This window comes from Pedobacter suwonensis, from assembly GCF_900111825.1.
GTDB lineage: Bacteria > Bacteroidota > Bacteroidia > Sphingobacteriales > Sphingobacteriaceae > Pedobacter > Pedobacter suwonensis.
The window spans coordinates 73,780-131,450 of sequence record NZ_FOJM01000018.1 but is presented as its reverse complement, the minus strand read 5'-3'; the positions used below and the strand labels follow the sequence as shown (position 1 = coordinate 131,450).

Annotated in this window: 42 protein-coding genes and 4 tRNA genes; 33 read left to right on the top strand and 13 right to left on the bottom strand. The window is 41.3% G+C overall.

What is annotated here, in order from left to right:
- Positions 1-39 precede the first annotated feature (39 nt).
- Positions 40-654, bottom strand: coding sequence for a Crp/Fnr family transcriptional regulator (locus BM107_RS20945; protein WP_090986982.1), 615 nt, complete (start codon positions 652-654; stop codon positions 40-42).
- A gap of 373 nt (positions 655-1,027) precedes the next feature.
- Between BM107_RS20945 and BM107_RS20940 the strand changes: the two genes are divergently transcribed.
- A tRNA-Lys gene (locus tag BM107_RS20940) sits at positions 1,028-1,100 on the top strand.
- A gap of 296 nt (positions 1,101-1,396) precedes the next feature.
- Here BM107_RS20940 and BM107_RS20935 read toward each other — a convergent pair.
- Both BM107_RS20935 and BM107_RS20930 read right to left on the bottom strand, forming a co-directional pair.
- The gene (locus BM107_RS20935; protein WP_090986980.1) at positions 1,397-1,789 is read right to left on the bottom strand and encodes a type II toxin-antitoxin system VapC family toxin; all 393 of its coding nucleotides are present in this window, start codon (positions 1,787-1,789) and stop codon (positions 1,397-1,399) included.
- A complete protein-coding gene (locus tag BM107_RS20930; RefSeq protein WP_090986979.1) occupies positions 1,776-2,006 on the bottom strand; it encodes a hypothetical protein in 231 nt (76 codons plus the stop codon). The genes BM107_RS20935 and BM107_RS20930 overlap by 14 nt, the downstream gene beginning before the upstream one ends.
- A gap of 1,627 nt (positions 2,007-3,633) precedes the next feature.
- On the opposite strand from BM107_RS20930, the gene BM107_RS20920 reads away from it, so the two are divergent.
- Positions 3,634-5,757: an AAA family ATPase gene (locus tag BM107_RS20920; protein ID WP_090986975.1), complete on the top strand. Its 2,124-nt coding sequence runs from the start codon at positions 3,634-3,636 to the stop codon at positions 5,755-5,757.
- A 354-nt stretch (positions 5,758-6,111) separates the two neighbouring features.
- On the opposite strand, the gene BM107_RS20915 is transcribed toward BM107_RS20920, so the two are convergent.
- The 4 genes from BM107_RS20915 to BM107_RS20900 form a co-directional block, all read right to left on the bottom strand.
- Entirely contained in the window at positions 6,112-7,425 is a 1,314-nt protein-coding gene (locus tag BM107_RS20915) for a gluconate:H+ symporter (protein ID WP_090986973.1), read from the bottom strand.
- Between the two features lie 6 nt (positions 7,426-7,431).
- Positions 7,432-9,147, bottom strand: a complete 1,716-nt coding sequence (locus tag BM107_RS20910; protein WP_090986971.1) for an IlvD/Edd family dehydratase — start codon at positions 9,145-9,147, stop codon at positions 7,432-7,434.
- A 129-nt stretch (positions 9,148-9,276) separates the two neighbouring features.
- Positions 9,277-10,113 carry a fumarylacetoacetate hydrolase family protein gene (locus tag BM107_RS20905; protein WP_090986969.1) on the bottom strand — a complete coding sequence of 279 codons (837 nt, stop codon included), beginning with the start codon at positions 10,111-10,113 and terminating at the stop codon, positions 9,277-9,279.
- 945 nt (positions 10,114-11,058) lie between these two features.
- Positions 11,059-11,949 (bottom strand): AraC family transcriptional regulator, encoded by an 891-nt coding sequence (locus BM107_RS20900; protein WP_090986967.1) that lies wholly within the window; start codon positions 11,947-11,949, stop codon positions 11,059-11,061.
- Between the two features lie 763 nt (positions 11,950-12,712).
- Here BM107_RS20900 and BM107_RS20895 point away from each other — a divergent pair.
- Complete coding sequence (locus BM107_RS20895; RefSeq protein ID WP_090986965.1) at positions 12,713-15,883, top strand: SusC/RagA family TonB-linked outer membrane protein; 3,171 nt, start codon at positions 12,713-12,715, stop codon at positions 15,881-15,883.
- Positions 15,884-15,896: 13 nt separating this feature from the next.
- Positions 15,897-17,447 carry a SusD/RagB family nutrient-binding outer membrane lipoprotein gene (locus tag BM107_RS20890; RefSeq protein WP_090986963.1) on the top strand — a complete coding sequence of 517 codons (1,551 nt, stop codon included), beginning with the start codon at positions 15,897-15,899 and terminating at the stop codon, positions 17,445-17,447.
- A gap of 409 nt (positions 17,448-17,856) precedes the next feature.
- Here the strand turns inward: BM107_RS20890 and BM107_RS20885 are convergent, their stop codons facing one another.
- Positions 17,857-19,101, bottom strand: a complete 1,245-nt coding sequence (locus tag BM107_RS20885; protein ID WP_090986961.1) for a glycoside hydrolase — start codon at positions 19,099-19,101, stop codon at positions 17,857-17,859.
- Between the two features lie 236 nt (positions 19,102-19,337).
- On the opposite strand from BM107_RS20885, the gene BM107_RS20880 reads away from it, so the two are divergent.
- From BM107_RS20880 to BM107_RS20850, 7 genes are all read left to right on the top strand, one after another.
- On the top strand, positions 19,338-19,961 hold the full coding sequence (locus BM107_RS20880) for a Crp/Fnr family transcriptional regulator (RefSeq protein WP_090986959.1): 624 nt from the start codon (positions 19,338-19,340) through the stop codon (positions 19,959-19,961).
- A 60-nt stretch (positions 19,962-20,021) separates the two neighbouring features.
- Positions 20,022-20,819 carry a sulfite exporter TauE/SafE family protein gene (locus BM107_RS20875; protein WP_090986957.1) on the top strand — a complete coding sequence of 266 codons (798 nt, stop codon included), beginning with the start codon at positions 20,022-20,024 and terminating at the stop codon, positions 20,817-20,819.
- Positions 20,820-20,888: 69 nt separating this feature from the next.
- The gene (locus BM107_RS20870; protein ID WP_090986955.1) at positions 20,889-22,289 is read left to right on the top strand and encodes an MBL fold metallo-hydrolase; all 1,401 of its coding nucleotides are present in this window, start codon (positions 20,889-20,891) and stop codon (positions 22,287-22,289) included.
- Between the two features lie 166 nt (positions 22,290-22,455).
- Positions 22,456-23,019: a YeeE/YedE family protein gene (locus BM107_RS20865; RefSeq protein WP_090986953.1), complete on the top strand. Its 564-nt coding sequence runs from the start codon at positions 22,456-22,458 to the stop codon at positions 23,017-23,019.
- Between the two features lie 12 nt (positions 23,020-23,031).
- Positions 23,032-23,529, top strand: a complete 498-nt coding sequence (locus tag BM107_RS20860) for a DUF6691 family protein (protein ID WP_090986951.1) — start codon at positions 23,032-23,034, stop codon at positions 23,527-23,529.
- A gap of 266 nt (positions 23,530-23,795) precedes the next feature.
- Positions 23,796-24,236 (top strand): MarR family winged helix-turn-helix transcriptional regulator, encoded by a 441-nt coding sequence (locus tag BM107_RS20855; RefSeq protein WP_090986949.1) that lies wholly within the window; start codon positions 23,796-23,798, stop codon positions 24,234-24,236.
- A 14-nt stretch (positions 24,237-24,250) separates the two neighbouring features.
- A complete protein-coding gene (locus tag BM107_RS20850) occupies positions 24,251-24,778 on the top strand; it encodes a GNAT family N-acetyltransferase (protein WP_090986947.1) in 528 nt (175 codons plus the stop codon).
- A gap of 350 nt (positions 24,779-25,128) precedes the next feature.
- Here the strand turns inward: BM107_RS20850 and BM107_RS20845 are convergent, their stop codons facing one another.
- Positions 25,129-26,367, bottom strand: a complete 1,239-nt coding sequence (locus BM107_RS20845; protein ID WP_090986945.1) for a site-specific integrase — start codon at positions 26,365-26,367, stop codon at positions 25,129-25,131.
- A gap of 264 nt (positions 26,368-26,631) precedes the next feature.
- On the opposite strand from BM107_RS20845, the gene BM107_RS20840 reads away from it, so the two are divergent.
- Both BM107_RS20840 and BM107_RS20835 read left to right on the top strand, forming a co-directional pair.
- On the top strand, positions 26,632-27,042 hold the full coding sequence (locus BM107_RS20840) for a response regulator (RefSeq protein ID WP_090986943.1): 411 nt from the start codon (positions 26,632-26,634) through the stop codon (positions 27,040-27,042).
- Positions 27,043-27,949: 907 nt separating this feature from the next.
- Positions 27,950-28,678 (top strand): YoaK family protein, encoded by a 729-nt coding sequence (locus tag BM107_RS20835; RefSeq protein ID WP_090987014.1) that lies wholly within the window; start codon positions 27,950-27,952, stop codon positions 28,676-28,678.
- Positions 28,679-28,837: 159 nt separating this feature from the next.
- Here the strand turns inward: BM107_RS20835 and BM107_RS20830 are convergent, their stop codons facing one another.
- Positions 28,838-30,772, bottom strand: coding sequence for an LTA synthase family protein (locus BM107_RS20830; protein WP_090986941.1), 1,935 nt, complete (start codon positions 30,770-30,772; stop codon positions 28,838-28,840).
- A gap of 377 nt (positions 30,773-31,149) precedes the next feature.
- Here BM107_RS20830 and BM107_RS20825 point away from each other — a divergent pair, with 377 nt between their 5' ends.
- From BM107_RS20825 to BM107_RS25235, 4 genes are all read left to right on the top strand, one after another.
- Positions 31,150-31,959 carry a phosphatase PAP2 family protein gene (locus BM107_RS20825; protein WP_244278878.1) on the top strand — a complete coding sequence of 270 codons (810 nt, stop codon included), beginning with the start codon at positions 31,150-31,152 and terminating at the stop codon, positions 31,957-31,959.
- A 193-nt stretch (positions 31,960-32,152) separates the two neighbouring features.
- A complete protein-coding gene (locus BM107_RS20820) occupies positions 32,153-33,505 on the top strand; it encodes a Gfo/Idh/MocA family protein (RefSeq protein ID WP_090986939.1) in 1,353 nt (450 codons plus the stop codon).
- A 107-nt stretch (positions 33,506-33,612) separates the two neighbouring features.
- Complete coding sequence (locus BM107_RS20815; protein WP_090986937.1) at positions 33,613-34,692, top strand: phosphotransferase enzyme family protein; 1,080 nt, start codon at positions 33,613-33,615, stop codon at positions 34,690-34,692.
- Between the two features lie 64 nt (positions 34,693-34,756).
- The gene (locus BM107_RS25235) at positions 34,757-34,885 is read left to right on the top strand and encodes a hypothetical protein (protein WP_262987389.1); all 129 of its coding nucleotides are present in this window, start codon (positions 34,757-34,759) and stop codon (positions 34,883-34,885) included.
- A 564-nt stretch (positions 34,886-35,449) separates the two neighbouring features.
- Here the strand turns inward: BM107_RS25235 and BM107_RS20810 are convergent.
- The 3 genes from BM107_RS20810 to BM107_RS20800 are packed head-to-tail and all read right to left on the bottom strand — an operon-like array spanning position 35,450 to position 37,004.
- Positions 35,450-35,617 (bottom strand): type II toxin-antitoxin system antitoxin, encoded by a 168-nt coding sequence (locus BM107_RS20810; protein ID WP_090986935.1) that lies wholly within the window; start codon positions 35,615-35,617, stop codon positions 35,450-35,452.
- A gap of 2 nt (positions 35,618-35,619) precedes the next feature.
- Complete coding sequence (locus tag BM107_RS20805) at positions 35,620-36,141, bottom strand: hypothetical protein (RefSeq protein WP_090986933.1); 522 nt, start codon at positions 36,139-36,141, stop codon at positions 35,620-35,622.
- A gap of 5 nt (positions 36,142-36,146) precedes the next feature.
- The gene (locus BM107_RS20800) at positions 36,147-37,004 is read right to left on the bottom strand and encodes an SPFH domain-containing protein (RefSeq protein WP_090987012.1); all 858 of its coding nucleotides are present in this window, start codon (positions 37,002-37,004) and stop codon (positions 36,147-36,149) included.
- A 118-nt stretch (positions 37,005-37,122) separates the two neighbouring features.
- Here BM107_RS20800 and BM107_RS20795 point away from each other — a divergent pair, with 118 nt between their 5' ends.
- The 16 genes from BM107_RS20795 (at position 37,123) to BM107_RS20720 (ending at position 57,508) form a co-directional block, all read left to right on the top strand.
- Positions 37,123-39,201: an HD family phosphohydrolase gene (locus BM107_RS20795; RefSeq protein ID WP_397240071.1), complete on the top strand. Its 2,079-nt coding sequence runs from the start codon at positions 37,123-37,125 to the stop codon at positions 39,199-39,201.
- 81 nt (positions 39,202-39,282) lie between these two features.
- A tRNA-Ser gene (locus BM107_RS20790) sits at positions 39,283-39,369 on the top strand.
- Between the two features lie 101 nt (positions 39,370-39,470).
- A tRNA-Pro gene (locus BM107_RS20785) sits at positions 39,471-39,544 on the top strand.
- Positions 39,545-39,598: 54 nt separating this feature from the next.
- Positions 39,599-39,672, top strand: a tRNA-Pro gene (locus BM107_RS20780).
- Between the two features lie 151 nt (positions 39,673-39,823).
- Positions 39,824-40,450 (top strand): RNA polymerase sigma factor, encoded by a 627-nt coding sequence (locus BM107_RS20775; protein WP_090986931.1) that lies wholly within the window; start codon positions 39,824-39,826, stop codon positions 40,448-40,450.
- Between the two features lie 68 nt (positions 40,451-40,518).
- Positions 40,519-41,541, top strand: a complete 1,023-nt coding sequence (locus BM107_RS20770; RefSeq protein WP_090986929.1) for a FecR family protein — start codon at positions 40,519-40,521, stop codon at positions 41,539-41,541.
- A gap of 86 nt (positions 41,542-41,627) precedes the next feature.
- On the top strand, positions 41,628-45,041 hold the full coding sequence (locus BM107_RS20765) for a SusC/RagA family TonB-linked outer membrane protein (protein WP_090986926.1): 3,414 nt from the start codon (positions 41,628-41,630) through the stop codon (positions 45,039-45,041).
- A 10-nt stretch (positions 45,042-45,051) separates the two neighbouring features.
- Positions 45,052-46,584, top strand: coding sequence for a SusD/RagB family nutrient-binding outer membrane lipoprotein (locus BM107_RS20760; protein WP_090986924.1), 1,533 nt, complete (start codon positions 45,052-45,054; stop codon positions 46,582-46,584).
- Between the two features lie 62 nt (positions 46,585-46,646).
- Positions 46,647-48,281: an alpha-L-fucosidase gene (locus BM107_RS20755; RefSeq protein WP_090986922.1), complete on the top strand. Its 1,635-nt coding sequence runs from the start codon at positions 46,647-46,649 to the stop codon at positions 48,279-48,281.
- A gap of 3 nt (positions 48,282-48,284) precedes the next feature.
- Positions 48,285-50,600, top strand: coding sequence for a glycoside hydrolase family 20 protein (locus BM107_RS20750; RefSeq protein ID WP_208864436.1), 2,316 nt, complete (start codon positions 48,285-48,287; stop codon positions 50,598-50,600).
- Positions 50,601-51,917, top strand: coding sequence for a gluconate:H+ symporter (locus BM107_RS20745; protein WP_090986918.1), 1,317 nt, complete (start codon positions 50,601-50,603; stop codon positions 51,915-51,917).
- Between the two features lie 17 nt (positions 51,918-51,934).
- On the top strand, positions 51,935-52,405 hold the full coding sequence (locus BM107_RS20740) for a RidA family protein (protein ID WP_090986916.1): 471 nt from the start codon (positions 51,935-51,937) through the stop codon (positions 52,403-52,405).
- Between the two features lies 1 nt (position 52,406).
- Entirely contained in the window at positions 52,407-53,522 is a 1,116-nt protein-coding gene (locus tag BM107_RS20735; RefSeq protein WP_090986914.1) for a D-TA family PLP-dependent enzyme, read from the top strand.
- Positions 53,523-53,531: 9 nt separating this feature from the next.
- A complete protein-coding gene (locus BM107_RS20730; protein WP_090986912.1) occupies positions 53,532-54,602 on the top strand; it encodes a dipeptidase in 1,071 nt (356 codons plus the stop codon).
- Between the two features lie 11 nt (positions 54,603-54,613).
- A complete protein-coding gene (locus tag BM107_RS20725) occupies positions 54,614-57,007 on the top strand; it encodes a glycoside hydrolase family 3 N-terminal domain-containing protein (protein ID WP_090987010.1) in 2,394 nt (797 codons plus the stop codon).
- 87 nt (positions 57,008-57,094) lie between these two features.
- Positions 57,095-57,508 carry a VOC family protein gene (locus BM107_RS20720; RefSeq protein ID WP_244278877.1) on the top strand — a complete coding sequence of 138 codons (414 nt, stop codon included), beginning with the start codon at positions 57,095-57,097 and terminating at the stop codon, positions 57,506-57,508.
- Positions 57,509-57,671 lie beyond the last annotated feature (163 nt).

Sequence of the window (57,671 nt, the reverse complement as noted above, 5' to 3'; positions counted from 1 at the left end):
GTGTTTAGAATGGCGGTTAATATTTTTTGGCGCTGACCATTAAGGCTTGTTCCTGAGTCTGCTCAATGTTTCCAGCCTCATACCCACAAAGGAAGCGATATACTTTAATGGGATACGGTTAATGAGGTGTGGATAAGAAACCAGGAACCTTTGGTAGCGTTTTAACGCCGTCGGAAGCCTGCAGATATACGCCCTTTCAGAGGCGCCCTGAAAATAAATCTGGGTCATCTTTCTGCCCACATAATTTGCGATGGGGAAATTTTCATAAAGCATTTTCGACATTTCATGCGGAATGGCAATCGCAAATACCGGATCTATCGTTTCAATATATTCATCAGAGGCTTCATTCTCCCATAAATTTCTGATGGTTCCTGCCAGTTCATTTTCAGCAGCAATCCAGGTGGTAATTTTTTTATTTCCCATTTTAAGGTAGCCATGCACTGCTCCTTGTAAAATCAGAAAAATGTAACGGTTGCGTTTTAGTGGTGAGGCAATATGTTTGTTTTTGGCAAAATGCACAGGAAATGTATCGCGGTTAATAATGTCTTCCATCTCTGGAGTAAGCGGATGGTAAGAACTAAAGACAGAAATAATTGGTGAAAAACCCCCAAGTGTAGCCCATTTATCTTCACCATAAATATTTTCAATATTCATTAAAAATCAAGTATGTATTAAAGAGTGAAAATAAGTAAGGAAATAAAAAAATCAATGACATTATTTACAACAAATGGGAATTTCAATCATAAATGCAAACAGCGCTAAAAAATACGAAGGTCACTTATTCTTCAATTATGATGTTTGTCCAAGGCTTTTAAGGGGAAAGAAAGATATTTTTTATCAAACCCTGTTCATTTGTGGTTAAAGCTTTTCGAATAGTGATTTTTTTTGTCCTTGTTCAACCAAATGATTTCTAAATATTTAACCCCGTTTTGTGATGTCAGCGTTAACTTTCTGTTAAATATTTTGCATTTACCTTTTGCAAGATTGAATTTAATTCCTAACTTCGCAGCCTCGAAAGGGAGAAAATGATTCCGTAGCTCAGCTGGTAGAGCATTACACTTTTAATGTAGTGGTCCTGGGTTCGAATCCCAGCGGGATCACAGAGAATAGTATCAAAACTACGTAAAAGCTTGCAAATCAAATGATTGCAAGCTTTTTTGTTTGCCGGAAACACCAAAATATGCAATAAATCGCATAAAAAAAGTGAGTGATTCGGTGAGTAGTTTTACAGAGTGGTATACTCGCTAAAAACAACGTAAGTTATTGACTTACATAAATTTAAATCATCGAACGAATTGATACGATTAGACTGCAACGCTAACTTTTGTTAACTTTAAATTAATCAGGGGTTTCGCAGGCCGCACCGAGCTTGGGGAATAAATAATAAATTAATACTTTACCAGCTCTGCAAATTCAGGTTGTCAATTTCCTTAAAGTGCTTGTCCTTGGTGTGTAACTTTAGGTCAAACTGCTTTGATACCGCAGCTATCCACATGTCATTCTCCGGTATTGGCTTACCTTTTTGCAACAAGGCAGTTTTGATTAAGGCATTGTGATTTGCTGTTTCATCATCAGCAATCAGTACATTACACCTCTCTAGAAAAGAGTTGATCTGTTTAATGTGCTTTTTTGGGTTAGCTGATCTGTAAGAACCCAGATATAATTCTCCTAATACAGCAAAAGGAATGTTTATTTCCTCCTCTAAGGTTTCAAGAAACTCTGTAATTGTAGAATTGCCTTTAAATAACTCGATAACGATATTGGTATCTAATAGATTACTTCCAGTCATCTGGGTGGATGGTTTCACAAGATTCTGAAATTATACGTTCCATTTCTTCTGCCTCGTCCTTAGACCAGATTCCAGAAAAATCTTTTAAGCTTGGTGTTTTCTTAACTGTTTTATTATTAGTACTCTTTAATAGCTTCTCCAAAGCAGATAAAGTAGCTTCACTCTTTACTTTGAGCATTTCTTCTATCAAATGTAATTTACGTGTTTCTATGTGCATGGATATGATGTTGAGTGTTAACACAAAAATATAGAATTATTTCTACAATAACCATACCCCTAAATCCTATGAATATGAGCAAATGATTTCGGGTTTTATCTTTTTCGTGATCTTCAGTTATCAATAAAACTATATCCCATCCTTAACCGATCAACAAAGTCTTTAAAATCACCATCATAATGTTTCAATACCAATAGTTGAAAATGGCTTTTTGGAAAAAACTAAGAAGGTCACTATCGATAACTGAATTTAACAGCGCATATCTTCTCGGATTGTAGAACAGCATCGCAAAAATGCTGTGTTATAATTACATTCTATCTGGTGGATTTTTCCGTCAAGCCTTAACCGTAGTTCTAGTTTGTAATAATACATACCCCGTAGAGTTCCACAGGGCTCTACGGATTAGCAATAAAAAAGAGTCTATGACTCACTTTTATTAGCGTTTATAAGTTACTTAATCCGTAGAGATTATGCTTAACACTAACGGACAGAGGGGTATTTTTAAAAAATAATTAAGCAGGGCTATTTGGCACGTAACTGGAGTAAGTTTAACTTTTTGGTGGCTAACCAAAACAATAGTACAGAAACCGATAAATAAGGATAAGCAAGGAAAAAAACGCTGATTAAAACATCTTTGTGTGAATATGAACTCCATGAAGCTACCCTGGAGTCGAAGATACTGATATTGACCAAATAAGATAGCATAAAAAAAGATATCGAACTGATGACATATCTTATTTTGATGCTCAACTTAAACATGTTGAGCAACCACGCTACAGGAAATATAAATATAATCAATAAACTAGTCATCAATATTTCCGTATAAAAAATACAATTTAGGCATATTGCGGATAGCTCTTTTGCATAGGCGTGCATACTAAGGTAACATTGCAGAAAACACAGTACATATGCAATAACAAAAAAATAAATGGTTTTTCTAAATTTCATATCTCACAGCCTTATTTCCCACAAAGCTATCACCTGCAATTTTAATATCAGCAAATCTTAACAGCATTTTTATTTTTCTGTCTAGCTTTAAGCTTATCCAAAAATACTGCCTTTTGTGGTAGGTTCCTATCAATATTCGTTTAAGCGGTATGGTTCAAAGAATGTGAATTGATTTATTGCCTTTAACAAGTTAGTTATAATGGCAAGCCCCTACCTGGTCTTAAAGTTCCACAGGGCTCTACAGATTAGCAAATAGAGAAGAGTCGATGACTCGCTTTTATTAGCGTTTATAAGTTTCTTAATATCCGTGGAGACGCTATGCTTAACGCTAACGGACAGAGTAGTTAGGTCCGGCTGCTGAAAGTACTTGTTATCTACATTATGGAAGTAAAAACAAACTTACTCTATTCGGTATGCTGAGTCTGTATGAATTTTATTTAAATTAGTTCGAGAAATAGGAGAAATGATATTAAAATTCAACAGTGCTTATAAGTCAATCACATCATTATAGGAGACTGAAATCAACGATTTTGCAGTCATCACCGGGCTAAACGGTTCTGGAAAAACGCACCTGCTCAATGCAATTCACAACGGTCAGGTAAATATAAAGGGAATTGATCTTTCGGAGATCATATTTTACAATTACAATGATTTCACCATACATAATGCCGATCCAAGTATGGATGTGCAACTCCAGTCAAAACAAAGTGCATTTCAAAACAAGTCCAGTACATTCAGTCAACGGCTGAATACACAACGATCACAAGTTCTCGATTCCTTTCAGTTGGTTCTGCCTATCGGATATATGCAACTTGGTGAACATTCCTTTCAAAACATTCCAGATTTTGAACGGCTATCAAACTGGTCTGAAGAAGATTTTGAGGTATATGAACAAAAGAGAAATCTTACATACGGTAAGTACCATAATGAATTTATTAGCAACCTAAATCCGCACCAAACGCAGTTTTTCGAATCCATCGGCATCTATTCTTCGTTGGAAAATATTAGGAAAACGATTATAGAAATACGAGATTTCAAAATAGAAGTTGATGCTATGCAAATGCTTAGGTTAAGCGGGTTCAACCTCAACCTTTCCAACTGGAAAGATCAGGAATTAAAAAATATTTTTTCACAGTTTATTGTCGCAGAGAATAAACACAACTACCTGATGAGACAATATTTTTCAGAAGGTATACCATTGATCAATGATCACCTGATAAATTTTCTGCAAATGCTGTTATCTTTACACGGAGAGCATCCTCAGGTTTCTTTGGATTGGTGTTTATCAATTAAAAGCAAAATATCAGAGCTCTATAAACGTCTGGAAAAACATTTGGAGGCAAACCTTGACCCTCAGATTCTAAATATTATAAGGGGCATAAATGGGGATGTTTTTTCTCACATAAACGCAGAAAGTGTCTTCCTAAACCTATATGAGATCAAGCAGGCAGAAAAACAGTATCAAATCCAAAAAAAGCAAAATGAATATACAGGTTATGAAAAGAACTACCTTAACAAAGCAGTACATTACCTAACCGATGAAGAGTTTTTAAAGTATCATGGGGAATCCCCTGTAGATACACTCAATCGTGTACTAAATGAATATGACTGCAATGGTTACGAATTTAAACAGACGGAAATTTCTTACACATTTGGACAGGATGTTCAATCCCAAAGTATTGACGTTTCCTTGTACAATAAAACAGGAAATTATACGACCACATTAGAAGCACTATCATCTGGAGAACGGACTTTATTGGCTCTAGCTTTCACGATCTACAAACTAAAGCAACGAAAAGCGATTACCAGACTATTCCTGATGGACGAGATTGATTCCTCGCTTCATCCTTCTATGTCTAAACGACTTCTCAATGTGCTCTATAACCTGTTTCACAAAGAAATGGGGATTAATATGATCATTTCCACGCACTCCCCTTCAACAGTTGCTTTTGCGCCAACTGAGAGTACTTACATCATGCGTCGAGATCCAAGTCCCAGGCTCATAGTTGCCTCAAAAGATGCTGCTCTGAGCGAGTTGACTGCTGGGGTACCTGCCTTCAGCATCAACTACGAGAACCGCCGTCAGATTTTTGTGGAAAGCCCGAACGATGTCAGTTTCTATGAGGAGTTGGAAAGTATTTACAAAGACCAGCTAAACCCAGATATTTCCTTAAATTTCATCTCCTCTGGAGATGCTCAAAAAGACAAAAACGGCCAGCCAAAATCTAACTGTGCTCAAGTAATTAAAATCACTGGTCTACTAAGGAAGGGTGGAAATAAATTTATTTGGGGAATTATAGATTGGGATTTGGAAAATACGGAAACAAACGATGGTGTTAAAGTTTTAGGGATGAACCATAGATATAGTATTGAAAATTTCTTGTTAGACCCCTTACTGATGGCAATATTGCTATGGAAGGACAAATATGTAAAACCAAGTTTCCTTTACCAGAGTGTTGACACAAAATATTATGATGTAAATGGCTTTAGTCAGGACGCACTGCAGCAAATGATCAATGCTGTGGTCGAACAGATCAAACCCCATTTGGATGCAACTATTCAGGGCGTTCACACTTACCAAACCCATAATGGTATTACACTCAGCCTGCCTGAAAGTTATACTCGGCACCAGGGGCACAAGCTCGAAGAGATTTATCTCAAAGTATTCCCGAAGCTAAACGAAATTAAGCGTGGGGATGAATCAGCATTGAAATTAACCATCATTAAAAAAGTTATTGCCGATTTTAGAAACCTTGCTCCGCAAGACTTGTTGGATATCCTTAAAAATATTCAGGAAGTCTAAGAGATAGTCTCATTAAAATTGCTATAAATCTAATTTTCATATTATGAAGGTTTAATTTCACGCGATCGTTACCATAGCGAGATGCCAATTAGCGAAAAGGCAGCAATGGAACTCACGAACATAACCGGACTAGCGATTATCTAGTTGCATTATACAAAACCAAATGTCGCCACACTCCAGCACCTTAACCAGTTCATATTTAAACAATATGGCTTGTTGTTGGTAAAAATTACGTTCTAATGGGTCGTTTATTTTTACTGGTTCGCAAAGATGTGTCCAAGTCAATTTGTGAGGAAGCTCCTCACAAATTGGAAAGTAAACATAGGCCAATCACATATAATTTAGGTGCTTCAACTAAATTACCTGATCCAATACCAATATCCCAATAATGCCAATCACAGAAACCAGCGTTTCCATCAGCGACCAGGATAAAAATGTTTGTTTAATTGATAATCCTAAATACTCTTTGAAGAGCCAAAAAGAGGAGTCGTTTACGTGAGAACAAAACAGGCTGCCTGAGCCAACGGCGAGTACCATTAAATTGGGGTCGGCACCATGAGGCCCGATAAGCGGAAAAACGATGCCGGCAGCGGTGAGGCCAGCTACGGTAGCCGAACCCAGGCAAAGCCTCAATACCGCGGTAATTAACCAGGCCAGTAACAAAGGCGGCAGCGTTAACCCTTGCAAAATGGCTGCAAGGCTGTTGCTTACGCCGGTTTCTACAAAAACCTGTTTCAAAATCCCCGCGCCACCGATGATGAAGAGGATCATGGCGATATCTTTTGCAGCCTCAACATAAATGGTCATAATGTCGGTTAGCTTTTTGCCTAATCTCATCCCGAGGGTGTAAGTAGCAATACAAATGGTTAATATCATGGCAATGGTTGGATCACCGATAAACCTGGCAACATTTACCACAGCGATATGGTCGCTACATAGCCTGGCGATCAGGGTGGTACCCAAAATGATCAGTACCGGTAGCAATGCAGAAATTATACTGTTGGTGATCCCAGGTAATTCATGATCGGGTAAGTCATCGGCCTTTAACGTAACTGTTGGCTTAGACTGCATTTTGATTAATGCTTTTGCAAAAACAGGGCCTGCAATAATGATAGCCGGTATGGCCACGATTAAACCATAAATAAAGGTCTTCACCAAATCTGCATGAAACTGGCTTACCAAAGCCATGGGCGATGGATGCGGTGGCAAAAAACCATGCATTACAGATAACGAGGCCAGCATGGGTAAACCCACGTATACCAGCGGTAACCTATAATTGTAGGCTACTGAAAAAATAATGGGTATGAGCAATACAAAGCCAACATTATAAAATAAGGGGATGCCTACTATAAAACCCGTTAAAGACATGGCCCAGGTGATGTATCTATAGCCGAAGGTGTTTTTTAATACCGTGGCTATTTTTTGCGCGGCACCACTAAAAGCCACGAGTTTGCCAAGCATGGCCCCCAAAACAATGATGACGGACAATGACCCTAAGGTATCGCCCAATCCTTTATTAACCGTTTGCGGAATATGCGTGGCGGGCATACCCAATAGTAAAGCGGCCGTTACCGATACGATTAAAAAGGCCAGGAAAGTATTCACCTTTGCCCAGGCAATTAACAGTACCAGCATTACGATACAGCACAAAAGAATCAGTACGTCCATGTTGCTTTAGTGGGAGTCTCTGGTTACGGTTGATCCTGACCCGCCTACCAAAAAATCCAGATCAGCACCTTTATCGGCCTGTTGCACATGTTTAATGTATAAGTTGGCATAACCACGTGTGGCAAGGGGAGGAGGCTGTACCCAATTACTTCGCCTGATGGCCAATTCTTCGTCACTCACTTCAAGATGGATCCGTTTGTTGGCTACATCCAGTTCTATCATGTCTCCGTTTTCTACCAGGGCTAAATTGCCACCAATGGCCGACTCTGGCGATACATGCAGTACAACTGTACCATAAGCAGTACCACTCATTCTGCCGTCAGAGATCCTGACCATATCGGTTATGCCCCTGTCGAGCAATTTTTTGGGTAGTGTCATGTTGCCCACTTCGGGCATACCCGGATAGCCAACCGGACCAACCGTTTGCAAAACCATCACACAGTTTTCGTCGATATCCAGGTCAGGGTCATCTATTCTGGCATGGTAATCCTCAATATCTTTAAATACAACAGCCCGGCCGCGGTGCTGCATTAATGCGGGCGTTGCTGCAGATGGCTTGATCACAGCTCCATTAATAGCTAAATTACCTTTTAATACGGTGATTCCAGCTTCGGGAATAATGGGCTGCTCAAATTCATAAATCACTTCCTTATTGTAATTGATGCCTCCGTTACCAATATTTTCTGCGTGCGTTTTCCCACTTACCGTCAGGGTATCCATTTTTAATACAGATTGCATTTGTTTTAAAACAGCAGGTATACCGCCGGCATAATAAAAATCTTCCATCAAAAATTTACCCGAGGGCATGAGATTGACCAGAAGCGGCATTTTGCTGCCAATATCATCAAAATCATCTAAATTGAGTGCTACGCCCATACGCCCGGCAATAGCGGTGAGGTGGATAATAAAGTTGGAGGAACCGCCCACGGCAGCATTTACCTTAATAGCATTTTCAAAAGCGTCGCGTGTTAAGATTTTAGAAATTTTCAAGTCTTCTTTAACCATTTCAACTATTCGCCTTCCTGATAGCTGGGCAAGCCGCTTGCGCCGGGAATCAACCGCAGGGATAGAGGCGCCGCCGGTAAGGCTCATGCCCAGGGCTTCTACCATACAGGCCATAGTGGAAGCGGTTCCCATCGTCATACAATGGCCCGGGCTACGCGACATGCAGCTTTCTACTTCTGCATATTCATCATAAGTAATTTCGCCTCTCTTTAGGTCTTCTGTCAGCTTCCATACACTGGTTCCGGAGCCAATGTCCTGGCCATGGTATTTTCCGTTCAACATCGGCCCGCCTGGCACTACAATGGTCGGTAAATCTACACTTGCGGCGCCCATTAGGGTAGAAGGGGTGGTTTTGTCGCAGCCCGTTAATAATACCACACCGTCAATAGGGTTGCCTCTGATGGATTCTTCGGCATCCATACTGGCGAGGTTACGGAACAACATGGCAGTGGGTTTTAAAAGCGTTTCACCTAATGACATGATCGGGAATTCCAACGGAAAGCCTCCAGCCTCTAATACCCCGCGACGAACACTGTCTGCAATATCGCGAAGGTGGGCATTGCAGGGCGTCAGTTCAGACCAGGTGTTACAGATCCCTATTACCGGCCTGCCGTCAAACATGTCTTCGGGCATGCCCTGGTTTTTCATCCAGCTGCGGTAGATGAGGCCCATTTTATCTTTTTTTCCAAACCAGGTTGAACTTCTATATGGTTTCATATCCAGATTATACTATGTGCGTTATTTTATCTTCTTATTTAGATTTTGGCTGTCAGACACGTGTTAAATTAATCGTTTCATGTGTGCTGGTAATGGCTGGCAACCCGCTGTTTGTTTGCCTGTATTTAATCAGGCAACCACATTGATCAGCGAACCAATCTCCGCAATGGTTATTTTTACGGTATCTCCGCTTTGTAAAGTGAAATCATCAGCGGGGATAATGCCTGTGCCGGTCATCAAATACGTTCCATGATGAAAATCCAGTTCCCGAAACAGGTAATCTACCAATTCGGTATGCTTACGTTTCATCTGGTTAATGGAGATTTCTTCCTTAAAAATAACAGCAGCAGCTCTGGTGATTTCGATGCTGATATGGGTATCCGGATCTATGGGTTTCTCCGCCACCAAAAGGCAGGGACCTAAAGCGGCAGCGCCATTGTATGATTTTGCCTGTGGCAGATAAAGTGGGTTTTCGCCCTCAATATCTCTCGATGATACATCATTACCGATGGTATAACCTTCTATAGTGCCTGCTGAGCAAATAAACAAGGTCAGTTCCGGTTCAGGCACATTCCATTTAGAATCTGCCCTGATGCGTATATTCTCTCCGGTACCCACTGTACGGTAAGCTGGTGATTTAAAAAAAAGTTCGGGCCGGTCTGCATCATATACCCTGGCATAAAAATCGCCGCCCTTTGCATCTTTTGATTCTTCTATTCTGGCTTCCCGGCTCCGGAAATAAGTTACGCCAGATGCCCATACTTCCTGGTTACCGATGGGGGTTAAAATAGCAGTATGGGTGAGTGCTTGTAAATCTTCGTCAGGCTCAAGTTGTTGTAACTCGCTACTTATTGCGTTAAAGAGATTGCTCCTGTTCACAAATGTGTCCCAGTTGTTTTCTTTGCTTAAGAAATATTGGTTATGGTGGTTGATGATAATCCCGCTCGAGGTATTATAGATTCTCATAATAATTATTTGGTTTAGTTGTTGGATAGTAAATTAGATTTGAAACTAATTTACGTATCCAGGCGGTAAATACTAAAGCAAATAAGTGCTTTTAAAACACATTTGCAGCATAATGTTAATATAATACAATAAAATGCTGCGATAGTAAAGTTACGGGTTGGCGTGAGCTGATTGGGTGAATCTGATCGTTATTAATTAACGTGAGTTTAAGGCCTTAATTTCGACATTGCGTATTGGAAAAGAGGATATGTGTAGGTGTACAGCAATTAAACGCTCGCATCCGCTTTTAACGAATGCGTAAGTAGTTAGCGATTTTACCATTTTGTGTTTGAAACACATTATTATTCAACACTCGTTTGGAAACGAGCGTAAGCTTAAGCTGTCTTCTTTCCATCCCAGGCCTATCTTGTCGGCACATCTTTTCGAGGCTAAGTTTTTAGGCGTTTTGCCAGCTTCCTCAAATAATGCATTGTTTTAACCGAAGAACACTGTCAATCCCAAGGGCCGGAGAAATCAAAAAAACAGGTGCAGAGATGGAGCAAATAGCATTGCCAAACCTAAAACGCAGTGGTTTTGTGTTCATAATTGCTAATATAAAGTTTTAAAGAAGTATTGAACACAAAACAGAGTGCCGCTGTTTTTTTGATGTGTATAGGATGGTGCAAAAGGCCCATTGCTGGATTGACTGAGCGCTTTGGGTACTTTGGCGCTCCAAAGTACCATGCCACCGCGGCATAGAGCGGAAAAAAAAATAAACATTTATCTCCAAACTATAGTTTTAAGATCAAAGTTAGTTATTTGCAGGAAAGATGCTGAAATAAATTCAGCATGACGATTGCCAAGGAATGTTTGCTAAAACAAATACTAATTAATTTAGATGTGTCACACAATAAGCGTAGGCGGCAATCTTAAATCGCTTAAATGAATATTAAAATCTAACTGAAGCTACTCGGCAAATTTCTTCTCTTCCGTTTTAAGATAATTGGACCGGTAATCCATCGGATTTTTTTTCGTTAGTGCTTTAAACTGATGATAAAAGTGGGAGATATTGTTGTAACCACAGGCATAACCCACCTCGGTCATGTTAAATTCCTCTTCTACCAGCAGTCTGCAGGCATTTCCAATTCTCACTTCCATTAAAAACTGGATATATGTTTTTTTGGTCTTGGATTTAAAGTACCTGCAAAAAGAGTGTTTTCCCATATTAATCAGGGCAGCTACCTCTTCTAATGCCACTTTTTGGTGGTAGTTATTAAAAGTGTATTCGAAAATGGTATTAATGCGGCTCTGGTCGATGCTGTTTACTTCCAGGTTAAATCCGTTTGACGATATAATTTCATATTCTTTCGTAGCCGCTATGATTTCTAAAGCAGATAACAAACTGATCAATTTACGGGCTGGCGATTCGTTAAGCATTTCTTCCGCTATTTTACCAACTTTTCGTTTAGTTACCCCTTTTAAACGCAAACCCAGCTTGCTGGTATTTAACAGTTTAACAATCGGACTGATTTCAGGAAGATTCAAAAATTTATCGCCCCAGGTATTGTTCTGAAAAAGAACCACGATGGTTTCTCCAACCTTTTCGGTATCGTTTTCGATGTATTCCTGTTCGCACCGGAAAGTATGTGGCAGGTTTGAGCCGAATAAAAATACGTCGCCACTTTTAAAAGGACCCACGTAGTCGCCAATCAGGCAGGTGCCATAGCTTCTTTTAACCACTAGTAATTCGCACTCAGGATGATAATGCCAGGCGCTTAATATTGCATGTCCAATATCCTTGTGAATATTAAAAGAATGCTCCGGGTTTGGAGTAGTCTTTTTTAAAGTAGCCTTCATGTTTATGTTTGGTTAATTATAAACCTGAGTTCGATGATTAATATGACCTTTTGGTCGCTTAAATCAGCTTTCTGATCTAAAGCGGTCGTCACCCTGATCCGGTAGCAATCGGATTTATTTCAGGGGCTTTCCTGCCAATAACATGCTGCATGACGAATTAGTCTGGACAAAGGTGTTTATAAAACCGTTTTCATTAAATAATCATCGGGTTCAGGTAATAACATGAAATTAAAAAATATGTACGATATAAATGCATATCTATTTGCTATTGTTAGTTGGTTATATTAACAACGCCGGGTTTTACTATTGCCTCGATGAATTGATTTTATATTGTCTTTTTAGTGCAAGTTATTGATTTACAATTGTTTTTATTTGGTTTTGATGAGGCGCCACAAAATTCAGAAAAACCGATCTATGTTAATATGTTACAATTTTTTGCTGTAATACTGAAATTGCTTTTCATTTAAGTTGTCTTTATTTGCTTCAGTAACATAACTGTTTCAAACCAAATATAAAGCAAAGCAATGCCTCTATTCTTGCCTGTTTACTTTAAGTCAGGCATTTGACCAGGTACGTTAGCCTTAAACGGTTAGAACAGCGACTAAACCAACTAACCAATATTCTGATATGAGATAAACTTACTTAAATCCCAACCGCGACACCTTGCTGCTCACACTGCTTATGTTTTGAACTGATTACAGCGCGTCTTCAGCAGAGATTTAAGCGGTTTTATTAAAAAACCAACTCTAACCAAACTATAACGATGAAAAAAAAATTACTTCCACTGGTATTTACCTGCACGGTATTTATGTTATTCCTACTGTTCGAGCCCATGTTTGCATCTGCTGGTGGGCCAGGCACTGCAGATTTTAGTAAAACGGTAACAGGTAAAAAGTTAAAAATTGCCTTTATAGGAATCACTGGTAAAGTTACCGATGAACAGGGTGTGGCTTTACCCGGCGTAAGCGTGGCAGAAAAGGGAACAAGGAACGCTATTGTAACCAATTCATCCGGCGGCTATGCCATAAATGTGGCCAATAACAATGCGGTATTGGTGTTCACATCTGTTGGTTATAAGCCCGTAGAAATATCGGTAAATGCAAAAACTGTAATTAATGTATCTATGGTAGCGATTACAAATGCCTTGAATGAGGTTGTGGTAACCGCACTCGGCATCAAACGGGAAGCCAAAAGCTTAGGTTACTCTGCCCAGAAAGCTGATGTACAGGCGTTACAAACCAACCGTACAACTAACCTGGCCAATGCGCTTGAAGGCCGGGTGGCCGGATTGGACGTATCGCCACCTGCCGCCGGGCCAGGCGGAAGCACCAAGATCCGTTTGCGTGGACAATCTTCCTTTACTGCAGATAATTCGCCGCTCATCGTAATCAATGGCTTGCCAATGTCGCAGGGTGCCAGCAGCAGTAATGGTTACACACAAAATGTAGATCAGGGAGATAACCTGCAAGGCATCAATCAGGATGATATCGAATCGATGACTGTGCTGAAAGGATCTACTGCTGCGGCCTTATACGGTTCGCGTGCGGTTAACGGAGCGATCATTATCACCACAAAAGCAGGATCTAAAAATACCGGGATCGGAATCGAGTTCAATTCAAATTTTACAGTAAACCAGGCACTGGATTTTACAGATTTCCAATATGAATACGGGCAGGGAGAGAACAATATTCGTCCATCATCACAGGGTACTGCGCAAAGTTCTGGTGCCTGGAGCTTTGGTGTGCCATTTGATAATGTTCCTACCTATCAGTTCGATGGTGTTCAGCGTCCGTATGCACCGGTTAAAGACCGGATAAAGGCCTTTTTTAGGCTTGCGCCATCATGGAGCAATACCGTTGCCATTTCCGGTGGTAATGATAAAGGAAGTTTCCGGGTTTCCCTTTCTAATCAGGATGCCCAGGGAATTGTGCCAAACAATGATTTCCACAAAAAGATTTTTAACGTAGGCATCAATTATAAACTTACCGATAAATTATCTGCACAGTTTTACGTGAACTACGATCACCAGTTTAATAACAATCCGCCACTTGTAGGCGTGCAGGGCAATTCAATTCCTACATCAATTTACAGGTTGGCCAACTCCATATCTTTTGATGTACTCAAGGCAGGCGCAATAGATGCCAACGGAAACGAAACACCTACTTCGAGGTTTGCTACCATTACCAACCCGTACTGGATTTTGGCTAACCAATTTCAGAGACAAACGAAAGATCATTTGTTGGGTACGGCTGTGGTGCGCTACCAGTTTTTCGATTGGCTGTATTTGCAGGGCAGGGCAAATACCGATCTTTTGCAAACCACCTATGAATCAAATACACCTACGGGTACCCTGGCGGTATCGGCTGCACCTGCAGGATTGTATAACGGGAGCTATGGAATAAGTACAACCAATACACGCCAGAATAACTTCGACTTCTTGCTGGGTGGCGGACACAAGTGGAAAGACTTCTCATTTAATGCCACAGTGGGTGGTAATAACTTTCCGTTAATTACTTCTACCTTTAACGAGTCGGTAACTAACTTTTACATCAGGGGTTTATACACCATTGGAAACGGTGTTACGGCAAATTCAAGCTACAATTTGTCTAAGCAGACCGTTAATTCATTGTATGGTACGGCAGAATTTTCCTATAAAGACTTATTCTACTTAAATGTTACCGGCCGTACCGATTGGTATTCGGTACTCTCCAGAGATATCGATCATTATTTCTATCCTTCCATTAGCGGAAGTTTCGTTTTTTCGGAATTGCTTCCCAATGCAAAATGGTTAAATTTTGGAAAGTTGAGGGTTGCAGTAGCTGAAACAGGAAGTGCCCAGGGTGTTGGTCCATACAATGCCTTAACATTTGCACTTGCTCAAAATTCGTTTAACGGGCTTCCGTTAGGAAGCATAAACGGTACCGCCTCGCCCAACACCCAGATTAAACCCTTTGGCGTAAATGAAAAAGAAATAGGCCTCGAGTTACACCTATTCAACAACAGGGTGAACCTGGATGTAGCTGCCTATGATAAAAAGACAACGAACCAGGCGGTTCCGATCAGCCTTTCTGCAGCAAGCGGATACAGTACCACGCTGGTTAACTTAGGTGGGCTTGAAAATAAAGGATTAGAATTTAACCTGGAATTAATACCGGTACAAAACAACAAATTTACCTGGAAAACGGCTTTTAACTCTGCTTTCAATTCTTCAAAAGTATTATCATTAGCGAACAACCAGTCTCAGCTGGTGGTGGGCAGCCCCGAATTTTTTGGCTCTATTGTAGATGTAGTCGGTTTGCCGCTCAACCAGATCAGGGGCGCAACTTACAAACGGGATGCCGCAGGAAATATCCTGTTATCAGGAGGCAAACCCATAGCAAGCGCTACACCGGTTAATTTTGGTAGCGGCCTGCCCAAAGCAACCGGCGGATGGCTAAATACGTTGAATTACAAAGGTTTTACCTTCATTGCCCATATCGATTATAAAGCAGGGGGTAAACTGCTTTCCAGTACCAGTTTAAATTTACTGAGAGAAGGTTTATCAAAAGAGTCTTTACCCGGCCGGGTTGGTGGGGTAATTTTTCCGGGTGTAAATGCCACCGATGGGTTACCTAATACCACCGCTGTAAATGCAGAAGATTTTTATGCCAGTTATCGTTCAACAAATATCTTAGATCCGTTTATTTACAGCTCGAGCTTTGTGAAGTTAAGAAACCTTTCTTTAGGGTATGACTTATCCAGATTTATCAATAAAAAATACGTAAAAAGTATGGTGCTTTCTGCGGTATGCCATAATGTACTGATCATTAAAAAATATACCCCAAATATTGATCCGGAAGCGATAGCCTCCAGCGGTGATAACCTCACCGGCTATGAGCAGGCATCGCTGCCTACCACACGTACTTACGGATTTAACCTCAATATAAAATTCTAATCCTATATAAAACATGAAAAATTTAATTAGAATTATAGCCATCATCACCGTTGTTTCGATAATTTCCGGTTGCAATAAAGGCTTTGATAAACTGAATATCAATCCAAATAACCCAACAGAACTCGACGCATCATTTTTATTTACAAGCGCACAATTCGGAACACATGGAGCCACTCTGGAAACTGAACCAACCATTGTGCAGCAATTTGTAAATCCGTTTTCAGGAATCACCTCAGCATTTAATTTTAACCAGATAAACCAAACCTATACGGTGCAAAAATGGAATGCAGAATACACCGGTACAAATACGGGCGCAACGAGTTCTTCAGGCCCTGTTCAATTACTTGTTCAGATCTTGAGCCAGCTTAAAGGTAATGCCGCAAGAACAAATTTATATAACGAAGCGAGGATCTGGAAAGCGTATCAATTTATGATGTTGGTAGATACCTACGGAAATGTACCGTATAGCGAAGCCGGACAAGCCTATTTATCAAATGTGCTTACCCCTAAATACGATAATCAGGCAGCGATTTATACTGATCTGATTAAGGAAGTTACGGAGGCAACTGCAGCACTCGACCCTGCAAAGGATATTGTTAAGGCTGATGTATTTTATGGTGGAAACATCGCCCAATGGAAAAAATTGGGTTACTCTTTGTTACTTCGCCTGGGCATGCGGTATAGTAAAATAGATCCGGGAAAAGCGCAAACGATTGTACAGGCTGCGGTAGCGGGTGGTGTAATGACCTCAAATGCCGACAACTGTTATCTTAAATACAATACCACTTATGTGAATCCGGTAAGCCAGAGTATTACAGCGATAGCCAATACCTATTATTTGGCGGCCCCATTTGTAGATCAACTAAAAAACAGCGGTGATCCAAGATTGAAGTTTATAGCCGGTAAATATGCAAATCCATTGGCTGCGCCTACCACCGTGCCGGATACCACATCGGCAAACCAGTTCGGATTGCCGATAGGATATAGCAGTGCAACTTTACCAACCGCGCCTGGATTTAGAGGTGCCAACGGATCGGGCTTTAATTATTCGCAGGTTAATTATAGTATTTTTGGTAGTTTAACTGCTCCGCAATTTTTTATTACCTACGCGCAAACACAATTCCTTTTGGCAGAGGCTGCTTTCAGAGGCTGGATAACCGGTGGCAGTACAGCCGATGTGTATTATGCCAATGGCATACGGGGTGCAATGGACCAATGGACAACCTACAACCCGGCGGCAATTATCCCCCTGGCTACGCAAAATGCATTTATTAATCATCCCGTTAATGCTTATAATCAGGCAAATGCACTCAACCTCATCAATACGCAATATTGGATAGCTTCATGGGGCAACGGGGCCGAGGCATTTGCCAACTTCAGGAGAAGTGGTTTTCCGGCCTTATCACCGAATACCATCCCGGGGCAAAGCATAACCGGAGGTTTTGTCCGCCGTTTTGTTTACCCAACACTTGAGCTTTCTGCCAACTTAACCAATTACCAGGCAGCCGTTGCAGACAATGGCGGACCAGATAATATGGACACACGCATATTTTGGGATAAATAGAAATGGTCTGGGTTGCTTTTTCATGAGCTACATAACAAAATCGATCCTGTAACCAGTTTTGCAGGATCGATTTTCGTTTTTGGAAGGTTTTGGTACCGGTTTAAATAATGAAGGCACAACTGATTTTGTGGGAATGCTTGTGGCTTTAAATTACAATAACTTAAGCGATAACTGATTCCTATATACACAATCTGTATATATGATCAATTTTAAAAGAGGAAATTTAATTGACATCCTTCAAAAAACTGGCTATTGTAAAGCAGGGAAATTCGGCAATTAGTGACACTTAAAACAAATAACTGCGATGAAAAGGACCGTATTTCGCTGTATTTAAAAAGATATGTAAAACAGCAAGAGCCTGCCTCAGAAATGATTTTGTTATTTTGAGACAGGCTTTTTTGTATAAGTGCTAGTAAGAAACTAATGTCGTTACACTGGAAGGAGCGAGATTAATCCCAAAACTACTACCGGTTACAGCGAAACTGTTTGTACTAAGGTTAGCTGAACTGGTTGTAAAATATCGGTTGAAACCAGAAATGGTGATGCCACTAAAATTAAAGCTTTGATAAGTGGTTGCTGCATTTTGGTTGATGATCACAACAACTAATTTTGTTCCGCTTTTATATGCAGTAACATATACACCTGTTGAAGGATTTTCTGAACAGGCTATTTTATTAAAACCCGGGCGTACATATCTGGCGTATTGGGCCATCACGTAACCAACTTTTTGAATATTCCCGCTTTCACTGATTGGGCCGTAACTTCTTCTGATATACCACCAAACATAGGCACTCCATCCCGAATTCATACAGTCGTGTATTTCCTTGGCAGCAGTCATAGCATTTGACCAGTCATCTCCACTGATACTGGAGTTAGTATAGTGTTCTGTCATCCATACCGGTTTGCCAATGTTGCCCAGGTTATAAGGGGTCTTACCATATATATGTCCGCAAACGAAGCTTGTTTTAGATTTTGCTGTGGCATTGCTAAGGTAAGTGTTGATGTAAGTCTGGTTCATCTGGAAAGGTTCAGGTGCCATAATCAGAGCACCACAATTGCTTCCCCGAGCAGCAACAAAGTCTGCTACTTCCGAAGCAGTGAGTTCCATAGATTCATAATTAACTTTGTAATCTGGTTCATTTGTAGGACTAATGGCCGCAAGCCCGCCTACCGCCGTATTAAATGCACTTAAATGTGCAGCATAATTTGCGTAAGATGTGGTTTTTATTTTGCCACCTACAATACTCCCATTGGTCTTCATCGATGCAGGTGCTGACCAGGCGGAGGCAATTGCTGAGCCACCGAACGACTTGCAGGCATCTATGGTTGCTTTTTCAGCAGCAAATTCTGAACTGGAATTAGGAACCCGAACCCTGACTATGCTGAGTCCGATGCCACTTGTAGGCGAGAATGCAGTATTTCTTTGGGCGCTCGTCAGGTCGCCGGTCCAGGCCACAATATTTGCTCCGCCAAAACCCTTGATCGTTTGTTGTATCGTACCCGCGTCAATTGTTGCGGTTGCTAAAAGATCAGCATTGGCCATTTGTGCTTTCTTAGCAATAATTTCAGAACTGAATTCAGGCTCGGTCTGGTTTTTAGCGCAGCCAGCCAGCAATAGCATTGCAATAGCTACTTTAAATAGATTTTTTTTCATGGTGATGTGTAATTTAAATATTTGGTTATGTGGTGGTTACCACCAGAACTAATTTAAGTGAATTAAGGAGCCGGAAATGTAACGGATGTTTATAATTGAGCTATAAATGTTGAATAAAAATCTGCCTGCAGCATAAATAATGATATTGGATCTGTGTAAATTGGGATTATGCAATAATTAATTGGCTAGTTACAATATAACAATGCCGCTACGAACCAAAATCGTAGTTTTACAAAATGGATGGTCTGGAACAAATAACAGAATTTAAGTCTTCGCCCGAACTGGTTGAAAAACTATATCAGCATAGCATACTCAAAACCTATCAGGCCGGCAGCATTATTGTAAATGATAATGCCCATATCCGTTCTATTCCGATTGTGACCAAAGGGACAATGAAAGTAATCAGAACAGAAGAAGATGGCCGGGAACTTTTATTGTATTACATCAAAGCGGGCGAAAGCTGCATCATGTCGTTTTTGGGTGGATTGCACAATGAAACCAGCAAAGTGAAGGCAGAGGTAGAAGAATACGCGGAAATTCTTTTTTTGCCGATCGACAAAGTTTCGCTCTTCATCAAAGAATATCCACAATGGCTGGATTACATCTTTCGTTTATATCACAAACGTTTTGAAGAACTATTGGAAATTGTGAATGCCATCTCCTTTAAAAAAGTAGATGAACGTTTATTGAATTTGCTTAAAAAGAAAGCTGAGCTTACATCATCTAAAACCATTCAGATCACCCATGAACAATTAGCCAATGAACTGGGTACGGCCCGTGTGGTGGTTTCCAGACTATTGAAACAACTGGAAGAAGAAGGAGTTGTTCAGCTGGGGAGGAATAAAATATCTCTTATGTAACTAAAGTAGCTGTATTTGTTTTTGAGTTGGTACAACTTTGCTGTATCAATCCCCAAAACAATGTATATAGCAGGTTACATCGCTTCAGTTTTTATCGGTATCTCCTTAGGTTTAATCGGGGGCGGCGGAAGTATTCTTACTGTTCCTGTTTTAGTTTATTTGTTTGGTGTTGATGCTGCTCTGGCAACCACTTATTCACTTTTCATTGTAGGCACAACAAGCGTAATGGGCTCCTTTTCCTATTTTAAAAAGGGATTGGTCAATATAAAAATGGCAGCCGTGTTTGGTGTTCCATCTATCATTTCTGTTTTTCTTACAAGGGCCTATATCATGCCGGTAATTCCCGCCCAAATTTTTAGTACCGGAAGTTTTACCCTCACCAAAAGTATTTTTTTGATGTTGATTTTTGCCGTACTGATGGTTGTCGCTTCATACAGCATGATTAAAAAAGACCGACAGGCGGCTGATGTTACACTGCAGAAACAGAAGTTTAACTATCCTTTAGTGTTTTCAATAGGTATTCTTGTAGGTATAATTACAGGTTTTATCGGTGCAGGTGGTGGCTTTTTAATTATTCCTGTATTGGCTAATTTGCTGAAACTTCCCATGAAAGCAGCTGTTGGAACGTCACTCCTGATCATTTCCACAAATTCTTTGGTAGGTTTTGTGTTTTCACTTGCCCATACCGCTGTTCATTGGCATTTCTTGTTAACCATAACTTTTATCGCCATTGCCGGTATTCTGATCGGCAGTTTTCTATCTGCAAAAATTGAAGGTAAAAAGCTCAAACCCGCTTTCGGTTGGTTTGTACTGGTAATGGGCATTTATATCATCATCAAAGAAACATGGTTAAAATAACGGGTAGCTCGATAAAAGGTAAATCAGATCATTAAGTAACAAAATAATTAATCATTAAAAATAAGTATTATGTTTTTTCAACACGTATTTGATAAAAGTTTAGCGCAAGGCAGTTATGTAATAGGCTGTCAGGCTACGGGCGAAGCCATCGTGATAGATGCTAAAAGAGATATAGATGTGTACCTGGAAATTGCCAGCCAGAATAATCTTCGTATTACACATATCGCCGAAACCCACATACACGCAGATTTTCTTTGTGGCTCAAGAGAACTGAGTGCCGTTACAGGGGCTGGCATGTATCTTTCTGATGAGGGAGGAGAGGACTGGCAGTACCAGTTTCCGCATATCGGGCTCAAAGATGGCGATCTGATCAGGGTAGGGAATCTGACTTTAGCAGTTTTGCATACGCCCGGCCATACACCCGAAAGCATTAGTTTCTTGCTGACCGACCATCCGGCAACCGACAAACCGGTGATGGTATTTACAGGTGATTTTGTATTTGTAGGCGATATTGGCCGTCCTGATTTGCTGGAAAAAGCAGCAGGGCTGATCGGTACAAAAGAAGCAGGCGCTAAACAAATGTTCCAGTCGTTGAAAAAGTTTGCTGCATTGCCCGAGTATCTACAGGTTTGGTCCGCTCATGGAGCAGGTTCGGCATGCGGAAAGGCTTTGGGCGCAGTGCACAGTTCAACCGTAGGTTACGAGAAAATCCGCAACTGGGCATTTCAACATGATGATGACGAAAAAGCATTTACAGATCTTCTGTTAGCAGGCCAGCCAGAACCGCCTAAATATTTTGCGATGATGAAACATTTGAATAAGGTTAATCGTCCATTATTGATAGAAGTACCCAAACATCAGAAATTATCCGGTTCAGCCTTTTTAAAAGCTTATCGCAACGGATTGAAAGTTATAGATGCAAGAGATAAGATAAATTTTGCCAAAGGTTTTATTCCGGGCAGCCTGAACATTCAGGGCAATAATTCCTTTTCAACATGGGCGGGTTGGCTGCTTAATTATCAGGAACAGTTTGTATTGGTTTGTGATGATTACCAAATAGAAGACCTGACCCGAAAATTAATGCGTATTGGTCTGGATAACATTTACGGTTACATTTCGGATGTGAACGATTTGGGGATTGCGCTGCAGGCTGCTGATGTGATCTCCATTGAAGAGTTTAAAACACTCCAAAATGAAGATGTTCAGATTATAGATGTACGGGGTGTGAGCGAATATGAGGCCGGCCATATTGAAGGGGCGAATCATGTTTTTGTGGGAACCCTTCCCGATCATCTGGATAAAATCAGTAAAGATAAACAAGTAATTATTCACTGTCAGGGGGGAGACCGTTCGGCAATAGCTTATTCTATACTCGCAGGAAATGGTTTCAAAAATGTGAAGAATTTTTCGGGAGGTATGAATGCCTGGCTGGCTTCTGAAGGTAAAACAATTGCCTCTGAATCCGATTAATAATTCAGCTTTAAATGGCCGCTGTAAAATATTTTTAATTCATAGTCGTCATGCTGATCCGATAGCAATCGGGTCAGCATAACGAATAGATCGAAATCAATCGCTTTAAAGCACTATTTTTAACAAATAATTACCGAATTCAGGTTAATAATTAATAATTTAAAAAATGATAGAATTTATAAAACATCCCTGGGCATGGTATGTAGCGGGTCCGTTAATTGGTTTAACCGTTCCTGCATTGTTGATTGTCGGAAATAAATCATTCGGCATCAGTTCATCACTACGGCACCTTTGTGCGATGTGTATACCGGCCAATATTCCCTTTTTCAAATACGATTGGAAAAAAGAAATGTGGAATTTATTTTTTGTTTTCGGTATTTTTCTGGGCGGAGCAATAGCGGTTAACCTTTTGGGTAATCCTAATCCTGTTGAAGTCAATCCGAAACTGGCTACCGAACTTACAGGTTACGGCATAACACACTACAATAATCTGGTACCTGAAGATATCTTTAACTGGCACTCGCTGCTTACCCTGAAAGGATTTATATTCATGATAGTTGGCGGTTTTTTGGTTGGTTTTGGAACACGGTACGCGGGTGGCTGTACAAGCGGACATGCCATTATGGGCTTATCCAACCTACAATTGCCATCATTGATTGCTACCATCTGTTTTATGGTTGGCGGTTTCATTATGGCTAATTTTATTTTACCGCTTATTCTATCACTCTAAAACCGAAAAAAAATGCGACATCGTACCAATACCGAAAGGGAATTAAAACCTGAGTCGGATAAAATATGTGTAAATAAGAGTCCTTTGCAGCAAAATTGGCGTCACAATTTAAAATACATGATTATCGGGATTTTCTTCGGCATCATATTCGTAAAATCAGAAGTCGTTAGCTGGTTTCGCATACAGGAAATGTTTCGGCTACAGTCGTTTCACATGTACGGAATAATTGGTAGCGCCATTCTCGTCGGTATGGTTTCCATCTGGCTGATTAAGAAGTTCAATATCAGGACCATTTCCGGCGAACCAATTACCATTGCGCCCAAAACATTCAATAAAGGTCAGATTTATGGAGGTTTGATTTTTGGCTTCGGTTGGGCCATTACAGGAGCCTGCCCGGGTCCGTTGTTTGCACAAATCGGAGCTGGCGCAACCGTTATTAGCGTTACACTTTTAAGTGCTATTGCAGGCACCTGGGTTTACGGACATTTCAGAGATAAACTCCCTCATTAAATATGGATAGCAGGTTGCCCATAAAAATGTGGTTAGCAATAGGGATAGAGATTTTTACTGCCCAAACTTTACTGGCACCGCAACCAATGGCATTGTATTTTTAAATTTAGTTAAAACCTTCAATGTTTTTCCGAACACTCCAATGTTTTTAGCGGAAGATTTTATCGTTTAAAACAGTTGACTTAGTCAACTGTTTTTGTTAAGTTAGCATCAGTCTTTTACAATCATATATTAAAGGAGTGGATAAATCAACAATAATAAGCAGTATGCGCGCCTTTAACCGTTACTACACCAATCTGATAGGAGTGTTGGATAAGGGCTATCTTGAAACGCAATATAGCTTAACGGAGGCAAGGATATTATTTGAGATATCTTTGGGTAAAAAAAATGCCTCAGAAATTATTGATGCCATGCGAATTGATAAGAGTTATTTAAGCCGGGTATTAAACAAGTTTGAAAAAAATAAACTGATCATTAAATCGAAATCAGAAAAAGACTCCAGGGCAAGTCGAATATGTTTAACTGATAAAGGAATGAGGGATTTAAATGCTTTAAATGAACTGGCAGACCAACAACTTGATGCATTGTTGAAAAATTTATCAGCCACAGAAAGCAAACAACTTGCCCTGCATATGAATTCGATAATCGAAATTCTTAATCAAAAATCTGCGGGACAGAAAAGTGAACAGGACATTATCAAAGACTAAAAATACTTGAACAGATGACCATACGGCCTGCCACATTTCAAGACATTCCGGAACTGAAAAAACTTTTAGACAATTCCGTGCGGGGTTTGAGCAAAGATTATTACACCACAAGCCAGATTGACAGCGCCCTTAAATATATCTTTGGGATAGATACCCAACTGATTGACGATGGAAGCTATTATGTTGTTGAGTTAGATGGAACTATTGCCGGCTGCGGTGGCTGGAGCAGGCGAAAAACTTTGTACGGAGGCGATCAGCACAAAGAACTGCACGATACTTTGCTCGATCCTACAAAGGAGCCTGCCAGAATCAGGGCTTTTTTTGTTCACCCGGATTATGCAAGAAGAGGAATTGGCCGTAAAATCATAGAACTTTGCGAGAACGAAGCTAAAAAACACGGATTTTCCAGTCTGGCGCTCGGAGCCACACTACCAGGTGTACCGCTTTATAAAGCAATGGGCTTTAAAGAAGTGGAGCAGATTGTTGAGCCGCTATTGGATGGCGAAAAACTGGAGCTGGTAAGTATGATTAAAAATATCTGATTTAAGCATGAAAGGATTTTCCTGTAATGCCCGAAACCACGCATCACCTGAGGTTGATCAATCCATTCGGCTCAAAAGATTTGTTAAATAAAAAACTAAAATCTGTATCGCGATGCTTGAGCAGAAAACGGAACCTTTTTTCGGGGCGATAATTTGGAACGAATAAACAGATGGACCGATGCTTCCGTGCCGACAAAATATTAATGTTAAACGATAAATTTGCCGCAGGGCCCGCAATGAACGAAGTTTAAGGTGCTACGCCTGCTGGTTTTGTTCTACCTCAAACAATAAATTTCATCCAATCTCCATGATTAAGATCAATTAGTAACAATTGAATAAGGTAGCCTTCTCTAATCCTGAAACTTATTTTTGTAGGCTTCTTCGAAATATAGCCTTAGTGAAGATATGCGCCCGGTATCAATGTGGTTGATATAGCGTTGGAACATCTGTTCGGAACTGTGCCCGGTTGCTTCCATCAGCAAAGAAGTGGGTATTTTGCCGTAAAAATTAGTTGCAAAGCTCCGTCGGCCGATGTGGCTGGTAACGGCTTTCCATTTAGGGATCATGCCCGTAATAACCCTGAAACCTGTTCTTTTGCCAATGCTGATCTGTGTATCGAAACCCGCCTGACGAACGATCTCTTTGATCTGCTGGTTATATATTTTGGGAGAAACCTTTTGCGGGAAGTTACCATTGTTGTTCAGCTTGATAACCTGCACCGCTGGATGAAGAGGAAGTATCACATTGCGCAACGTCTTCTTTTGTACAAAAGAGATACATTCCATGCCCTCCACATCCTGTATTTTGGAAGTGCTAAACTCCATAAAATCCGATACCCTTTGGCCCGTATAGCAGCTGATGATCAGCCAGTCTCTTGCCGCCTGTAAGTTTTTTGGCAGTTCCATTCGTTTGATTTTGACAAGTTCATCTTCCGTAAGGGTTACAAAAGGCCTTTGCTTTCGCTCCTTTGGCAGTTCCAGTTCATATGCAAAGGTGCGTATTCCACGTTTTTCAAGGTGATTAAGTACAGTTTTAATAAAATTTACGGTACGGTATGTTGTACTGGTGGCAAAAGCCTCGCGTTTGCAGTAGTTAAGAAACTCCTTAACAAAAGATCCGTTAACCTCACTGATCATCAGGTGCCGCATCAGGTGGCCTTCAAAACGCTCTGACAGGTTGTAAAAGACTAAATATCGCCTGTGCGTAGATTTACAGATCAGGTGTGATCTGGCAGCGATATAGTTTTCCATATGCCACAACAGGCTTTCTTCGGGGCATCTGGTATTTTCCGTTTTCGCAGCTTCGCGGATGTTCTTTGAAAGCACTCTGAGGGAGATTTTATCGAAATTCCAGGATATCGACTCCAGGTAGCCGGCTATTTTAATGCGTAACCTGTTCAGGCCATGATTAAGCTTTTTACAGCGCTTCAGGTAAATATTATGAGGTCGCTGCTGCTGCTGGTCCCACAATTCTTTAGCAATACGGAAGGGCGTTTGTAACTGATGCAATTGTCCGATGGAATTATGTAGCTCCAAAAGCACAACGCTTGAGTTGGGTTTATCCAATAAATTAAACGAGATGGTGATCATGGAAAGATATGTTGCTAATTTTCAAGCAAATTAGTAAGAAAATTGGTCTTTTCCAGACTACTGTTTGATACGCAAATATAAAAAAAAGTTAAACTAAACAAAAGCTAAAACCCTCTGTTTTAAATAAAACAGGTTTTTTCAACAAAAATGTTTCATTTCAAAAAAAGCATCCTGGTGGTGCTTTTTCCAATTTAAACAAGCTGGTAACCAATTGTAAAAATATTAATACTAGTCTGGAAAAGACTAAGATTATACGCTTCAAAAATGGAACATAGACCAGTTAGCAATTTAGCAAAAATAAGGTTCGCCATAGCGGACGATTCTGAAATTCAGCATTTTTTTATTGATGCTTTTGCGAAGCGGGTTGGCGGGTTTGATCTGGTGTTTTCAGCACTTAACGGTGCAGATCTTTTAGATGGACTAGGCCAATTAGAGTGTCTTCCTCAGCTATGTATTCTCGATCTTCATATGCCTGTGATGGATGGCATTGAATCTGCCAGACAACTTAGGGAACGTTATCCTTCGATTATTCTGTTCGGTTGCACCGCAAGTGAAGATCCGGGAGAGATTGTGTGCATGCTCGAAAATGGAGTCCGGAAGGTGTATGCTAAGAAACATGCCGAACAAATATTTCGGGATTTCCGTCATCAAACAGGCGTATATACACCACAATAATCAAACAGCTTTTACCAACGCAAATGTTTTAATTGATGCGGGTTTAAGTTCCGGATTCAAGGTTAAAATCGATCCTTGAGAATCTCTGATGTTAAAAATAAAAATAGCATGGATATAAAAAAAATAATCGTATGGGGAGGTGTTTGGCTAAGTGCCCTTATTTGGTTCCGGTTTTTAATCTATTTGATCGCTAAATATATCTTCTAAGTCATATGCATATCAAAAATCAAAATTTAAAATGCCCCTGGTGTAAAAAAACCGGCGAATGCGAAAGAACACATCGACACGCTGCCGTAAAACTGTTCCTCCCGTTTATCAAGGCCCGGTTCATCTGCCTGCACTGTCTCCGGAAATTCAGTGTCATGAAAAATGCCAGATAATACCTGGTATATCGGAATCTACCTATAATGCATATCCTTTGTATTATTTCGATAAAGATTTTAGTAGCTAAGTTACATGAAGCGACAATCTGATGTTATTACTTTAGGTACATAAATTGTTGAATTCGAGTGATATGGGTAAATGACTGATGCCTTAAATAGTATCAACCTTCCTGGTCAATTCTTCTCAGGTACATTTAATACATCAGGCCATGTGCAGCGTTTCCCCGAAAATTCGTTCGGGGAATACCCTTAATACCTTCCGGTAACTTTTAAAATTCCGTGAATGTATGTTTTGCCCAAAAGTCAAAATAAAACTTCAGCCGGTTTTTAAAGTCACCTGTTCCGGCAGGTACTAACAATTATTGCTCATTTATTCGAAAAAACAGATCATTAAAATCAAAGCCTGTATAATAATTACAGATTTTTTACCCTATTCATTTTCTATTAAGGCTGCTAATTTCAATCTTGCACAGCAAATTGAATTTCAGCATAATATCTGCCACATTTTTTTCAATTTTTACAGGATGTTAAGACACCTCGGTGAAAAAAGAAGTTTCAGCCATAACTTACGTTTGGCCGTTTTGTTATGCCTTAATGCAGGTTTTGTTAATGCTGCCGGTTTTATTGCTTTTGCCGTGTTAACCACTAACGTAACCGGTCATGCAGCATTACTGGCTGTAAACCTGGCTAAAATGGATTTGCGCGCTGCAGGGGTGGTAACACTCTGGCTCACCCTTTTTCTTTTTGGTGCATTTGCTTCCAGTTGGTATATCGGAAGGATCGGCCGTAACCGTCCATTTGCTTATACGGTACCCATATTATTTATCATTGCAGTTATGCTATTCGTGGCACTAGCTGGTGGCAGCTATAACCATTCCATGTCTGAAACGGAATATTTGGCTGGCAGCCTCCTGCTTGCCATGGGTATGCAAAATGCGCTGGTTTCGGTAGTGTCGGGCGCTGTTGTTCGTACTACGCATCTCACTGGTATGTTTACAGATTTAGGCATCGACTTGTCTGTCGCTGTATTGTCGCGAAAAAATCTGAACAATGTACTGAAACGCCGCATATTGCTTAAACTGGTGATTATCGTTTCTTTCTTAACAGGAGGGGTGATAGGAGGAGTTGCCTACCTGCATATTGGTTTTCATGCTTTTTTTGTGCCTGTAGGATTTCTATTGGTCGCACTGTTTTACGATTACTTCCGCATACGAATTAAAAGGGCGATTGTTGACCAGCTGCACAAAAGCTAAACCGGCTCTCCAGGTAACCAGCTTTATCAACCAAAACCTGGTATTCCAGGTTTTGATCTGCTACCAATCGGTCCAAACATGCGCACCTCAGGTGCTAATGATATCGCATTAACCCCATTCTAGATCAGCCAGCCAGTACTTGTGAGCATGTTATTAATGCTATTTTTTAGCTTCAAAGCCGTATAAACCATTTTGGTATAGGTACGATGCCATTTGATAATTGGATATTGCTTCATCAGTCAATCTCGGGTTTGCCGGTATGGCTACAGCACCGCCATTGGTAAAGTCGGGCCTGTAGGTAGCCACTTTTTTTTGCGGATTTAAAATAACCAGGGTTTTGTTTTTGATGTAGCCCAAACTCTGGTAGGTGCTGATAAAAGCCCGTTCATCACTATCCTTCATTTTAAATACATCCTGGCCAAAAAACTTACTGGTGTAACTGAAATTCAGATAACCCAGAATAGTAGGGCCAATATCAATCTGTGCGGTAAGTTTTTCGAATTTGCCCGGGGCGATATGCCCTGGACTGTAAAAGATCATTGGAATATGGTATTTATCAACCGGTAACTCTACTTTGCCCGCACTTGATGCACAATGGTCGGCAACAATAACGAATAAGGTATTAGAAAACCAGGGTTTCTGTTTTGCTTCGCGTATAAACTTACCTATAGCATAATCAGTATATTTAACTGCACCTTCTCTGCCGGTGTGCGATGGAATATCGATCCTGCCTTCAGGGTAAGTGTAGGGACGGTGGTTAGAAACCGTCATAATATGCGCGAAAAAAGGTTTCTTATTTTGATAATCGTGATCCAGTTCACGTAACGAAAGCGTAAATAAATCTTCATCGGCTACCCCCCAGATGTTTGAGTAATGGATTTCTGAATCCTGAAGAGCACTTCTATCTGTTACCTGGTAGCCATTATTGGAAAAAAAATCGTTCATGTTATCAAAATACCCGTAACCACCATAAATAAACCTGCTGTTGTAGCCTTTAGAACGAAATATATTACCTAAGGTAAACAGGTTTTTATTATCAGGGCGCTTAACTATGGATTGGCCCGGTGTAGGTGGAATACAAAGCGAAAGGGCCTCCAAGCCGCGTACCGTGCGCGTGCCTGATGCATAAAGATTGCTAAAAAGCAAACCCTCTTTGGCAAGTGAATCAAGTTGTGGCGTAATATGCTGTGTATTGCCAAATGCACCCAAGAACTCAGCACTCAAGCTCTCTACACTGATTAATACCACATTCATTTTATTTTCAGTACCGGTGCTGCTAATGGCTCTGGACGTATTTTTAAATTCTCCTGTTGCCGTTGAGTCTTGCTGAAGTAAATTGCGCAAAATGCTTTCTGCTTTTTTGAGCGGCAGCGTTTTATAGAACGTATTAAAATCTAGCTGATTATTCCAAAAAGCAAATCCAAAATCATACATCCCATTGCCCGAAAGTTCATTTACATACTGGTTTTTGCTCAGGTATTTCAATTTATGGCTTACACCAAAATAGGTGAGTACCGGTAAACACAACAAAACCAGGGCTGTTGCGCTGCGTTTGGCAAAACCTGTTTTATGATAGGTTGAGGCAGTTATTGGTTTTCTCAACCCGTAAACAACCAATAAGGTAACCACAACCAAACCTACCATAATGCTGTTTATCGGGTACGATTGGCGGATATTTCCAATTACTTCTGTAGTGTAAACCAGGTAATCTACCGCTATAAAATTGTAGCGTACCGAAAACTCTTCCCAAAAAAACCATTCTGAAATGGCATTGAAAATAAGTGTGAAAACCACAAAGAAAAAGTAAATAAACAATAATGACCGGTTGAATTTGCCGGAATACCATTTAGAAGGCAGTATCCAAAGGTAAATGACGATCGGAATGATGGTGAATGATGCCGCTACAAGGTCGTAAAATAAGCCAATGAACAGAATTTTAAGGAGATTAAGTATAGACCAGTCAACAGCAGATGCACTATAAATCAATAAGGCGATTCTGGTGAGGAACGAAATGCTGCATAATAACGCAGTAACTAGAAAGACTGGTCCGAATCTGTGCTGTAACAGCTTATTTGTTTTTTCTTTAATGCTCATAATTAACGGTGGATCCAAAACAGGAGTTACCCGGCAAATTTTAATAATCTGGCCAAGATACTTTCCAATTCTGAAGAAATCCTGAAGGTTTGGTCAGGTTAAAGATATTATTAAAGTAATTTATTTAATAATTTGTTGCGTTTATTTTCATGATCAGTTAATTGTTGATTTGAAAGGTTCACTTTTTATATCACACAATCTAAAAGGATCAAGTTAAGTCCAAAAGAACATTAACATTAATAATCTTTGATCTGGGCTTCACTACCATGAGTGGCGGATACGCTACAACTGAAAATATCTGGCCCCAAAAAAGTACTTTCATCGTTACTTCAGAATTTCTCCATAATTCGGTTATAGTTTTGGTTAAAAGTCAAATGATGAAAAGTTTTTTAATAACGTTATTGATGATGAGCAATTTAGCTCGGGCTTATGCGATATCCAGTATTCAGCCTATTCAAAGTATAGATTCGCTTAATATTGTTCCTGCAGACTCGGTAGGGCGATGGTATGCCGGTAATCCCGTAGCTAAGAAAAAATTTATGCCGGCAGCGTTTGTTGTACCTGTTTTATTTGCTGGCTATGGTTTCGCGGCCGTTTATGATCATGGTCCATTAAAACAACTGGATGTGAGTACCAGGGCCGAATTACAGGAAGATCATCCGTTATTTGCAGCACATGTTGATGATTATATGCAGTTTGCGCCTGCTGCTGCGGTTTATGCGTTAAATTTATCGGGGATAAAAGGCAAACATAATTTATTTGATGCTTCCATGTTATATGTAACCTCTGCTGCTATTATGGGCATTTCTACCCATTTTGTGAAGCAGGGCGTTGGTAGAGAAAGGCCTGACGGATCGGGGTTCAACTCTTTTCCTTCAGGGCATACGGCTTCTGCATTTATGGCGGCAGAATTTCTGCACCAGGAATATAAAGATGTTAACCCGTGGATTGGTTATGCAGGTTATTTTGTAGCCACGGCCACCGGAACATTAAGGATGTATAACAATAAACATTGGTTTAGCGATGTGGTTGCTGGCGCCGGATTCGGGATTGCTGCTACCAAGATATCGTATTTGGTGTATCCTTATATGAAAAGACTTTTTACCACCAAAAAAGAAGGAAATTTTACTTTCATGCCTTTCCATCAGCAAGGTAACTCAGGTTTAATGCTTTCAGGCAGATTTTGATGCGATCAGGTAATAAGTCTGCCCGAATCAAAATTAGTCAATCGTTTGCGTTGTTATTAGCCTTGTAATCCTCAGGAGCTTGTCTTACTTTTAACAAATACTGATCAGCATTGGGAAAAAACTCGAACACCTGTTAGAGGAATTTGCTAATCGATCAGTTCAATTTAAACCTAAACCATAAATAAAAACACCAATGGAACGTAGAGAATTTATCAAAAATGGCGCATTTATGGCTGCTGGCTTAACCATCCTGCCAACCGGAAGTTTATTCGCATCATCAGACAGTGCAAAAGTAAGATTAGGTTATATCGGGGTAGGGGCACGTGGGATGAGCCATATTTCTGAAGGCGCCCTGAGAGATGATGTAGAAATTGTTGCCATTTGTGATACGCAGGAAAGTTCACTTAAAATCTGTCGAAATTTCATAGCTAAAAAGGGCAGGCCTGCAGCAACAGAATATACCGGAGGCTTAGACGCTTATAAAAAACTTTTAGACCGTAAAGATATTGATGCCGTAATTATTGCAACACCCTGGCAGTTCCACCGCGACCAGGCGGTTGATGCCATGAAAGCAGGTAAATATGTGGGCTGTGAAGTAATTGCCGGTTTAACGGTAGAAGATCATTGGGATATTGTAAATACATCTGAAAAAACAGGCATGCCTTACATGACTTTGGAAAACGTTTGTTACCGCAGAGATGTAATGGCGGCTTTAAATATGGTTAGGCAGGGACTCTTTGGCGAGTTGGTACACCTTGAAGGCGGTTACCAGCATAACTTAAGAAACGTACTGTTTAATAATGGTAAAGAATATTATGGCGGCGGAGTAGAGTTTGGCCCTAAAGCCCTGAGCGAGGCGCAGTGGCGTACGCAGTTTAATATCGATCAGGACGGCGATTTATATCCAACCCATGGAGCGGGTCCAATCATGCAATATGCCAATATTAACAGAGGAAATCGCTTTACCAGTTTGGTATCGTTCAGTTCTAAAGCCAGGGGATTGGCCGATTACGTAGAAGAAATGTCGCCCGGCCATCCCAATGCCAAAATCAATTATAAAAACGGCGATGTAACCACTACCATGATCAACTGTGCAAATGGCGAAACCGTTTTGTTGAGTCATGATACACACTTGCCCCGTCCGTATTCACTCGGTTTCAGGGTACAGGGAACAAAAGGACTCTGGATGGATGTAAATAAATCCATATACATCGACCATAAATCAAAGAAAGACGATGTATGGGACCCCGCCCAGGAATGGTTTGCCAGGTACGATCATCCGCTGTGGAAAAAATACGAAGCAGAAGCCGTTGGCGCAGGTCACGGCGGCATGGATTGGTTTGTATTCAATGCATTTATCCAGGCAGTAAGACAGAAAAAACAAACACCTATTGATGTATACGATTCAGTAACAATGAGTGTGATTAGCCCACTTTCTACAAAATCGTTAAAAGAGGGTAATATGCCGCAGAAATTCCCTGATTTTACCAAAGGAAAATGGAAAGACCGTAAAAATACCTTTGCTTTAGACGACAGCGGTTTTTAGCATCGGTTTTAGTATCGGCTTTGGTATAACAGCCATACCTCAATAATCAACCTGTTTGCATATTTAGCATTGGTTTTGTAAACAATTTTTCATTTAAATATCGTCTTATGTTTCAGGCAGTTTTAAGTGCTTACGGACTTCGCGCAGACAGCTGTAAAATTGAACCTTTCGGCTCGGGGTTAATCAACCATACCTGGAAAGTTTGCCAAGAAGGTTTGGCCTATATTTTACAAGAGGTAAATACAACGGTTTTTCCTAAGCCTGAGTATATTGCCCATAATATCAGGGCGATAAAAGGATATCTGGATCAAACCGCTCCCGATTATTTATTTGTTGCCCCAATCAACGCCTCAAACGGGGATGATTTTGTAGTGGTAAATGATCGTTTTTACAGGCTTTTTCCCTTTATAGCACATTCCTGTACGATTGATTCTGTACAACGTCCGGAACAGGCCTATCAAGCCGCCAAACAGTTTGGTCAGTTCAGCAGGATACTTTATGCCTTCAAAGCTCAACAATTAAAACCTACTATCGAAGATTTTCATAACCTTCCCTTACGCGTAAGGCAGTTTAAAAATGCGCTAGCGCAAACCAGTAGTGAAAGGATGATCAAGGCAAGTTTTGCGATAGAAGAAATCATCAGGTATTACGATATAGAAGCGCAGTATACACAAATGGTAAAAAGCAGTGAACTGCATTTGCGGGTGGTGCATCATGATACCAAAATAAGCAATGTTTTGCTACAGTCCGAAACGGGGATAGGTTTAGGTGTAATTGATCTGGATACGGTAATGCCGGGATACTTTATCAGCGATGTGGGGGATATGATGCGCACCTATCTTTCAGAAGCCAATGAAGAAGAAAACGATTTTAATAAAATCGCCATTAGAAATGATGTTTTTGCTGCAATTTATAAGGGCTACATGGAAGAAATGAACCAGGTTTTAACTTTGGCTGAAAAACAGTTCTTTATCTATTCAGGCAAATTTATGATTTATATGCAGGCTGTAAGGTTCATCACCGATTTCTTGAACGGTGATATTTACTATAAAACAAATTATCCTGAGCAGAATTTGGTAAGGGGCTTAAATCAGATCGATTTATTAAACAAGTACGTGGCCAGACAGCAGGAATTTGAAGAAATAATAAGCGAAATTGATAAAAATCAGGAAATAGTTCTAAAATAATATAAAATGATCGGTGCAATTTAGGTGGCATGTCGAGATAGATAGGTTTGTTTTAAAGTGTTTTATGGGTGATTTATTCTTCGTTGGAACACTTCTCCGTATCTTTTTATTTATCATGCGCAAACGTTTGATCAGTCATGGAGGGTCGGGAGGTAAGATTGCAGGTGTTTGTGCTGTAACCGTTAGTGCCTAAACCCGATCTGATGGCTACAGGTCTTTCTATCCTGTAAGTTTTTACTCCGCTCCTTATCAAGGAAGGGTGTCCGCAGGGCGGGGTGGTTGATCAGCTCGTTATAAATTAAGTTAGCTTAACACTTAAATTTGGTGACGTTGGTTTAATCAATTTAGGTTTTTTGGAAATGAACGGTTATATGCGTTTCGCTTAGTGCAGTCCTGCTGTACGCTGTAGCCCTCATGCTTCGGGGCTGCCGCTTCCATCAGGTTTATTTACCTGGGCCGGTGCTGCTTCGGTTTCTAAATTCCGGAACCAGTTTACTTCCCTCCTTATCCAGGAGGGGTGCCCGCAGGGCGGGGTGGTTAAGTAGTTTGATGTAAAACGGTGGGTTTTGCGTTAGGGATTGTAAGGGTTTAGTACCGATCCTTCATCGGTACCGGAGCGCAGCGCAGCCCTGAAAAGCCCGACCCCATCCCGATTTTTTCATCGGGATGGGGGAACGACCATATTATTTACCAGTTGGCAATCTGTAGTTTACAGTTCATAGTTTGTCGTATTCAATTTCCAGCTAGACTCCAAAATTTATTCTTCCTTTGCTTTCCCCTTTTTTCTTGATTTTAATGCCTGTGTTAACAGAAACTCGATCTGCCCGTTTGTACTTCTAAACTCATCGGCGGCCCAGTTTTCCACTTCTTTTAATAAAGCAGGACTAATTCTTAATACAAACGCTTTTTTATCTTTCTCCGCCATTCTTATTGTATTGCTTGTATATGATACCTTGTTTTTAAGTTGATCAGGAATAATTCCATTTCATCAATTCTATTTGAGCTGAACAGCAGTTTTTTGCCGTTTTTAAATTCCAGCTGCAAGCCCCTGTTTTTGTCGTTTAAGATATAGGCTTTATCATCAAATTTAAACCAAAGCCTGATTTTAACACCATAGCCGCCATAATCACCAAATGCATCATATTTCGTTATATGGGCTTTCGCTATCTCATCCCATTTAAGGTGCTTTAATCTGGCCTTGAAGGGAAAGTAACGGTAATAAATTCCTTCCTCGTTGATCCGCAGTGTTAAAACATTTTGCTGGATAAGGTAAATAATGGCAAAAGGTAAAATTACGGCCCAAAGGGGTGCAAAATAAACAGCTTTTAAATCTGTAAAACTCATGCCTCCTTTGTCAAAAAGTACGATGCATAATACAATGATGGCATCAACACCTACGAGGAGGTATAGCCACCACAATTTTAAATGCTGTTGCTCCTCAAATTCCATTTTACCTAATTATATAAAGTGCCGGTGTTTACCACAGGTTGCACATGGCGGTCGCCGCAAAGTACAACCAGTAAATTGCTTACCATAGCTGCCTTACGCTCTTCATCCAGTTCTACAATTCCTTTTTGCGATAATTTTTCCAATGCCATTTCTACCATGCCCACTGCACCTTCAACTATTAATTTACGCGCTGCAATAACTGCTGTAGCCTGCTGACGCTGTAACATGGCGCTGGCAATTTCAGGTGCATAAGCTAGATGCGATATCCTGGCCTCCAAAACCTCAATGCCTGCACGCGATAAACGCTCATTCAGTTCACTCTCCAAAAGCTCACTTACTTTTTCGGCACCATCTTTTAAGGTGATGCTCGTTTCTTCTCCTTCAGCATGATCATAAGGAAAGATATTGGCCAGGTGCCTTACGGCAGCTTCGCTCTGGATGTTGACATATTGCATGTAATTTTCGACAGAGAAAACGGCTTTAGCCGTTTCGTTTACTTTCCAGACAACAACGGCCGCAATTTCTATCGGATTACCCAGTTTATCGTTCACCTTTAATTGCTGCCCGTTTAAATTGTTTGCTTTTAACGATACCCGCCTTTTTGCCGTTAAAGGATTTACCCAGAAAAAGCCGTCAGCTTTTACCGTGCCCATATATTTTCCGAACAGGGTGAGTACCATCGATTGGTTGGGATTGATGATTAAGAAGCCCGGAAAGAGTAGAAATACATCTATGGCCAAAAGTACGCCTCCCCAAATAAAGATTCCTGAAACAAAACAGAAAATGGAAGCGCCCAATAATGCTAAGCTTAGTGCAAAAGTTAAATAGCCAGATGGCGGATTGATAATTTTTTCTTGATACATAATTGATATTAATTTGATATCATAAAGTAAAATATAAAATCTGGTAATTGCAAACAAAACGCACAAAATGTATATTAGATAAAAATGTTATTTTTGACAATACTATAAATACATCGCTTTGGCCAAAATCAAAAGAAATTCGCATAAGATCCTTTACCGTAAATATTCATCAAACCTGAAATATGTGATGATGATATTTACAGTTTTCATTATTACGCTATTCCTGCCCAAACAGCCCCGGTTTAGATATGAGTTTGAAAAAAATGCAGTATGGAAAAACAAAGATCTGATTTCGCCTTTCAGTTTTGCTATTTTAAAAACCAATCCGCAGGTTAGTGCAGATAAAAAGAACGCTTTAAAAGATATTCTGCCCGTTTATCAGCTGGACAGGAGTGTTACGGAAAATGCATTGGAAGAGTTTGCGAATGAATTTGATGTGAAGTGGAGGTCGAAACAGCTTAGCGAGAAAGAGCGGGATACTTATAAAACTGCGGCCTACAAATTATTGCAGCGCATTTACCAGAAAGGTATTATTGGTCTGAATGTGAAACACCAGGCGGGCGGTAAAAACTATGATTTTTCACTGGTTGAAAACAATGTGGCGCAGGAGAAAAATACACAGGATGTTTTTACTGCTGAATCGGCCCTGAATTTTTTTAAAGATAATTTTAAGGCGCCAAATCAGGTTATGGGCGATCTGGTGGCAAACCTGGCCATTGATCACATTACCCCAAATATCATATTTGATGAACGGTTGACGCAAACCATCCAGGATAATACGGTGAACAACATTTCCACTACCAAAGGGATGGTGCAAAAGGGGGAGCTTATTGTTGCCAAGAACGATGTGATTGATGAAGAAATTTATCAGAAACTGGAATCTTATAAAGCTACTTACGATGCACAAACCAAAACCATTGGCAGCAGGGCACTGGTTTACTTAGGTCAGGTAGTGTTGGTTGGCTTTATTGTAACCATATTAATGTCGTTCCTTTTTCTTTTCCGGAAAGATATTTTTGCCGATAACCGCCAGCTTTCCTTAATTCTTATTGTCACCACAGGAATGCTGCTGGCTTTAACCTGGGCCATTAAGATGGAGATCCCAAGTTTGTACTATATTCCTTTTTGTGTGGTGCCGATTATCATCAGGATCCTTTTCGATACCCGTTTGGCGCTTTACCTTCACATGCTGGTGATTTTAATTGCCGGTTTCTTTGTGGCCAATAGTTTCGAATTTGTGTTCTACCAGGTTACTGCGGGTATGGTGGCTATATTCAGCATCAAAAACTTTGTAAAGCGCGAGCGGTTTCTGGTTTCGGCCTTATTTATTCTGCTGGCCTATTTTGTATCTTTTATAGGCATTGCCTTACTCCGCGAAGGTTCTTTCCGCGAAATCGAATGGGTAAATTTTGTGCCTTTTGTTTTTAGTGTATTGTTATCGCTCCTGGCTTATCCGTTAATTTACCTGTTTGAGCGTATTTTCGGCATCACTTCGGATGTAGCGCTGATCGAACTGACCAATACCAATAATAAACTGTTAAGGGAACTGGCTTTTAAAGCGCCTGGAACCTTTCAGCATTCGTTGCAGGTGGCTAACCTTGCTGAGGCAGCAATATTTAAAATTGGTGGTAATTCTGTGCTGGTTAGGGCAGGGGCCTTATATCACGATATTGGTAAGGTAGACAATCCACAGTATTTTATCGAAAATCAGAATACCGCTGTGAGTCCGCATGATAAATTGCCTTACGAGCAAAGTGCGCAGATTATCATTCAGCATGTGCACAAGGGGATTGAAATTTTAAGAAGGAACCAGATTCCTGAAGCCATTATTGATTTTATCAGGACACATCATGGAAATACCCGGGTGGACTATTTTTATCAGTCCTTTTTGAAAAATACACCAGAAAAATTCGTCGACGAAAATATTTTCCGCTACCCCGGCCCTATACCTTTTAGCAAGGAAACCGGGGTATTAATGCTTGCCGATTCGGTGGAAGCAGCCTCAAGAAGTCTGAAAAATCCCGATGCGCAGAACATAAACGATATCGTTGAGCGCATCATCAACTATAAATTGGAGCAAAATCAGCTTGATGACTGCGATTTGACGTTAAAAGATATTGAGACTATCAAATTGATATTCAAGACAATGCTGATGAGTATCTATCATGTGCGCATAGATTATCAACAAAATTTGTAATTTTTTTTTGTTCGATAACTTGTTTTACTATATTTGCAGACCTCAAAACAACGCCGGTAGGGCGGAAAAAGGAGGTTGAAAGGTGAGGTGCCTGAGAGGCCGAAAGGAACAGTTTGCTAAACTGTCGTACTGGTAACGGTACCGCGGGTTCGAATCCCGCCCTCACCGCTGAAATAAAAAAAAGTTGGTAAATAAATGGAAAAACCCAATAAAATCCATATCTTTGCCAACCCTTAGAAATAAGGTTAAAAAAGATCGATACCAAAGTTCGGGATGTAGCGTAGCCCGGTATCGCGCCACATTTGGGATGTGGAGGTCGTAGGTTCGAATCCTGCCATCCCGACTCAAAGTTCAATCCACTTTACAACAGGATTAAAAAAAGATCGATACCAATGTTCGGGATGTAGCGTAGCCCGGTATCGCGCCACATTTGGGATGTGGAGGTCGTAGGTTCGAATCCTGCCATCCCGACACAAAAACGAGAAGCCTTTAGATCGCAAGATTTAAAGGCTTTTTGTTTATATTCATACTTTCCCCTAAAAACCATAAATTTCAACCATAATTTCTCAATAAATTCCTTTCGTAGCTTAATTTTGCTAAGTTAGTAAAACGAATAATCCCTATGCCATTAAAAAAGGTTCAACTTCATGAAACCACTGCGCCCGAATGGAATGCCTTTAAGGGAGGGGATTGGAATGCCTACAGGCAGTTGTATAATATTCATTTTAAGGCGCTTAATAATTACGGGTATAAATTTACCAGGGATGTGAGCCTGATCGAGGATGCGGTACACGATTTATTTGTAAATTTATGGGCGAAGCGCGAACAATTAGGCAACCCCGTTTCGGTAAAAAACTACCTCTACAAATCGCTGCGGAACTTATTGCTCAGGAAGATGGACGTTCAGCAGCGTTTCTTGGCAATAGATTCAGCTGAAGATTATCCATTTAATTTTGAAGTATCATTTGATACCGTTTTTATGGAAGATGAGTCGAAGAAGGAACTTCAGCGCAAGTTAAAGGAGGCGATCCAAACCCTTTCGTCCAGGCAACAGGAAATTATCTATTTGAGGTTTTATGAAGGCCTGAGCTACGAAGCGGCTGCAGATATTATGAACCTGAATATTACATCCACCTATAAACTGCTTTATAAGGCCATTGGTAAACTTCAGGATCGGGTTAAGCTGGTCGATTTAATGATGATGTTAGCTATTATCGGGTCAAAAAGAGCACTTTTGGAAATAAATTAATTTTTTTTCAAAAATGTAGGGATAATTTAGGCTGGTCCATGTATATAGGGATATATAATTGCTGATATATGGATTTTTCTAAATTTATAAACTACACTTTTGAAGATTTTCTGAACGATGATGCTTTTTTGGCATTTGTTGTGGAGCAAAATGCTTCAGATGTATTGGCCTGGGAAAAATTTAGAGCGGCACATCCATATAAAAGCAGAATTGCCCTCGCTGCTTTTAATACCATTTCGGCTTACCGCCAGCAAAAAGTTTTCAGTAATGAGCAGGCACAACAATCGCTTTTTGAAAAAATTTCTGTCAGTATAACAGCAGGAGAGCCAAAAATCAAAAAACTTTCTTTTTCACCTTTCTTTAAGGTAGCCGCAGTTTTTGCAGTAGTCCTTTTATCTGCATTACTCTACTTCACGATGTGGAATAAAGATGCAGTTAAAACTGATTATGGCATAATCAAAACCATCACCCTGCCGGATGGGTCGGAAGTGACATTAAATGGGAATTCAAAAATCAGTTACGCTGCCAATTTTAATGATGGTCCAAGGGAAGTGTGGATTGATGGTGAAGCTTTATTTAAGGTGAAGCACATCAACATCGATACGAACCACATCCAGCCGGATGAAAAATTTATAGTGCATTGCGGAGACCTGAACATCGAAGTATTAGGAACCACCTTTAATGTAAAAAGCAGGCATGAAAAAACCAGTATAGGTTTATTAACCGGAAAGATCAGGGTAGATTATGACGATATCAATAAAAAGCGGATGCAGTTTGTGATGAAGCCCGGTGATTTGGTAAAACATGCTGATGAAAGTAATCTTGTTCACCAGAAAATGCTTAATCCGCAACATTTAACCGCCTGGATCAATCGTCAGCTCGTATTTCAGAATGCCAGTCTGGAAGAGATGATCAGTGTATTACAGGATGATCTGGGCTATGAAGTTGTGTTAGACGATAAAAAAATAAGCGAACTTAAGGTTGAAGGCGAAATTAATGTCGGCAGCGTTAAAGAATTGCTTCAGATTTTATCGACTACCTTACACCTCAATATTAAAACAAACAATAAGAAAATAACCATAACCAAATAGTTTGGAGAAGATTTAAGCGCTTGAATCTAACCTAAGCTATAATTAACCACAACAATTAACCAACAACAACTAAACTAAACAGGATTATGAGAATACTCTACCTTAGGAGGGTAGCTGGACACAGCTGTCTTACTTTGATGTTCTGTGCGTGTACATTATTTTGTTCCGCCCAGCTCCTGGCCCGCAATGTGGCACATGTAAATGGCATAAAAGCGCAAAGCCTTAGCGATAATAAACTATCGCTTAAAACCGCCTTACAACTGATCAAAACCAGATTTGATATTAAAATAGCGTATAAGGCAGGCATTCTGGAAAATAAAGATAGCAACCTGACTGAAACACAGCTGATGGCCTTTGGCGATGCCAAAACAGCTTTAACCTTTGCTTTAAACGGATCTTCACTGGATTTTAATAAGATCAGCGAGTCGCAGTATATCATTATTAATACGCAGGCCGGAAACGCAGCTGATGTAATTAAGGGTACCATTTTTTCAGCAAGTGATAACCTGCCGTTGATAGGGGCTACCGTATATATCAAAGGTACTAAAACCGGTGCTTCGACCGATGCGCAGGGGCAATTCAGCATCACCATTCCGAACGAACTGGCTGGGAAGCCCATCACTTTAAGCATTGCGTCTGTAGGCTACGAAACGCTTGAATTTCCGGTAAATGATTTTAAAACACCGATAAGCATAAAACTGAAGGAAAGTGCCAGCAGCTTAAACGATGTGGTGGTAACTGCCTTGGGTATAAAACGTGATAGCAAAGCTTTAGGCTATGCCGTTACAGAAGTTAAAGGATCTGAATTTACACAGGCCCGCGAAAATAACGTAGCTAATGCTTTAACAGGTAAAATTGCAGGGGTTAATGCTACGGGTTTATCCACTGGTCCGGGCGGATCCAGCCGGGTAATCATCCGTGGTAACGGTTCATTTAATGGCAACAACCAGCCGCTTTATGTAGTGAACGGAATGCCTATTGATAACAGCGTACCGGGTGGTGCAGCAACTACGAATGGATTAGCTACCAATGTGGATAGGGGTGATGGAATTTCAAGTATCAATCCTGATGATATTGAAAGTATTACGGTATTAAAGGGTGGTACCGCTGCCGCTCTATACGGTTCGCGTGCCAGTAATGGGGTAATTTTAATCACGACGAAAAAGGGAGTTAAACAAAAAGGTATCGGCGTAGAGTATAACACCACCTTTACCATTGAGAATGCCATTAATGATAATGATTACCAGTATGAATACGGACAGGGGCTTGGTGGGGTTAAACCCATGACGAAGAACGATGCGATAGCCACTGGTCGTTTATCGTTTGGGGCGAAGATAGATGGTTCTGATTATGTGGCCGCAGACGGATTGACCCATCCATACAGCGCGGTGAAAGATAATATCAAAAATTTCTATTCTACAGGAACAAATTTTACCAATACCATTGCATTTTCAGGTGGTACAGATGGTATTATTTACCGTTTATCTTTGTCCGATCTCGATAGTAAAGGGATTATTTCCAGTACCAGATTTAAAAGACAGACCGCTAACCTGAACATTAATGCAAAGATTACCGATAAAATAAAGGTAGAAGGTTTAGCACAATATAACCTGGAAAAAGGTTTCGGCAGAACACTGGCAGGCGATGCATTAGGTAATCCAAACTGGACACCCTATGAAGTGGCCAACACGGTAGATGTACGTTGGCTTGCTCCGGGTTACGATGCCGCCGGAAACCAAACGCCATGGAACGACGCCGGTATTGCCACCAACGGGTATTTTGTAATCAATAAATACCAGCAAAATGATGTAAAAAACAGGTTCATCGGCCAGGGGTCTATTACCTATGATATCGTGAAGAATTTCCAGTTAAAAGGGGTAATCAGCCGCGATTTTTATAACTATAATTATGTAAATATTTTGCCTACCGGAGATATTTACATCCCGAAAGGCCAGTATTCGGGCATTAAATCGGATGTTTCTGAAACCAACTCGCTGATTACCGGAAATTATAAAAACCGGATCGCCGATAAAATAGGCATTTCGATATTGGGCGGAGCCAACAGCCGCCGGTTTGAAAATAAACAGTTAAATATGGATGGAAATACCTTTACCATCCCTTTTTTCTACAGTTATAAAAACCTGGCCACTTCCAGCACGATTCCTACCTACCAAAGAATCAGGACAAATTCGGTTTTCGGATCTGCCGATGTGGATTACAAAAGTATTTTGTTTTTAACCTATACCGCACGTAACGATTGGTTTTCTACCTTAAGTCCGGATAATAACAGTATCTTATATCAAAGTGTTGGCGGTAGTTTTGTCGTATCTGATGCTTTCAAGTTGCCATCATCTATCGATATATTAAGAGTTCGTGCATCATGGGCTGAAGTAGGAGGTGGTGCTGCCGATCCATACAGAATTAATTTAAGTTATAGTAATGTACCAAGTTCAGGTCAACCACTTCAAAATGTAACCACGAACGACATTACCAACCCGAATCTGAAACCTTATACCTCTACCACTTACGAGGCAGGTGTAGAATTAAAAATGTTTAAGGGCCGTTTGGGATTGGATTTTACGGCCTACAGTCGCAAAACAACCGATGATATCCTCAATGCAGCCATCTCATCCACTTCAGGCTATAATAATGCCGTACTAAACGTGGGCGAACTGAGCAACAAAGGTATAGAGTTCCTCTTAACAGGTACTCCGGTGCAAGGCAATAAGTTCGGCTGGAATATCAGCTATAATGTAGCATACAATAAAAGTGAAGTGTTAAAACTGGTAGAAGGAACCACCACTTTTGAAATGGCACGTACCGTAGGCAACTGGGGTTACATTAACCAAACCGTTGGCAGTGCTTACGGAACCATTGTGGGAACGCGTATGCTCAGGAACGAAGCAGGCCAGATTGTTTATAATTCAACAACAAAACGGCCGGTTGCCACAGGTTTACAAGAACTTGGAAATGGGGTAGCACCGCTTACAATGGGCTTAACCCAGGATTTTAGATTTGGTAATTTCAACCTGAACTTTCTGATCGATGGTAAATTCGGAAATAAGGTGTTATCCATCAAAGAAGTTTATGCTACCCGTTTAGGATTATTAAAGAGCACCTTACCCGGACGTGAAAACGGATTGACCATTTCGGGGGTAGACCAGGCAGGAAACCCTTATTCTGCATTAATTCCGGTGAGCGATCTGCGGGCTTATTATAATGATATGCGTAATTATTCAGAATTATTTGTACATGATGGCAGCTTTATCAAACTTCGCCAGGCCATTTTATCTTACAATATTCCGGTTAAAAAACTCGATTTTCTTAAAATACAGTCGGCCAGTATCTCATTTGTTGCCCGTAATATCCTAACCTTCTATAAAAAGACCGATAATTTCGATCCTGAATCGAGTTTTACAAATGGTAATGCCCAGGGTTTCGAATCAATCGGATTGCCGCGTACACGTACTTTCGGTTTAAACCTGATGGTTAAATTTTAATACTTGAAAGATGAAAAAACTAATCAACAAATATAAATCCGCTGTTTGCATTGCGTTAACCAGCACCCTTCTAGCTTCATGTACAAAAGATTTTCAGGAAATTAATACTGATCCTGAATCTTCAACCACCATTCAGCCTGCTTATGTTTTTACTAAAGCGCAATACGATGGTGCCAAAAATAACCTGATTCTGCTGCTGGGTACCATGCAGTATACCACCAGTTTTAATGATGTGGCTGGTTTCGGATCAAAATATGTTTCCAGTCAAAGCCAACAATCTATGGCCCAGTTCAGCAATGCTTACTACCAGGAAATTAACGAGCTGGCCCTGGTGATCAATGCAGTGAAAAACGATCCTGAACAGGTAAATTTATTGGCCTCGGCACGGATCTGGAGAGCTTATTGTTTCAGTCGCATTACCGATTTGTACGGCGATATTCCATATACTGAGGCCGCCCAGGGTTATACCAATTCGAACTATAAGCCCGCCTACGATCCGCAAAGAAGTATCTATTTAGACATGCTGAAGGAACTGGACGAATCGGCATCAGGTTTAAATGCTGCTAAAGCTACCTTTGGTCAGGCTGATTTGATTTATGCGGGTAATACCGTTAAGTGGAAAAAATTTGCTTACTCCTTAATGCTCCGTCTGGGCATGCGTTTAACTAAGGTTGATGCCGCATTGGCCGAAACCTGGGTGAAAAAAGCAATAGCCGGAGGTGTGATTACCGATGATGCCGATATTGCTAAAATCAATTACATGAGCGCTGGTCAGGATATCAATAAAAATCCCATTGCCTTAAGTTTATACAACAGCGATTACATCAAAGCTGATGGTAACAGCAATCCCGAAGGCGGAAAATACCAGAATACCTTCATCACTTATATGAAAAACAATAAAGACCCGCGTTTAGGGATTCTTTCTGTGGTATACGTAAACGGTGTTGCCGATACTTCTATGGCGATACAAAAGGGCATGCCTGCTACGCTAAGCGCAAAACCTACTGATTTTGTAACCTATTCAGAACCCAATCAGAAAACCGTACTGGCCCTGGGTGGAGCGAAACTGATTTACACCACAGCTGAAACCAATTTCCTGCTGGCAGAAGCCGTTTTACGTGGATGGTATACTGGTGGCACAGCCACTACACTGTACGAATCAGGGATCCGCGCCGCCATGAAACAGTGGGCAATTATTGCTCCGTCAGACGGGATAATCAGCGATTTGCAGATCAATACCTATATCAAATACCACCCGCTTAATACCACTGGAACTTTTGATGCACAAATGCAGCAGATTTATACAGAATATTGGCTGGCGGCATTCCCTGATGCACAGGAAGCTTTCGCCAGTTACCGAAGAACGGGTTACCCGACTTTGGTACCCGTAAATTATGTTGGAAATGCTACAGGTGGCCGAATTTTCAGGAGGATGTTATATCCACTCTCTGAGCAGAACTTAAACCGTGCGTCGCTTGATGCGGCTATTGCCCGTCAGGGAGCCGATGATTTCATGACCCGCATCTGGTGGGACAAATTATAATATGCTAATCACATCCGGCAGGGGACTTAAAGCTTTGCCGGATGAATTAAAAGATCCGAAGAATGATATACCGAATACTATTAGTCTGTTTATTTTTTACCGGTACAGTTTCTGCGCAACGCAATGATGTAGTGGAAGATGAAACTTCCAGTAATTACAACTTAAACAAACCTGAACGTGAGGAATGGTTACGCAACACCGGAGCGGGTTTATTTATCCATTTCAATGTGGATGCACAGCTGGGTGTGGTGATCAGTCACTCTTTGGTCGGCGCTTCTGATGATTACACGGACCGTTATTTTAGCGAGCTCCCTAAAACATTTGATCCCTCCTCTTTTAATCCTAAAGAAATTGCCGAACTGGCAAAACTGGCCGGTATGAAATACATTGTTTTTACCACCAAGCACCATGCCGGCTTTTGTTTCTGGGATACCAAAACTACTGACTTTAAAATTACCAATACACCATATAAAAAAGACCTGCTGAAAGAATTTGTAAAAGCTACTCGTGAGGCTGGGCTCGATGTGGGCTTTTATTTTTCGCCGGAAGATTTTAATTTCCTTTATAAACACAAAATTCCCATCAGCAGAAATATCACCAACCTGGATGAAGCGACCAAAAAGGAATATGCAGCATATAACCGTAAACAAACGGAAGAGCTGATGCAGAATTATGGTAAGGTAGATGTATTGTTTATTGATGGCGACCCGAAAGAGGCTGTCAAAGAAACTTCGTGGAAAATGCAGCCTGATATCTTGATTACGCGTGGTGCCATTTTAACGCCTGAGCAAACGTTGCCGGGGGCTAAAATTACGCAACCATGGTTATCGCCGATTACCATTGGCACAGCCTGGCAGTACCAGCCTACTAATGAGCGATATAAATCAGGGTCTCAATTAATCGAGCTGTTGATCGAGGCCCGTGCCAAAGGCGGTTCATTGCTGCTCAATGTGGGGCCAAAAGCAAATGGCACCTTGCCCAACGAGCAGGAGGATCGTTTACGTGAAATGGGAGCGTGGTATTTTATCAACCACGAATCGATGGATCATGTGCGCAGCTGGGTAGTGAGCAAAGAGCAAAATATTTACTTCACCCAAAAAGCGCCTGGAACTTTGTTTGCCATTGTGATGGATGCGAAAAACTGGAAAGAGGGCGAACGCAAAACTTTTCTGTTAAAATCTGCCAGGGCTACTGCGAATACAAAAATCAGTGTATTGGGGCAAAACAGTAAGATTATTGAATACAAACCTGATCTGGATGTATCATCACGATTCAAGCAAACGGCCAATGGACTGGAGCTTTCTGTAGTAAAAGCACAACGTATTTACGACGATCACCGCTGGCCAAATCCTGTTGTAATTAAGCTGGAAAATGTGGAACCGGTATTTACCGAAGCGGCAATGGTACAGAGTGGTGATTACAAAGTTGCTGCAGGTGTTGCTACACTAAATGGCAAAGTGCTTAACCATGCTAAAATCAAACCCGAACGGGCAAGGTTTTACTACCGCCCATATCTGGGGCAGGTAGAAACACTGTATGCAGAAGCATGGAAAATGAGTCCTTGGGTAAATATCAAGGCCGATGGAACTTTTAGCGGAACGGTAAAATTATCTAAAGGTGCTTACGAATATAAAGCCATTGTAGAACAGCAAAGTGTAATAATAGAAGGAGAAAATAAAGTTTTAAACTTACCTTAGGGAATGCTAAAAGGTTTTACGACGATGTGTTTCCTGAATCGAGCGCTTTCAGAGAGGGTAAAATGGCTCGCCTTGATCTTTGCATTGGGCATTCAGTTTTTCTCGGGTAACATATTGGCGCAGGGGTATAGCGGATCATCGATTATTCCTAAACCTGCCCTTGAGCTGAAGCGTTCGGGAAGTTTTGCGATACAAAAAACAACCAGGTTGCATATTTCCGGTTCTGATCATTTAAGCACTGCGTTTTTTGATCAATACCTCAAAGATTTATCGGGTTTTACACTTTTGCGAAGCAATAGGCCAGTGTCAAAAGGAATCAATCTCATGGTTGATACCCATCTGAAGTTAAAATCAGAAGGTTACTTACTTGATGTTTCTCAAAATGGCATAACCGTTAAAGCCATTGATGAAAAAGGACTGTTTTATGGTTTGCAATCGCTGGTGCAACTCTTCAGGGAAAAAAATAAGATAATTACGGTACCGGCGTACCACATTCAGGATGAGCCACGTTTCGCTTATCGCGGTATGCATCTGGATGTGGCCCGACACTTATTTAGCGTTCAATCGATAAAAAAATGGCTAGATCTGCTGGCGTTTTACAAGATCAACACCTTCCATTGGCATTTAACCGACGACCAGGGTTGGCGGATAGAGATTAAAAAGTATCCCTTGTTGCAAAGTGTTTCCGCTTATCGGGATGAGACGCTAGTCGGACATAAAAGGGCTGATCCGCACCGTTTTGATGGAAAAAGATATGGTGGTTACTATACACAGGAAGAAGTAAAAGACATTGTGGCCTATGCCAGCGCACGCCAGATTACCACCATCCCCGAAATTGAAATGCCAGGACATGCACAGGCCGTACTGGCGGCCTATCCACAGCTGGGTTGTACCGGCGGACCTTACCAAACGGCCACCTATTGGGGCGTATTTGAAGATGTTTTCTGTGCAGGGAACGAAAAGACTTTTCAATTCCTTGAAGATGTGCTGGATGAAGTCATTCCCTTGTTTCCTTCAGCGTATATCCATATCGGTGGCGATGAATGTCCGAAAAACCGCTGGCACAATTGCCCTAAATGTCAGAAAAGAATTAAAGCGGAGCAGCTTAATGGCGAGCACGAACTGCAGGCTTATTTTATTGCGAGGATTGAGCGCTACCTGAATGCAAAAGGTAAAAAGATTATCGGCTGGGATGAGATTTTAGAAGGTGGGTTGGCACCCGATGCTACGGTGATGAGCTGGCGGGGCCTGGAAGGCGGCATTGCTGCGGCCAGGTTAAAACACGACGTCATCATGACGCCTGAAAAATTTCTTTATCTGGATTACTATCAATCACTCAATAAAACGGAACAAACCGCTGCGGGCGGCTATCTGCCATTAAAAAAGGTATATGATTATGAACCCATGCCAGCTGAACTGAATCCCGAACAACAACAATATATCAAAGGTGTGCAGGCAAATGTTTGGAGTGAATACCTGAGCGATGCTTCTAAAGCAGAGTATATGATCTTTCCCCGTGTAATAGCCGTTGCCGAAACCGCATGGTCGCGTAAAGAAAATAAGCTTTATGCTGATTTCCTTGCCCGGTTAATGGCAAATAGACGGTTTTTAAAAAAACTGAATTATTCGACCGCTTTTTATGATATTACCGGCGCAAGCATAAATGATGCAAAAGCTTTTGCATTAAGTACCGATTTGCCAAACGACGAAATCCGTTATACGCTAAATGATAAAAAGCCTGATCTGGGTAGCACAAAATATTCAGGCCCTATTCCAATTACACAATCTCTAAGGATAAAAGCCCAGCTTTTTAGGGCAGCCAAGCCGGTAGGGAATATGTTTGAGCAGGTTATTCTTAAAAGTATGGCAACCGGTAAAAAAGTAACACTTACCCACAGCGGACAGGGCAACTATAATATCGATGCCCAGCGTTTAACCAACGGTATCCAGGGATCGTATTTATACAACAACGGAGAGTGGCTGGGGCTTAGCGGCGGGGATTTTGAAGCCGTAGTTGATTTGGGCGAAGAAAAAACAATACGTGAAGTGGGCATCAATACCTTAAATTACAAGTGGCAGAAAATGCATCCTCCTAAATTACTTTTAATAGAAGTTTCAACTGATCAGCAGGTTTACACTGAAGTATCAAGGCAAACCGTTTTCAGTGTAGAGGGCATCAATATGGCCTTGCACAAAATTAACCCCGCAAAAGCCCGGTACGTACGGATTAAAGCCAGTAATATTGGAATTATACCCGACGGTTTTTACGGCGCAGGAACAAAAGCCTGGCTACTGTTAGATGAGATTATCGTAAATTAAATGACTATACTAATCGTTCTGCTTTGCATCGCACTACTCATTGTACTGATCTCGGTTTTCAAGATCAATGCTTTCATCTCTTTTTTATTGGTATCATTTATTGCCGGTTTAGCGCTGGGTCTACCTCCGGCAAAAATCCCCGCCAGTATAGAAAAGGGGATGGGCGACGTACTGGGTTCGCTGGCCATCATCATCACCGCAGGTGCGATGTTGGGTAAACTGGTGGCCGAAAGCGGTGCTGCGCAAAAGATTGCCCAGGTAAGTATGCGGGTGTTCGGACAAAAGTATATTCAATGGGCCATGGTACTCACCGGATTTCTGATTGGTATTCCGCTTTACTATGGCATCGGCTTCGTATTGATGGTACCCCTGATTTTCTCAGTGGTTTACCGCTACAAATTACCAGCTTTATATATTGGCCTGCCCATGCTTGCCGCATTATCGGTTACCCATGGTTTTTTACCTCCGCATCCATCGCCGGCAGCTTTGGTGGTGCAATTTAAGGCAGATATGGGCTTAACGTTGTTATATGGCCTGGCTGTTTCTATCCCGGCAATCGTTATCGGCGGCCCAATATTTTCGCAGACATTAAAAAGTATTATCGCAGTACCCATCGCTTCATTCAGCGCCGCTGAACGCGCTGAGCACGACCTGCCCAGTGGCTTTAAAAGTTTTTTCACCGCTTTACTCCCGGTAATATTACTGGCTGCTGCATCTTTCCTTCCACTCTTAATGGGCCAGGATTCCTCCATTTTGCCTTACATTTTGTTTGCCGGCCAGCCTGCTGTGGTAATGCTGATTGTACTGATCGCAGCCACCTGGTTATTGGGGTTGTCGCAGGGTAAAAAGATGACCGAAATTATGGGTATTTATGGTGAGGCAGTAAAAGACATTGCTTTGATTTTACTGATTATTGCCGGATCTGGTGCTTTGAAGCAAATTTTAACCGAGAGCGGTGTGAGTAACCAAATTGCGTCTTACCTCCAGCACGTTGAGCTGGAGCCATTATTCCTGGCCTGGCTGATCGCGGCTTTGATCCGCTTTTGTGTAGGCTCTGCAACGGTTGCAGGTTTAACCACTGCCGGTATCATTGTACCCTTAATGGAGCAGACACATACCAATCCAAACCTGATGGTGCTTGCAGTAGGCGCCGGGAGCCTCATGTTCTCGCACGTTAATGATGCCGGATTCTGGATGTTTAAAGAATATTTTGGCTTAAGTTTAAAAGATACCTTTAAATCGTGGGCATTAATGGAGTCAATAGTTGGCATTGTTGGTCTGCTTGGCATACTTTTGCTTCACCTGATTATCGCTTAATTATAACACATATAAAAATGGAAAATTTAACTCCCGACGAACGCTTCGAACAATTAAAACTGAACCTTCCACCCGCGCCCGCGCCATTAGGCGTGTATAAACCTTGCCTGGTTGATGGAAAATATCTTTATCTGAGTGGCCACGGACCGGTACAGGATGATAAATCACTCATTATTGGCCGGATCGGATCAGATTTAAATCAGGAAGAAGGCAAACTTGCTGCTTTACAGGTGGGCTTAACCATGTTATCGACTATCAAAACCAATTTAGGCAGTTTGAACAAAGTTAAACGGGTAATTAAAGTATTGGGCATGGTGAACTGTACGCCCGAATTTGAGAAACATCCTTTTATCATTAACGGATGCAGCGAGCTTTTCGCAAAAGTATGGGGCGAAGAAAACGGGATTGGTGTACGCAGTGCGGTAGGTTTCGGCTCATTGCCTGATAATATTCCGGTTGAGATTGAGGCCTTATTCGAACTGTTTTAAGATGGAACAAGAGCAAGCCTGGTATCTGCTGCCTGATGAAGCGCGTATTGAAACGCCATCGCTTATTTTTTATGAGGAACGTTTGCAAGCGAATATCAGTTTACTGAAAAGTATGATTGACCGCATAGACCGGTTAAGGCCTCATGTAAAAACCTATAAGTGCAGGGAAATTACCAGGCTGCTGTTATCGGCCGGCATCAACAAATTTAAATGCGCTACCATTGCAGAGGCAGAGATGCTGGCGATGGATCAGGCACCTGATGTTTTGCTGGCTTATCAACCGGTGGCCGAGAATATCAGCCGCTTTTTTAAACTGAAAAATCAATATCCCAATACGGTTTTCAGCTGCCTGGTAGATCACCCGGCTATAGCTGAACAGCTTTCAGTAATGGCGATTAAAGAGGATGTAAAAGTTGATGTTTACATCGATTTGAATGTAGGCATGAACAGAACTGGCCTATTGCCCCATCAGGCCTTCGGCTTAGTGCAGAGCCTGCAGCATTTTACCGGTTTAGCGGTTAAGGGTTTGCACGCTTATGATGGTCATATTCATGATTCGGCTATGGACGTTAGGATGGAGAAATCGGCGCCTGTTATTAAACAGTTGTTTGATCTGCGCGAACAGCTTGAGGCGCACTTAGGATATGAGATTACCGTTGTAGCAGGCGGTACGCCTACCTTTCCGGTCTACGCCTCGCAAACCGGTTTTGAATGTAGTCCTGGTACTTTTATCCTTTGGGATAAGGGTTATCAGGATGCTTACCCGGAACAGGCTTTTCATACTGCCGCATTGGTGGCCAGCAGGGTAGTTTCCCTTCCAAATGATGGATGGCTCTGTACTGATCTCGGGCACAAAGCGGTGGCGGCAGAAAAGGAGCTGAAAAATCGTGTATTTTTTATCAATGCCCCACTTCTTGAAGTGCAAAGCCAGAGTGAAGAGCATCTGGTATTGCGCAACCCCACGCCCAAAACCTATTTGCCTGGCGATATGCTGTACGGATTACCTTATCATGTTTGCCCAACTGTTGCCCTCCATGAAAAGGCCATTTGCCTGAAGGTAAACCAATCCATGGAGTATTGGGAAATCATTTCCCGAAAAAGAAAAATTACCATTTAAAGAATTAGTATGTTTACAATAGACGCCCATTTGGATTTAAGCATGAACGCTTTGGAATGGAACCGTGATTTAACACAGGAGGTTTCAGCCATTAATCAGCGTGAAGCGGGTTTGACCGACAAGCCTGACCGGGCCCTGGCCACCGTGTCGCTGCCCGAGCTGCGTAGAGGAAATATTGGTTTAGTGGTGGCCACGCAAATTGCAAGATATGTGGCACCTGATAACCAGTTGCCTGGCTGGCATTCTCCGGAGCAAGCCTGGGCGCAAACCCAGGGACAGCTGGCCTGGTACAAGGCCATGGAAGATGCCGGTGAAATGTTTCAGGTTCATAACCTCGAAACGCTGGAAAAACACATCACTTTATGGCAAAATGATCAGCCTGCAGCTGAAAAGCCTGTAGGCTACATCCTCAGTCTGGAAGGTGCAGATTCATTGGTTACACCCCGGCATCTCGAACGAGCATGGCAGAACGGTTTACGTGCGGTTGGCCCTGCACATTATGGCCCCGGCCGCTATGCACAGGGAACGGATGCAACAGGTAAAATGACTGCGTTGGGGCATGAGCTGTTAAAGGAAATGGAATGGTTAAACGTCATCTTAGACGCTACGCATTTATGTGATGATAGTTTTTGGGATGCTTTGAGCCGTTTTAACGGACATGTTTGGGCTTCGCATAATAATTGCCGCAGTTTGGTAAACCATAACCGCCAGTACAGCGATGAGCAGCTTAAAGCGCTCATTGATCGCGGAGCTGTAATTGGTGCTGCGCTCGATGCCTGGATGATGGTGCCCAACTGGCAACGTGGTGTTTCACAGCCTAAGGAAATGAACTGTAACCTCGAAGTGATGATCGATCATATTGACCACATTTGCCAGCTTGCAGGTAATGCATTGCATGTGGGCATCGGTTCAGATCTGGATGGTGCCTTTGGCAAAGAACAGTGTCCTTACGACCTCGAAACCATTGCCGATTTACAAAAAGTACCTGATTTATTTATAAAAAGAGGATATACCGATGCGGATGTCGAAAACCTGATGAACGGAAACTGTTTACGTTTTTTGAAGAAGGCCTGGGCATAATTTGAATGGATATGATTAAAAGAATACAATTTGCTATAGGTTTGGGGCTGGCATTTTCAATTTCGCATCTCCCGGTTTTTGCACAAAACAAAAGCACACTTCCTTTATACAAAAATGCAAAAGCACCTGTAGAAAGCCGGATTAAAGATCTGCTTTCGCGGATGACGGTTGAAGAAAAAGTGGGGCAGATTTCCATGCCATTAGGCTGGCCGATGTACAATAAAAACGGTAATGAAGTTGAGGTAAGCGAGACCTTTAAAAAATCATTAAAGGAGTCGTATACCGGGATGTTGTGGGCTACACTACGGGCAGATCCCTGGACCAAGAAGACACTTGCAAATGGATTGAATCCTGAACTGGCCGCAAAAGCTACAAATGCCATTCAGAAATATGCGGTTGAAAATACGCGTTTAGGTATCCCCATATTACTTTCTGAAGAAGCGCCTCACGGCCACATGGCTATTGGTACAACCGTTTTCCCTACTTCAATAGGGCAGAGCAGTACCTTTAATCCGGAGTTGATTGAAAAAATGGCCAGGGCAATTGCTGAGGAGACACGCGTACAGGGCGGTCATGTTGGCTATGGACCAGTGCTTGACCTGGCACGAGAACCCAGGTGGTCGAGGGTGGAAGAAACTTATGGGGAAGACCATGTACTGATTAGCAGAATGGGCGAAGCAATGGTGAGAGGGATGCAGGGAAAATCGATTAATAGCGGAGTAAATGTAGTGGCCACCTTGAAACACCTGGCTGCCTATGGCGCACCGGAGGGCGGACATAACGGTAGCAGCATCAACCTGGGATTGCGCACTTTACATCAGTTTTACCTTCCACAGTTTAAAGCCGCAGTTAAGGCAGGGGTTTTGTCGGTGATGACTTCGTACAATTCCATTGATGGCGTTCCCTGTTCCTCAAATGAAATGCTGCTTAAAGATGTACTGATTAAAGATTGGGATTTTAAGGGCTTTGTGGTTTCTGATCTGAACAGCATTTCGGGATTAAAATCGAATCATCACGTCGCTGGAACAGCGGCTGAGGCTGCTGCAATGGCTATTAACGCCGGTTTAGATGCCGATTTAAGCGGAATAGGTTATGGAAAAGCTTTACTTGATGCCATAAAACAGGGTAAAGTTTCCATCAAGGTATTGGATAGCGCTGTAAGTAAGGTACTTCGGATAAAATTTCGGATGGGTTTATTTGAAAACCCTTATGTTGATCCGCAGGTGGCTAAACAAAAAGTGAGAAATGAAGAAAAAATTGGCCTGGCGCGTGAGGTGGCCCGGGAATCCATTATCTTATTAAAAAATCAGAACCAGCTGCTTCCACTCAGTAAAAAAATAAAAAGTATTGCCGTTATAGGCCCAAATGCCGACAATGTTTACAACCAATTGGGCGATTATACAGCGCCGCAGGCAGCAGGTAATGTAATTACTGTTTTACAGGGGATTAAAAACAAACTGGGTGAAACAACCCAGATCAATTATGTAAAAGGATGTGCCATCCGCGATACGCTTTCAAGCGAGATTGAAAATGCGGTTATGGCAGCGAAAAAATCTGACGCGGTGGTAATGGTATTGGGCGGTTCCAGCGCCCGTGATTTTAAAACGGAATACATTGAAACCGGTGCGGCTAAAGTGAATGCAAAAGCAGAGGCCCTTAGCGATATGGAAAGTGGCGAAGGATATGACCGGGCTACACTTGATTTAATGGGCGACCAGGTGAAGTTGCTAAAAGCGGTAATGAAAACAGGAAAACCTGTTGTACTTGTATTAATTAAAGGAAGACCTTTAAACTTAAACTGGGCTGCGGAAAATGTCCCGGCTATTCTAGATGCCTGGTACCCGGGGCAGGAAGGTGGTAATGCAATTGCCGATGTACTTTTTGGCGATTATAACCCAGCGGGAAGGTTAAGCATTTCAGTTCCAAAATCGGTTGGACAGCTACCGGTTTATTACAATGCGCGTTATCCGGAGAAACACGATTATATAGAAATGGATGCTAAGCCCTTATATCCTTTTGGCTATGGGTTAAGTTATACCACTTTTGCTTATCAGAATCTTCAGATAGCGACTAATCCCGGTCAAAAAACAGTAAATGTTAAAATAGATTTGAAAAATACAGGATCAACAGATGGTGAGGAAGTGGTACAACTTTATCTGCGACATCAGCAATCATCAGTAGTAATGCCTGTTAAACAGCTTATCAAGTTTAAAAGGGTGGCTTTGAAGAGCGGGGAACAAAAGACGATTACTTTTAGCATCAATCCATCAGATCTTGAAATTTATAACCAGAAGATGCAATGGGAAGTTGAAGCGGGAACTTATCATTTAATGGTAGGCAGTTCATCAGATGATATACAGCTTGAAAAGGATTTTGTAGTTCATCATTCGGCTATCCTGCGTTAGTATTTCAAAATCTTGGAAAAAAAATAACCGCTGACAATTTGTTGTCATAAAGCTTCCTGAAATTTGTCTGAAATAAATTAAAGACAAATGATTAATCTCGTTTCAATCAGGATCATCACTGAAGATGTTAGTAAAATGTTGGAGTTTTATGAGCAGATCATTCAGATAAAGGGTGTTCGCTTTACGGAAGATTTTGCAGAGCTGCAAACTGCTTATGTAACACTCGCAATTGGGAGCACCAGAACTTTACAGTTTTTCGGGGGGACTGAAGTTGCCAAAGCAGCCAAAAACCGCTCGGCCATTATCGAATTCATTACAGATGATGTAGACCGGATTTATCAGGAACGATCCGGGTTTCTGGCTACATATTTAGTTCAGGAACCCACAACTATGCCCTGGGGAAACCGTTCGCTTTTGTTCCGTGACCCTGATGGAAATCTCGTTAATTTTTTTACACCGGTTAGTACGGAAGCCATCAGGAAATTTGAGGCTAAGCTTTAGTGTCAGGTTGACAATATTGCTGAAAAATTTCCGGCAGCTAAGCTCTGCCATTTGGAATTTTCATGTAGAAATCGTCATCTCGACCGAAGCAAAGCGAAGTGGAGAGATCTATCCTGCAAGAAAGACCCTGAAACAAGTTCAGGGTGACGTATTATCGATAGAT

What these genes read in the sequence shown, in the direction of transcription:
- BM107_RS20895 (WP_090986965.1), top strand. Translation starts at nt 12,713, where the DNA reads ATGAAAAAAAAATTACTTCCACTGGTATTTACCTGCACGGTATTTATG.
- BM107_RS20825 (WP_244278878.1), top strand. Translation starts at nt 31,150, where the DNA reads ATGAAAAGTTTTTTAATAACGTTATTGATGATGAGCAATTTAGCTCGG.
- BM107_RS20855 (WP_090986949.1), top strand. Translation starts at nt 23,796, where the DNA reads ATGCGCGCCTTTAACCGTTACTACACCAATCTGATAGGAGTGTTGGAT.
- BM107_RS20730 (WP_090986912.1), top strand. Translation starts at nt 53,532, where the DNA reads ATGTTTACAATAGACGCCCATTTGGATTTAAGCATGAACGCTTTGGAA.
- BM107_RS20725 (WP_090987010.1), top strand. Translation starts at nt 54,614, where the DNA reads ATGATTAAAAGAATACAATTTGCTATAGGTTTGGGGCTGGCATTTTCA.
- BM107_RS20845 (WP_090986945.1), bottom strand. Translation starts at nt 26,367, where the DNA reads ATGATCACCATCTCGTTTAATTTATTGGATAAACCCAACTCAAGCGTT.
- BM107_RS20735 (WP_090986914.1), top strand. Translation starts at nt 52,407, where the DNA reads ATGGAACAAGAGCAAGCCTGGTATCTGCTGCCTGATGAAGCGCGTATT.
- BM107_RS20750 (WP_208864436.1), top strand. Translation starts at nt 48,285, where the DNA reads ATGCTAAAAGGTTTTACGACGATGTGTTTCCTGAATCGAGCGCTTTCA.
- BM107_RS20830 (WP_090986941.1), bottom strand. Translation starts at nt 30,772, where the DNA reads ATGAGCATTAAAGAAAAAACAAATAAGCTGTTACAGCACAGATTCGGA.
- BM107_RS20770 (WP_090986929.1), top strand. Translation starts at nt 40,519, where the DNA reads ATGGATTTTTCTAAATTTATAAACTACACTTTTGAAGATTTTCTGAAC.
- BM107_RS20935 (WP_090986980.1), bottom strand. Translation starts at nt 1,789, where the DNA reads ATGACTGGAAGTAATCTATTAGATACCAATATCGTTATCGAGTTATTT.
- BM107_RS20775 (WP_090986931.1), top strand. Translation starts at nt 39,824, where the DNA reads ATGCCATTAAAAAAGGTTCAACTTCATGAAACCACTGCGCCCGAATGG.
- BM107_RS20905 (WP_090986969.1), bottom strand. Translation starts at nt 10,113, where the DNA reads ATGAGAATCTATAATACCTCGAGCGGGATTATCATCAACCACCATAAC.
- BM107_RS20810 (WP_090986935.1), bottom strand. Translation starts at nt 35,617, where the DNA reads ATGGCGGAGAAAGATAAAAAAGCGTTTGTATTAAGAATTAGTCCTGCT.
- BM107_RS20765 (WP_090986926.1), top strand. Translation starts at nt 41,628, where the DNA reads ATGAGAATACTCTACCTTAGGAGGGTAGCTGGACACAGCTGTCTTACT.
- BM107_RS20930 (WP_090986979.1), bottom strand. Translation starts at nt 2,006, where the DNA reads ATGCACATAGAAACACGTAAATTACATTTGATAGAAGAAATGCTCAAA.
- BM107_RS20815 (WP_090986937.1), top strand. Translation starts at nt 33,613, where the DNA reads ATGTTTCAGGCAGTTTTAAGTGCTTACGGACTTCGCGCAGACAGCTGT.
- BM107_RS20760 (WP_090986924.1), top strand. Translation starts at nt 45,052, where the DNA reads ATGAAAAAACTAATCAACAAATATAAATCCGCTGTTTGCATTGCGTTA.
- BM107_RS25235 (WP_262987389.1), top strand. Translation starts at nt 34,757, where the DNA reads ATGGGTGATTTATTCTTCGTTGGAACACTTCTCCGTATCTTTTTATTT.
- BM107_RS20840 (WP_090986943.1), top strand. Translation starts at nt 26,632, where the DNA reads ATGGAACATAGACCAGTTAGCAATTTAGCAAAAATAAGGTTCGCCATA.
- BM107_RS20860 (WP_090986951.1), top strand. Translation starts at nt 23,032, where the DNA reads ATGCGACATCGTACCAATACCGAAAGGGAATTAAAACCTGAGTCGGAT.
- BM107_RS20745 (WP_090986918.1), top strand. Translation starts at nt 50,601, where the DNA reads ATGACTATACTAATCGTTCTGCTTTGCATCGCACTACTCATTGTACTG.
- BM107_RS20920 (WP_090986975.1), top strand. Translation starts at nt 3,634, where the DNA reads ATGGATGTGCAACTCCAGTCAAAACAAAGTGCATTTCAAAACAAGTCC.
- BM107_RS20835 (WP_090987014.1), top strand. Translation starts at nt 27,950, where the DNA reads ATGTTAAGACACCTCGGTGAAAAAAGAAGTTTCAGCCATAACTTACGT.
- BM107_RS20820 (WP_090986939.1), top strand. Translation starts at nt 32,153, where the DNA reads ATGGAACGTAGAGAATTTATCAAAAATGGCGCATTTATGGCTGCTGGC.
- BM107_RS20885 (WP_090986961.1), bottom strand. Translation starts at nt 19,101, where the DNA reads ATGAAAAAAAATCTATTTAAAGTAGCTATTGCAATGCTATTGCTGGCT.
- BM107_RS20870 (WP_090986955.1), top strand. Translation starts at nt 20,889, where the DNA reads ATGTTTTTTCAACACGTATTTGATAAAAGTTTAGCGCAAGGCAGTTAT.
- BM107_RS20850 (WP_090986947.1), top strand. Translation starts at nt 24,251, where the DNA reads ATGACCATACGGCCTGCCACATTTCAAGACATTCCGGAACTGAAAAAA.
- BM107_RS20740 (WP_090986916.1), top strand. Translation starts at nt 51,935, where the DNA reads ATGGAAAATTTAACTCCCGACGAACGCTTCGAACAATTAAAACTGAAC.
- BM107_RS20945 (WP_090986982.1), bottom strand. Translation starts at nt 654, where the DNA reads ATGAATATTGAAAATATTTATGGTGAAGATAAATGGGCTACACTTGGG.
- BM107_RS20755 (WP_090986922.1), top strand. Translation starts at nt 46,647, where the DNA reads ATGATATACCGAATACTATTAGTCTGTTTATTTTTTACCGGTACAGTT.
- BM107_RS20910 (WP_090986971.1), bottom strand. Translation starts at nt 9,147, where the DNA reads ATGAAACCATATAGAAGTTCAACCTGGTTTGGAAAAAAAGATAAAATG.
- BM107_RS20900 (WP_090986967.1), bottom strand. Translation starts at nt 11,949, where the DNA reads ATGAAGGCTACTTTAAAAAAGACTACTCCAAACCCGGAGCATTCTTTT.
- BM107_RS20915 (WP_090986973.1), bottom strand. Translation starts at nt 7,425, where the DNA reads ATGGACGTACTGATTCTTTTGTGCTGTATCGTAATGCTGGTACTGTTA.
- BM107_RS20720 (WP_244278877.1), top strand. Translation starts at nt 57,095, where the DNA reads ATGATTAATCTCGTTTCAATCAGGATCATCACTGAAGATGTTAGTAAA.
- BM107_RS20800 (WP_090987012.1), bottom strand. Translation starts at nt 37,004, where the DNA reads ATGTATCAAGAAAAAATTATCAATCCGCCATCTGGCTATTTAACTTTT.
- BM107_RS20890 (WP_090986963.1), top strand. Translation starts at nt 15,897, where the DNA reads ATGAAAAATTTAATTAGAATTATAGCCATCATCACCGTTGTTTCGATA.
- BM107_RS20880 (WP_090986959.1), top strand. Translation starts at nt 19,338, where the DNA reads ATGGATGGTCTGGAACAAATAACAGAATTTAAGTCTTCGCCCGAACTG.
- BM107_RS20805 (WP_090986933.1), bottom strand. Translation starts at nt 36,141, where the DNA reads ATGGAATTTGAGGAGCAACAGCATTTAAAATTGTGGTGGCTATACCTC.
- BM107_RS20875 (WP_090986957.1), top strand. Translation starts at nt 20,022, where the DNA reads ATGTATATAGCAGGTTACATCGCTTCAGTTTTTATCGGTATCTCCTTA.
- BM107_RS20865 (WP_090986953.1), top strand. Translation starts at nt 22,456, where the DNA reads ATGATAGAATTTATAAAACATCCCTGGGCATGGTATGTAGCGGGTCCG.